Here is a 51,979-nt window from a genome sequence, read left to right on the forward strand (position 1 = left end):
GGTTTGGAAGCCTACACCATACCTGTACTCAGGTTGGTGTAGGAGATGTCACCCAAACCATCCGTTACATCCGTTACCCATCCGTTGCCATACCGTTGCCATATACTACCACCGCGATCGCATTCACCCTATCATCAAAGTAGTGTTCGCTCCTCACCACCTCTACCTTTGGTTATCGGGAAATGCCATCCATCCTTCCTTCAAAGCCCAACCGACAAAACAAATGTCCAGATTGCTTATCCATGGAGTTGTCAGGAATTCCTGTGCAGCCGAAAACCAACTATTGGGATTGGTTACCTGCTACAGAAACGTCACAAATCGATCTATATTTAACTATTCACTTTAACGAGCAATGGGAACCCCTCAAAGAAGGGCGGATTAAATTTGGTCTTAGAGGTGGAGAATTAAGATTAAGGCTAGTGGGTGCGGAAATTCCCATTGAGTCGCGTCATCTAGGTGGTTCCGTGGAACTCCTCCTCCCCAGAAACGAGGAACCCCAGACAGAAGAATTTTCCCAAACTACTAATTATACATCAAAGAGCGCGTTAACCAGAGGAAGGATTGGCGAAGCCTTATCCCTTGGAGAAGGAGTAAGGATACCTTCCCTTCCCACCAATAAAATTTCCGAGGAAGAGCCTGACAAAAACCATCCATTTCAGGGTAATATCTGTCACATCACTAAAAAAGTTTCCGAAGCAAATCCGACTTGGATTTTTGAAGAGGAAAAAGGCGAGCCAGTATTAAAGGGATTTCTGCACAAGGTAAAGTTAGCCACTTTGAATGTGACTGCTTTTCCCTGTCGTATCCAAGCCACGTTTGAGGTGTCTGGGCGAGATATTTGTCTCACCGATGCTGAAGGATTGTGGCACTCAGATATTAGTCGCAATAAGAGAGCGGTTTTAGAGCAATTGACGATTCGGCGGGTACTACAACCAAAATTTAAGCAATATCTCAGCAGAGTACTGTTATTGTATGAGTGATTCAACATCTCTCGAAGAACTCTATATCCTGTTTCAGCGCGTTTTAGTCGCAGAAACTGATAACCTCCCTCAGTTAGCAGCAATCGCAAATCTTAATCTAGGGGCAGATTTCGCGGAAGCTAACTTGAGCAATACTAACCTGATTCAAGCTAATTTAATTGAAGCGGATCTTAGAGGCATCAATTTACGAGGTGCTAACCTTGAGGGTGCTAATTTGCGCGGTGCAGATTTGCGCGGTGCTGACTTAATCGGTGCTAATCTCAATGGTACGGATCTCAGAAATGCTAACCTGCGAGGGGCTGAAGTTAGGATTGCCCTTCTGCAAAATAGCCGATTGGAATGCGCTAACCTTTGTGATGCTAACCTGAGTGGTGCCGATTTAGATAGTGCTAACCTTAGTAATGCGGATCTCAGGGGGGTGAATTTATCTCTGGCTAACCTCTGTTGTGCCAACTTGAGTAATACCAAACTGAGAGGGGCAAATTTAGGTAATGCGGATCTTAGGGAAGCCAATCTTGTGGGAGCATCTATTGTACGTGCTTACTTGGGAGGTGCTGATTTGCAAGGCGCTGATATGAGTAAGGCAAATTTGAGCGAAGCTGATTTAAGCGAAACTAAACTTAGTTATGCCAAACTGACTGGGAGTAATTTGTGGAGTGCTGATTTAAGCTTGAGCGATCTGAGCCGTGCGACAATTGTTCGAGCTAACTTGAGTCATACTTGCTTAATTCGTGCCAATCTCCAAAGAGCTGACTTGATCCGGACTAATCTTCAGGGTTCCGATCTCAGAGGTGCCGATCTGAGCTTCGCTGATTTAAGTCTGGCTAATTTATATCGCGCTAATTTGAGTAGTGCGAATTTGAGTCGTGCTAATCTGAGCATTGCTGAATTAAGCCGTGCCAATCTTCGGGGGGCAAAACTGAGTCATGCTGATTTGAGGGGGGCGACTGTGGAAAATACTAAGTTTGCTAGCAATCAAGGAATTTCTAAAGAAATCAAACTGGTATTAATCAGACATGGGGCAAGTTTTGAAGAGGCAAATTGCGAACGCAATAAAGTGAGTACTCCTGTGAAGGAGGTTAAGAAAATCAAGGCGGAAAGGATGCAAATTTATTCTTGAATTGTATGGGGTTAGGGAAGGAAGTTTATGTCTTTCGTAAATCGCAAATCAGAAAAAAGAATTTGGATAAATTGGACATTATTTGTATTATTAATAGTGACTAATTCCTTGACAATTACGGCTTGTGTAAAGATACATGAAAAGGATAAATCAGATAAAGAGAGTGTAAAAGATAAGTCAGATAAAGGAGACAAAAACCATGAGGGAAATAAATCTAAACAAAAGGCGAAACCTCAGCCTAGTAGCGCTGATGACAAGTATAAAGCAGACGGTGAGGATAAAATAGATGATGACGATCCGGAATAATTTGGGGAGTTTTGAGTTTTGAGTTTTACCAGAAAACCGATAACACCTAATCTGATCATGGAAATTGATTCCAATCGCACCACCCTTGCAAAAACCCTACAGAATCGACGGCAACGCCTCGCCGGGCTTATTGATTTTCCTGTTATGCTATGGTCAGGATGTAGGATGGGGCGGAATTTCCCAGCAAATCGGTTTCCGTTTCGGGCTAGCAGTCACTTCCTTTACTTTGGGGGTTTGCCTCTGGAGAGGGCGGTAATTTATCTCAATTTTGGTAAACTAGAATTATTTATAGACGATAGTCCACCAGAAACTACCCTTTGGCATGGAGAAATGCCGAAACGGGAGGAAATTGCCGAAAAAATTGGCGCAGATGCTGCTTTTCCTTTGTCTGAATTGTCATCCCGTGGTGAGGGTGTAGCGACTATTGCTGTTCAGGATATCATGACTCGCCACCAGCAAGCTGAAATTTTGCAGCGCCCTTTGGGATTAGGGAATAATTTGAGTGGGAGGGATCGAGATTTAGCAATTGCGATCGCATCTTTACGAATGTACCACGATCCAGATGCTTTAGCTGAATTACGCCAAGCGGCTGCGGTAACAGTGGAAGCCCATAAAGCTGGAATGAGAGCAACTAATATTACTAATTTTAATATCCACTCCCCACTCCAAAAAACCCAAACAGAAGCTACCATCCGGGGGGCAATGGAGGGAGTTATTATTGCCCATAATATGACTTGTGCCTATAATTCTATTGTCACAGTTCATGGTGAAGTGTTACACAACGAACAGTATCACCACTCTTTACAACCAGGAGATTTATTACTTGCTGATGTTGGGGCGGAAACGGAGATGGGATGGGCGGCTGATGTAACTCGTACTTGGCCTATTATAGGTAAATTTTCTCCTACTCAGCGAGACATTTACAATATTGTATTAGCCGCCCATGATTCCTGTATCGCCAAAATCCGCCCTGATGTGGAATATCTCGATATTCATTTGCTAGCAGCATCTGTAATTTGCCAAGGATTGGTAGATTTAGGGATTTTCCGAGGAGAGGTATCGGATTTAGTGGAAATGGATGCCCATGCTTTATTCTTTCCTCATGGAGTTGGGCATTTGTTGGGGTTAGATGTCCATGATATGGAAGATTTAGGAGATTTGGCGGGTTACGAGGAGGGAAGAGTCAGAAGCAATCGCTTTGGTTTGTGCTTCCTGCGACTGAATCGTCCTTTGAAATCGGGGATGCTTGTTACCATAGAACCGGGATTTTATCAAGTACCAGCAATTTTGAACGATCCGGAACAGCGAGTAAAATATCGGGATATTGTAAATTGGGAGCGTCTGGCGCAGTTTGGGGATGTGCGGGGGATTCGGATTGAGGATGATGTTTTGGTGACGGAGGATGGATGTGAGGTTTTAACAGGAGGATTACCAACAGAGGCGGAGGCGATCGAAGAATTGGTTAATTAGGTAGGTGTATATATATTGTTAATATTTAACCTTTGAACCGCTACAGGCGAGATGGTTTGTCAGAAAGTAGCTAAAATTGATTTTTGTCAAGGATAACACTTCCTGTCATTTAGGTGTTGAGGGGTGTGGGGGGTATCTACTTATATTAGAGTTGATGTCACAATCAATTCTTGTCGGACTTAATCGGCTAGTTTACATATAGTGGTAGGGAGCAGTTAGCCTAGGATAACGCACCCTACAGATAGAGGTTTTGCTTAAGTCCGATCTTGGTTATATACCTTAATGGGGAAATCTGCAACCGATAGTAATAGTTATGAAGAACAAAATACAATATAAATTAGGTAAAATATTAGTTATAATCGCATTAGCCCTGTCCACTATTTTGCTAATTATAAGTTCTGCTACAGAAGAAATTCTGCCTAGTTTTCCCTTAGCCCAAGGTAGTTACTGGGTTTATCAGGGGACAACAAAATGGACTACAGAGCAATCGGTTAACGAAGAAAATGTTACCTGGAAAATGGAGGTTGTTGAAGCAATTAAGCGCGGATCTGTTACAGGATTTGTTTTGAAAGGTAGTCCCTATGACTTAGCATGGTATAACCAGGGTAAGAAACCAGGTGATTATCTGATGATTCACGTTTATCCTGACCAATTTTATTTAGTCAATAGTAACGAAAAAGTAGCGAATCTGGTTAAGCGACTAAAAGATAAAGACGATCCCCTGGTGGGATTAGTTGAAGAGCGTGAATTATTCCTAGATTTTCCCCTAATTCGCGGTAAGGTATTTGGGGAGGCTAAACAGATAACTCGACAAGATAAATGGTATTGTTGGCTAGTCGAAAGCGAGAAATCGACAAATATACAAAATATTAAAGGAGTTAAGAAGATCCAAGGTGTGACAGAATATGAACTGGCATATAGAACTAGCCCAGAACACACGATTATAGATATTGTTCCTGGCGTGGGTATTACAAGATTTGTTTACGTTCATCATGGTTCAGTCGCCGAAACTGATGTAAAATTAATTGAATACTTTCCTGGTAAGGAAATTGGTTGATGTAATAATAAGTATTTTATGTAGGGTGGGCAGCCCCCACTATAAATAGAAAAGATGACGATCATCTTGCTACAGACTGCCCACCCTACTGCTATCGATCGTGGTATTATTAGTTGAAGTAATAATAAATAATTTGGAGTTAAGAAGAAAATTTGAGTCAGTCACTTTTTGCCGAATTTCAACCAATAGCCGCGATCGCAACTACTCCTGCCGCAGCCCAAACACTACAATCTATCTGCCAAGCGACGGGGGCGATACTTTGGGTGCCAGAGTCTCTCAACTATTTGGAAAATGTCCAATTTTATCGGGGTTCTCTTAAAAGTCATATTGCAGCAATTTGGGAAGATTGTCGCGCTTTTATTTTTGGTTTGGCAACTGGTGCAGTGGTTCGTTTAATTGCTCCTCTATTAGGAGATAAATATCAAGATCCAGCGGTTATTGTTATTGATGAAACGGGTAATTTTGTTATTAGTTTATGTAGCGGGCATCAAGGTAAAGCCGATGAATTGACACGGGCACTGGCAATTTATCTGGGAGGAACACCTATTTTAACAGGTGCTTCTGCTGGCTTGGGTTTAGCAGGTGTTGATATGTTGGGCGTGCCCTTTGGTTGGGTAAGGGGAAATGGGGATTGGAAGGGTGTTAGTGCTGCGGTGGCAAGAGGTGAAGCTGTTGAGGTAATTCAGGAAGTTGGTTCTATTTTATGGCAAAATCATTTACCTAAACAACATTCATTTCAGCTCTCCCCATTCCCGACTCCCCACTCCCCATTAGCTGCTAGGATTTTGATTAGTGCCAGAGTTGGGCATTTTTTGCCAGAATCTGACTTGCCAACGGTTCAGTGGTATCCTAGAGTATTGTGGGTGGGAATTGGGTGCGAACGTGGGACATCTAGAGAGTTAATTGAAAGGGCAATTAGAGAAACTTGTCGGGATTATCATTTATCAGAATTTGCGATCGCAGGAATTGCTACTATTGATCTGAAAGCTGATGAAATAGGTATTATTGAACTATGTGGCAATGGCAATTTGCCTTTACGAACATTTTCAAGAGAGATTCTCCGTTCAATTAAAGTTCCCACTCCCTCAGAAATTGTTGCCGCAGAAGTCGGTACTCCCAGTGTCGCTGAAGCAGCGGCTATTTGTGCTAGTCTAACCCCTCTAATCTCCCATTCCCAATCTAGCACTAAAACCGATATCCCATCCGCTACAAACTTCCCTACCACATCCACTAAAACCGATAACCCATCCGCTACCAACTTCCCTCCTAAATCTAGTACTAAAACCGATAACCCATCCGCTGCAATCCTTGTTCCCAAACAAATTTTTAAATCAGAAAATGAACCTGGTGCAGTAACAATAGCGATCGCCCAATCTGAAATAGAATATACTGGACGTACAGGTAAATTATTTTTAGTTGGTATTGGTCCGGGACAATTAGAACAAATGACTCAATCTGCTAAAATGGCTATATCTCGTGCAGATGCGGTTATCGGTTATTCTCTATATATAGATCTAATTGCTGCTATTTTTCGTCCCGGACAAATTATTGAAAGTCTACCGATTACTCAGGAGCGTCAACGGGCTATCAGAGCGATTGAATTAGCAGAGTGGGGGTTAAGTGTCGCCGTTGTTTCTTCTGGCGACTGCGGTATTTATGGGATGGCGGGATTAGTATTAGAGGAACTAAAATTAAGACAATGGGATGGTAAAATACCTGAAGTAGAGGTATTCCCTGGTATCACGGCTTTACAATCGGCTGCTTCTCGTGTTGGTGCGCCCTTAATGCACGATTTCTGTGCGATTAGTTTGAGTGACTTATTGACTCCTTGGGAAGTAATTGAAAAACGAGTAGAAGCTGCTGCTCAAGCGGATTTTGTCACCGCTTTTTACAATCCGCGATCGCGTAATCGTACCAAACAAATTGCGATCGCGCAACAAATATTCCTCAAATATCGCTATCCCAATACTCCTGTTGCGATTATCCGCTCGGCATATAGAGAGGATGAAGAAATTACCCTGACGACTCTTGACAAATTACTCGAAATACCCATTGATATGCTAACTACTGTCCTAATTGGCAATCAAAGTACTACCCTCTATGAGGATTGGATGATTACACCACGGGGATATTTAGGGTTTGGGGAGTAGGGAGTGGGCAGGGGGGCAGGGGAGAAACTATTTTTTAGCCTTCATCCTTCATCCTTCAGGGAATAGCCATTAGCAATTAGCCTATCAATTGCTTGACAAATTACTTCTCGTTGTTGAGCATCATATTGCCAGCGCTCCAAAAAAGTTTTGTAGTCACCTTCTCCAGTTATGGCACTTTCTCGCAAAGCTAAAGCTAATTCCCGTACTTGAGGTAGTTCAACTTGCTCGATAATAGTGGTAGTGCGGGATCGCACTTTGTCAGACTCCCTCGCCATCTCTTCATCGCTATTGCGACGATGGGTAATTGCCATCGCGCTTGACATTGCTAAGTTTTTTACCAAAAATTCCGCTACAGTATCGGGGGAAGAGTGTAATCCTTCTATAATTTCTGGTGAGGGATAATCGGCTAACGTACCTGATGAGGTGAGATAGGTGACAAAAAACCCTCTAGCACCGTTTTCTGTTTTAACTAAGGCGGCGATTGCTTCTGCTATTTCTGTTTGAGATAGAGTACCCTCTATTATTTGAGCCATGATTAACTCGGTGAGGGCGATCGCGTCTTCAAAGGTTACTGATTCTGGAATAATCACGGGAGTTAAGTGATTCTGATGGTGCTATCTCTTACTATAGAGTTTTAAGGTTATAGAGTAAAGAAGGATGAAGGCTGAAGGTTGAAAAATTGTACCACTAGATCAGACTATAGGATTTATGCGATTACTACGTCAAATTTTATCTTTACCAAATTGGGTGCAACGGCTGCGCCAGAAGATGAAAGCGGTGCGGGCTTGGCAAGCAAATAGAGAAACTCACTCTTCACTACTCGAAAGAGCAATCGCAGCTAGTAGTAATGGCATGATTGTTACCGATGCCACATTACCAGATTATCCGATTATTTGGGTGAATGCTGGGTTTGAGCGGATGACGGGTTACTCTGCTGCGGAAGTCATCGGTAAAAATTCTCGATTCTTAACAGGAGCGGATACGAATCAACCTGCTCTTGATGAATTGCGGCAGACGCTTGCGGAAGGAAGATCCTGCTGTGTTGTGCTACGAAACTATCGTAAAGATGGTACACTTTTCTGGAATGAACTGTCGATCTCTCCAGTACAAGATACTACCGGAAAATTAACCCACTACATCGGAATTCAAAAGGATATCACGGATCGCAAAAAAGCAGAAGAAGAGCGCGATCGCTTTTTTGCTCTATCGATTGATATGCTTTGTATTGCTGGCTTTGATGGGTATTTCAAACGCCTGAATCCAGCTTGGGAAACAATATTAGGCTTTACCACAGAAGAATTATTAGCTAAACCCTACCTAGATTTGATTCATCCTGACGATATAGAATCTACGATTGCCGAAGCTCAGAAACTGACAACGGGTGTAGAAACCATCTGTTTTGAAAATCGTTATCGCTGTAAAGATGGCTCTTACAGATGGATTTTGTGGAATGCTACTCCATGGATAGAGCAAGGGTTAATTTATTGTGTGGCTCATGATATCACCAAGAGGAAAGAGACAGAAGCCACTCTAAAATATTCCCAATCCCTACTTGCTGGAGTATTAAATAGTTCCCTGGATGGAGTGATGGCTTTTGAGTCAGTTAGGGATAGTCAAGACAATATTATTGATTTTAAATGGATCTTAGTCAATCCAGCGGCAGAAAAAGTACTCAAGCGCACCGAAGTAGATCTAATTGGCAAGTGTTTGATGGAAGAAATGCCAGGAAATATTGGGGAAGAGTTGTTCGGTTTGTTCATTGGTGTTGTGAAAACAGGTGAACCTTTAGACGGTGAATTTTATTATGCTAATGATTGCTTAAAAGGTTGGTTTCAACTGGCTGTTGCTAAATTGAGTGATGGCTTTGCTATGATCTTCCGCGATATTACTGAGCGCAAGCGTGTTGAAGAAGAGTTACATCGGCAAAGTTCAGAATTGCAAGCTATTTTTAATGCCTTCCCCGATCTGTATTTTAGGATGAATAGTGATGGCATAATTCTGGACTATAAAGCAGCAAATACTTCCGATCTATACGTGCCCCCAAACCTATTTATTGGCAAATCAGTTATAAATATTTTGCCTCCTGATGTAGGCAAGAAAATTTGTCACTCAATCAGAGAAGTAATCCAGAATAAATCTATCGTCAGTATTGAGTATTCCCTGATTATAGATGAAGTAAAACAAAGCTATGAAGCCAGACTATTGCCATTAATTTTAACAACAAAGAACCAACAACAAACAACCAATAACCAACAACAAGATCAAATAATTGCAATTGTACGGAATATTAGCGATCGCAAACAGGCAGAAAAAGAACAGCGAGAAGCCGAAGCCGCAATTCGATCCTTATATAGAGTAGCTTCAGCACCGAAACTTACTTCTGAGAAGCGATTGCAAGGATTATTAGCAATGGGGCGACGGTATTTTAATCTTGATATAGGGATTGTATCGCGTATTCAAGAAGAGTCTTATCAGGTAATTGCCGCTCAAGTACCACCTCGGCTTTCCCTTGAGATTCGTAATGGAGATTTGTTCAATTTGGGGGAAACTATCTCTCGTGAAACTATTCAAGCAAAAGAGCCAATTTGTTTCGAGTCAGCCAGAGATTCCCAATGGAGAAATCATCCTGCTTATTCAGCATTCCCCCTCGAATCCTACATCGGTACCAGAATTATGGTAGGTAGAATTCCTTACGGTACTCTCAACTTTTCCAGTTTACACCCACGGAATTTACCATTTAAAAATAGCGATCGCCAACTCTTAAAACTCATGGCTCAATGGGTGGGAAATGAGATTGAGCGTAACTCAGCTAAAAAAGAATTAGAGAGGCAATTACAAAGAGCATTACTACTAGAACAAATTACTCAAGAAATTCGTCAAAGTCTTGACGCTCAACAAATTTTCCAGACAGCAGCTACCCAAATTGGTAGGGCTTTCGGTGTAAATCGCTGCCTAATTCACAGCTATATTACTCAACCTTACCCTCACATTCCTTTAGTGGGAGAGTATCTAGAATTGGGCTACAATTCCCTCAAAGATATAGATATTCCATTAGTTGGTAATCTCCACGCCCAAAAAGTACTTTCTCAGGATTGGGTAGTTGCTTCCTCAGATGTATATAGAGATCCCCTCCTCAAAGATGCAACTTTAGTTTGTCACCAGATTGGTTTGAAGTCAATGCTGTCAGTACGCACATCCTATCAAGGAGAGACAAATGGGGTGATTGGTTTGCATCAGTGCGATCGTTTTCGGGAGTGGATAGAAGATGAAATTGAACTTTTGGCAGCAGTAGCAGCTCAAGTTGGTATTGCTCTTGCTCAAGCTCAATTACTAACACAGGAAAAACAGCGGCGGGAAGAGCTTACTAAAAATAACATCGATTTATATAGGGCTAAACGGGAAGCTGAAGTTGCAAATCGAGCGAAAAGTGAGTTTCTAGCAATGATGAGTCACGAAATCCGCACCCCTATGAATGCTGTAATTGGGATGACGGGATTACTGTTGGATACTAGTCTTACACCCCAACAAGAAGACTTCGTAGAAACTATTAGTAGCAGTGGTGAATCTCTTCTCACTATTATTAACGATATTCTCGATTTCTCTAAGATTGAATCAGGCAGACTCGACTTAGAAGAGCAACCATTCGATCTGCGAATTTGTGTAGAGGAAGCCTTAGATCTCGTAGCATCTCAAGCTAGTGCCAAAAATTTAGAACTAGCGTACCTGGTTCACCCTCAAACCCCTGTTACCCTTGTTGGTGATATTACCAGAGTGCGACAAATTCTGGTGAATCTCCTCAGTAATGCTGTTAAATTCACACAAAAAGGCGAAGTAGTAGTTTCAATTTCCTCAGTTGTTATTAGTCAATTATCATTAGCAAGTAAATCATCCCAAACCAAAGAACAAATAACCAATAACCAACAACCAATAACCAATAACCAACAACCAACAACCAACAACCAACAAACTTACGAAATTCAATTTGCAGTCCGCGATACTGGTATTGGTATTCCCGCAGATAGAATGGATCGTCTCTTTAAACCTTTCAGCCAAGTTGATGCTTCAATGACTCGTACTTATGGTGGTACAGGATTAGGATTAGTCATTAGCAAACGCTTAAGTGAAATGATGGGTGGACGAATGTGGGTGGAGAGTGAAGTTGGCAAAGGATCTATATTTTATTTTACTGTTCTCGCTCAAGCGGCTAGTAACGCCGTCACCGCCAATGGTGCTACTGTTAATTTGCATATATCCCAACCAGAATTAACTGGAAAACGTCTCCTTGTTGTGGATGATAATGCTACTAATCGCCAAATTTTAACCTTGCAAGCTTTATCTTGGGGAATGGAAATTAAAGCAGCAGAGTCTGGATTACAAGCTTTAAATTGGCTTGTTGATAATCAGCATTTTGATATTGCGGTTTTGGATATGCAAATGCCAGAAATGGATGGTTTGACTTTGGCTGGCAACATCAAACTATTACCAATTTCTCAAGCAATGCCTCTAGTAATGCTAAGTTCAGTTGGTCATCAATCCCTCTCAAAAGCAGAAGAATTAAAGTACTTTGCGGCTGTATTAATGAAGCCAATCAAACAAACTCAACTCTACGAAATATTTATTAATATTTTAGGTAGACAGCGGTTTTCAGTTCGCCATATAAATACACCAGCAGAGCAATTCAATCCTCTTTTAGCTCAAGAGCTACCGTTACGGATTCTTTTAGTAGAAGATGTAGCGGTTAATCAAAAAGTTGCTCGGCAAATGTTGCATCGATTGGGATATCGTGCTGATGTGGCTAATAATGGAAAAGAGGCATTGGAATCTTTGCACCGTCAATCTTACAATGTGGTATTTATGGATGTTCAGATGCCAGAAATGGACGGATTGGAGGCGACTACTCGCATTCGTCAGGAATGGTTATCACCATCCGATCCTTGGATTATTGCCATGACAGCTCATGCCATGCAAGGGGATCGGGAAGAGTGTCTGAGAGTGGGAATGAATGATTATATTAGTAAACCTGTTCGGCCGGAGTCAATTGTTCAATCTTTAAAGAAATATTCTCAATTTAATAATGAAATTCCCTATTGTGCAGTTGAAATGAACGATCAACCATCGGCAACTGAACCAGATTTAGATCTAAGTGAAAAACCTGCTATTGATATTCGGGTACTGGAAGGGTTTAAAGAAATAGCAGGTGATGATTTTGATGAGTTGTTAGTTGAGCTGATTGATAGCTACTTGGAAGATGCTCCGCCAAGAATGGAGGATATTACTAATGCAATCGCAGAGAAAAACGCGAAAGTATTACAACATTCTGCTCATGCGCTCAAATCATGTAGTCTTACCGTTGGTGCAAACTTACTTGCTCAAATCTGTGGCGAGTTAGAAACAATTGCTCGTCAGGGTACAACTGCTGGCACATCAACAATTCTTTTACAACTTAATGCCGAGTATGAGCGGGTTGAAGCTGCTTTGCAAGCACAATATCCTCAGCTTTAAGAGTTATTTATCAACTAAAAATTAAGCTATTGTAGGTTGGGTAGAGCCGAGCGAAACCCAACATTTATCTAATTTACACCGGGTTTAAAGTGAGTGAGGTATAGAGAAACCGGGTTTCTTGAAGGAGGTACAGAGAAACCCGGTTTCTGGGATATACTTCATATCTGCTCTATCTAGCAGAAGTTGGGTTACCCTGCGGGAAGCAAGCTACGTTACCTCAACCCAACCTACAATAAATTTTTTCCCTCTATCAACTGATTATATTTTTCTCTTCCCTCATGATAATCTTTACTTTCATATCCCATCAGATGACGAACAATCCACTTTTGCGACTTGCCATCTTCTAAAAGAAGAGCGATCGCTCTTCGCAAAACTTCATCTCCATCCACAAACTGCTCCACAAACCAATTCTCTGTTTTCTTAAACCCTCCTTTATCGCCCGAAGCATTATATTGTAAATACATTGCCGCGACTAATGCCTTAAAAGACTTGACTAAAGCTTTCTCATCCCCCAATTTTAGCGCCGTTAAATCTACTTTCTTGAAATACTCGCTCTGGCGTTCTTTTCCAGTCAATTCTCGGGATAATTCCCCTAACCTGCCAGCCCTCACATTGGGTAGATGGCGATATAAGTACTCCAAAACTACTGCTTTCAGTAGACTATCACCTAAAAACTGTAATTGTTTATTGGGATTAGAGCGTTCCGTTATCGGTTTTAAATAACGCTCCAAAACTGGCGCAATCAATTTTTTATTCAACCAATTACGCGACTGAGAAAATCCTCGATCTAAATGAATTGCTCCTACTAATGCCTTAAAACCCCGATCGAAGGGGTTGGGAAACTTTTGCCGGAGAATGAATCTGTCTGATGTAATTCCCAGAAACGGATAAGCTTCACCCAATCCCAATTGATACCAAAGTTTTGTCAGCCTTTCCCCCTCCATCAGCTTCTCTCGCAAAGCTGAAAAATTAGCAACTTCTAGATACGGAGTGTGAGAATATAGGTAATCTGCGATCGCAAAATTCATCGCTGCATCACCCAGAAATTCCAACCTTTCATTATTAGGTGTCCCTTCCCCAAGCTCTTCGGAATATGAGGGGTGGATTAAAGCGAGACGAAGAATATCTCTATTTTTGAACTGAATACCAATTTTCGCTTCAACTAGTGCAGGATTCCATTCCATCGGTTTTCACAGATTCATGACTTTTTACTACTTTAGACTGTACTGTGAGAACTGAGCAGGAAGCGTGGTGTAAAACATAATTGCTGACACTACCCAGGATAAACTCACTCAAACCAGACAACCCCCGATGTCCGATTACAATCAAATCCGCGCCCCAATTCTTGGCAAATTCACAGATAGTTTCCCCCGCACTACCGGGAATCTGAATAAATTCTGCCTTCACCCCCTCCGCCACTGCCAACATTGTCCGCGATCGCAACAATTCTAAACATTCACTTTCAAATTCATCCCACTGTTTACGATAACTGATATTGACATCATCCAAACGCCATGGATAATAATCCATACCAATAAATCCAGGAACCCCTGGACTATTCTCTTCCTCTGGCGCTAAGACATGTAATAGCATTAAATGAGCATTAACTCCTTTAGCCAAGGAAACGGCACTATCGACAACACGGCTGCCAATGCCAGAGCTATCCATAGCAACAAGAATCTTTTCAAACATAGAAACCTCCACTTAAACAGTCTTAATGGCTGGATTGCCGCTTTCAATCGCAGTGGTATAATTAACAGGAAATATGTATTTAGCCCTTAGATACCCACCTTTTGATGATTGATTGACGGTAAGTGATACAGTAACAATACGATCTTAACCTATAATTACCGAATCAAACCAGACAAACAGCAATCCGAGGAGATAGACTATTAGTGGGAACTACTACATCGCTAGCGGAAATATCCGTTATAGGACTTAGGCAGCCACACTATTAATAATGTAGGAGGTGCGTTAGCAAAGCCTAACACACCCTACAGATAGATGCTTTGCGTAAGTCCTGCGTTAGGAAAATAATCGATAAAAAACTCAACAATACGAAACAATATATGAACCTCAATTTTCGTTTCGCGGTTATCAGCGATTTGCACATCGCCCTCCCCCAAAGCATTTGGGATCATCCCAGCCGATTTCATTTGGTTGAAATCAGTATACCAGCACTGGAACTTGCATTAGATCGTTTAGAACAGCTCGATTTAGACTTTCTCCTCCTCCCTGGCGACTTAACTCAGCACGGGGAACCCGCTAATCATACCTGGTTAGCAAATCGTTTAGCTAAACTACCATTTCCAGCTTACGCGATCCCAGGAAATCATGATTTCCCAACCCTACTCCCCGATGAAAAATCAATTGAATTTAAAGACTTTCCTCACTACTACCGTCAATTTGGCTATACCAATCCTGACCAACTTTACTACACCTGTGAATTACTTCCAGGAGTACAACTAATTGGACTAAATTCCAACCAATTTGACGAATCTGGCCAACAAATAGGGCGTTTAGACGAACCACAATTAGCATGGCTGGAACAGATACTAACTGAAACTAAAAATAAGTTAGTCATGGTAATGATCCATCATAATGTTATCGAACATTTGCCCGGTCAATCTAACCATCCCTTGGGACAGAGATATATGCTAGAAAATGCACCAGCACTACTCAAACTTCTCAAAGCTGCTGGCGTTAATCTCATTTTTACTGGACACCTTCACGTCCAAGATATCGCTTGTCAGGATGGAATTTATGATATCACTACTGGATCTTTAGTCAGCTATCCTCACCCCTATCGCATCTTAAACCTACAAACCGATGAGGAGGGAAACAGATCCTTACAGATAGAATCTCATCGGATTGAATCATTACCAGATTGGGAAAAATTACCCCAAATATCACGTAAATGGATGGGCGATAGATCCCATCCATTTATGATCAAACTCCTGACTTCCCCACCATTAAATTTACCGATGGAAGAGGCAAACAAATTCGCGCCAAGCTTACGGGATTTCTGGGCAGATATTGCTGGGGGTGATGCCCAGTTCGACTTCCCAGATTTCCCGCCGAAAGTCCGCCGCTATTTCCAAAGTTTTAGCGCTACTAATAGTGAGGGTAAACTTGTTTTTATCGATAATCATACTACATTAGTAATTTAGATAAATCAGAATTTACGCAGCTACATTTCATCTAGTGGGAATGGTGCGTTAGCAAAGGATAACGCACCCTACAGCAAGTCATCTGAATGACACTAATTACTTTCTCCATCCCATAACTAAACCCAATATCCCTGTAAAATTGAAAGGTTGTCAACCGTCGGTGAATTTTACCGTCTGGTGAGTATGGGATTTAAGGGAGAAAATATGTCCTGGATGGAGTTAAGCATTGATGCAACACATGAGGCGGTTGATTGGGTGAGTACCCTGCTAGCTGCAATTCACTATACAGGTGATATGCGGATTACGAACTATATTGAACCAGAATTAAATCAGTTAGATAATTGCGATATTCTACAATCCCAATGGGCTTTCACGATCTACTTATATTTACCCTATAATACCAATGTACGGAGACGTGTGGAAGAAATTGTTGATCGGCTTTCTCCCTTGCATCGTACAGGATTAATTGCTGTGATTCAGACTGCTATTGTTGAAGATAAACCAGAGGAAACCGCAAATAGTATACCCCCTATTCATCGAATCGGGAAACGATTTGTCGTACTAACTCCCGATAATTCCTATCAATCTGAAGATCTAGATGAAATAACATTAAAAATAAATACAACCCTCGCCTTTGGTAGTGGTTTACATCCAGCTACTATTCTCAGCCTGCTACTACTTGAACGCTACATTATTCCTCCCATGAATGTTCTCGATCTCGGCTGTGGCTCAGGGATTCTCAGTGTAGCAATGGCGAAACTTGGGGCAAGTGTCTTAGCACTAGATAATGATAATATTGCCGTCGATTCAACCCAAGATGCTATTCGTATTAATGGGGTAGAAAAGCAGGTTACAGTCAAGAAAGGAAGTCTAGGTAGTGGTAGCGACTTAGGGCATTGGCTGGGAGGAAATACCATAAATAATGTCCAAAGAATTAATGCCAGCGCTACCTTTGATCTGATCGTAGCTAATATCTTCGCACGAATTCATATCGCTCTTGCGGATGACTTTTGCCGTGCGATCCGTCGCACCCGTGAAGGTACAGGAATTTTGATTACAGCAGGTTTTACTACTGATTATGAGGATGAAGTGAGCGGAGCTTTAGTAGAAGCAGGATTTGAAGCTATTGATTGCGAAAGATTGAATGAGTGGGTTGCACTTGCCTATCGATTGAAAGGATAGGTAAGCATTCAGCAATCAGGGAATGCCATGTTGAAGAAGCCAATTCAACACCAGTCAAACCAAATATAGTACAATAGTATTAACTTAATCCACTCACAATCAACGTTAGTTAGTTTGAAGGATGTTGTTTTAGGAAAATCTTTGAAAAGACTGATCGAAAATTTATGAGGAAACAAGCACTACTTTGAGAAGATGAGTAAAGGTACCATGGGCTATCACTGGCTCTAGCTTAACTCGTCTTACAAAGGAAACGCTTAATGGAATGGCCAGATCACTTTCCCAGTGGTTGCCCACCTCAAAATGCCAATAATGCTTCTGGCGAGGTATATCGCCTGATCAAGCATGATTCTCCCACTCCCAAGGACTTTAAGTCATGGCGTGAGGAGAATAAAGAGAAGGACTGTCCTAATGGTGTGACAGAATGTCAGGCATGTGGTCTCTCTGTTTATACGGAAAAAGCTGACGCTTGCCGTGTAATCAGAACAATTCCTCGGTTTAAAAAGGCAATAAAATACTCAGGTGGAATTCTTGATCAAGCAATTCCAGATGTAGCAATAGCCACTTTAGGACAAATATACGTTGCCATAATTCGAGAGTTTGTTGAGATATTGCCCATTACAGGAAAGGAAAAGGTGAAACACGAACTTGTATCACTAAATCTTCTTGAGTTTGAACGGTCACAGCCTTAATAGTTATAATGAGATTGATTCTGGCTGGAAATAAATAATAATATTTAGAGTTTAAGATAAGCTCACATCTACTACGAAGCATATCCTCGTAACTACTTGTTGTCATACATCGTTCCCTGAACTCATTGAAGCCATTGAAATACTATTCTAAAAACCCCAACGCCTTCGATATCGCATACCTCCATAACCTACGAGGTGCAATTCTAGCTTCTCCTTATCTTACTATCAACAACCTCAACCGTGACTTTATCGGAACCAAAGGTTTTTCTATCGTGTTTCAACGTTCAAAAATCGACAAAGTAGAAGAGGATTTTCCTTTTTTCAAACCCTATCTAGATCTAGCATTGCAATCTAACTGCAATGCCTTCTATCTCAACCCCCTCCTACTTCAGTCAGGCTCCCGTGTAGATCCACATATCGATCGATCTCTGCGATCTTATTGTAAAACTGTTGATCCTCCTGCGGTTGTTAGTGTTCTTTACATCCAATTACCACCTAACCTAGAAGGTGGAGAATTAGTGCTGCGCCGCAACAAACAGCAAGTAGGACAAATTAAGCCAGAAGTTAATACACTTCTGTATTTTCAAGGAGATCTCACCCATTCTGTTAATATGGTTAAAAGTACTGGCACTCGTCTTAGTTTAGTTTGCGAACAATATAACCTCAGTGAATCTGAACTAGAAGATATTCCAGCGTTTACAATAGAATCTAGGGCAGTGAAGGCAAAACGTAAATGAGAGGTTAGCGCTTAGAGGGGATATTGTAGCATCTTGCTAATGACTAATTGCTAATAAGTTTCCCAAATACCTTATGGTGATACACACACTATTAACAAAACAATATGCTTACCCAAATACGCCGTCTTTTAAGTCAATTTTTTAGTAAGTCAAGAACAATCAATAACGAACCTATCAACAAAGTGAGTTTGATTGTCATTATTTTGATTGATATTTTTATCTTAGTCAATGTTTTTACTGGACTGAATGATATTAGCCGATGGCATATCGATCCTTCCCAAGCTTACCCCTGTTATTCTGAGTGGGAAAATTACCAGAAGGAAACCAGTAAAGATAAAGACTATGAAATATTAAGGCTGTCATTACCATCGAATACAGTTAATCCAATCAAGTTTCGCCAAACCTATCAACAAGCAGAAATCGGACATCTAGGTAAAGTTTCTCAAACTTGCTTAACTTATGCTGACTACAAAGATAAGATTAAGAATGCAGAAAATCAAAACACTATAAAAACTATTGACCAGAAAAATGCAGAAATCAGCAAGCTTGCTCAAAGAAATCAAACTATTAAAGCTCAATATGACTCAACGTTATTAGAGAAAATAGCAGGTCAGCCTCGGGATCGATCGATTAATGAAGTAGGTGCAGAAAAAGCCAAACAGGAGTCAGATCAAAATAGCAGCAAGATTGTCACACTTAAGCAGGATATTTCTACTCTTAAAACTGAACTAATTGCTAAACAAGAAAGCATTAATTTAATCGCTTTCCTGAAGAATAACGATAAATTTAGTGACGTTGAAAAAGGCTATCAGGAGGCATCATTTTGGTATCCAAGTATCCAACTAGCTTTTCAATGCCTATTTCTATTACCACTAATTCTCATCTCCCTATCACTTCACAACTTTGCTCAAAGAAAAGGATATGGACTTATCTCGCTGATGAGTTGGCATTTGCTGGTAATATTTTTTATCCCACTAATTCTGAAAACCTTTGAATTTTTACAAGTTGGGGCGATATTTCAATTTGTCTTTGATATCATCAGCGTCGTTTTTGGTGGGTTACTTTTCCTCATCAGTTATGCCTATATCTTACTGATTCCTCTCGTTGGTTTTGGCATTATCCAGTTTTTTCAAAAGGTTGTCTTTAATAGTAAGATTCAGGCAGCTAGCCGAGTGCAAAAATCGCGCTGTATCAATTGTGCCAAAAAAATTAGACACCACGATAGCTACTGTCCTCACTGCGGTTATTATCAATATCTGGAATGTTCAAACTGTCACAGTCTTACTTACAAACATTTGCCATATTGTAAAGAGTGTGGACAGGATCAAGAGGTGAGTAATTTGTAGTTTACTTTTGAATTAATTATAATAGGACAAACTTAAGTTACATTTCGTTCATCAATCATTTCAAATCAAAGTGAGAGTAACTTGTCAAGTTGTCATAAAATAGACTAGCCTAGATATTAATTTTCCACCATTAACTATGAGCTACTTCCGTCCCGCTATCGATGCCATGACTGGTTACATTCCTGGAGAACAACCCAAACCAGGTACAAAAATTATCAAACTCAACACTAATGAGAATCCCTATCCACCTTCTCCAAAAGCAATGAAGGTGCTGCAAAATTTAGATAGTGAGTGGCTGCGACGCTATCCAGATCCCTTTGCTAGGGAATTTTGTCGCGCAATCAGCGATGCCCTAGGAGTCCCTACTGATTGGATAATTGTCGGTAATGGTAGCGATGATTTACTCAATATATTAGTCCGTTGTTGTGCAGAAGGAAATGAACGGAAAGTCGTCTATCCCATGCCAACTTACGTGTTATATCGAACTTTATCAGCTATCCAGCCTGCACAAGTAGTTGAAGTTCCTTATTATGCTGATTTTCAGTTACCAATTGAGGAACTTGTAGCAGCAAATGGGGCAATTACTTTTATTGCTTCTCCTAATAGTCCATCTGGTCATTTAGTACCTTTAGACGATCTCAGAAAATTGGCACAGGGAGTGTCAGGAATTGTGGTAATTGATGAGGCTTACGTTGATTTTGCTGACTATACTGCCTTGCCGTTAGTAGAAGAATTTGATAACGTAATTGTATTGCGTACCTTATCCAAAGGATATTCCTTAGCAGGCTTGCGGATGGGATTTGGGATAGCAAATCCGAAACTACTATCGGGATTATTTAAGGTAAAAGACAGTTACAATATTGACGCGATCGCAATTGCAGTCGGTACGGCGGCAATGGAGGATCAAGCCTACAAAAATGCTTGTGCTGAAAAGGTGAAATTATCGCGGAGTAAATTAGTAGTAGAGTTAAAGAATCTGGGATTTACAGTCCTTGATTCTCAAGGTAACTTTGTTTTAGCAACTCCTCCAGCAGGGAATGCCGAATCTATTTATTTGGCGTTGAAAGAATTAGGCATTTTGGTGCGCTATTTTAAGCAAGCTGGGTTAGAAGATAAGTTGCGGATTACAGTTGGCACGGAGGAGCAAAATCAAGCTTTAATCGAAGCATTAGTTAGTTTGATTTAGCAATTATCGATCGTTGGTAATATTTTCTGTAGAGACGTTGCACCTGCTAGTCTCTACATCTCATCGATCGGCTATAATTGCTATATAATTAATGGTATTATAACGGGAAAGCAACTAGGTTAGGTACAGGCTTGGTCAGGGATATCTTAACTGCATTGGCGACTGCTATATATGATGTTTTTTAATTAAATAAAAAGGTTTTAACATTTTTATGGAAACACCACCAACCAAACAAATAGCGGAAATAAATAGCCAAAGTCTTTATGATGCTGACTTTTACGCCTGGATACAGGAACAAGCAAAACTGCTCAAAGATCGGGAATGGAGCCAAGTAGATTTGCCTAATTTAATTGAGGAAATTGAGTCATTGGGGAAACAACAACGCGCCGAATTAAGAAACCGATTAAAGGTTTTAATTGGACATCTGCTGAAATGGGAATATCAAGCAGGAAGACGGAGCCGTAGCTGGTTAATGACAATTCGCATACAGCGTCGCGATACTCAAGAATTTCTGGCAGAAAATCCCAGTCTTAAGCCTTATCTTCAGGAAGCACTACAAAAGATATATGAGAGTGGGAGAGATTTAGCTGCGGGAGAAACAAACCTAGCGCTAAAAATATTCCCGAAAAATTGTCCTTATACCTTAGCAGAAATTTTTAGGGATGGCTTTTATCCCGGTGAAGCTGCAACCGATGATTTGATGGAATAATCTCGATGTGGGTTGAGATCCCCGACTTCTCTGATAAGTCGGGGATTTGTCGCGGTGATTCAATTCACGTATTATCAATTATTAATTCATAATTATGATAATTAACGAGCTTCACCAAAGATTCCGCTAGTCATAGCGGCTACACTTTCCGAAGTCCGGCTGCGCAGACTAACGCCAAATCAACAGCATTGAAACCCGCGAAGGCGGGTTTTGTCTGTGTAGCTGCGGTTTTAACCGCCAGTTGATAATGGTACTGTTGTTCATGGAGTCCACCTCAAAAAACATCGATTACCATTCTTCTCTGTTATTTCTGCACCCAGCCGCTGATAAAAACTCAATCCACGACTATTCCGTGCATCAGCATTCCAGGCAAGATGAGTACAGTCATTTTCCTTGGCAATTTGAGCCAGATGAACCATCAAAGCGACTCCTACTCCCTGACTTCTCATCTCCTCATCCACATATAAATCATCCAGCCAAATACTCGGTTGACCTGCAAATGATGAATATCTGAATCCATACAAAGCAAATCCCACCTCATGGCCGGAAATCTCAGCAAACAAAACATAAGAAAAAGGAATTGTACCAAACAATGTTTTGCGTACTTTCTCTGCCGATACTCGCAATATACCTGAAAAAGCACCAATATTTCGGTCGAATTCTGCCTTCTTCTCAATAAATGATAAGATCCGGGATACATCATTGGCGGTGGCACTTCTGATTATCATAGATAAATTCTCTGGGTGATAACTATAGGATTTTTTGTTTTAGTGTAGTAGATTCTATCGTCTATTGCTTATTGATCCGAATCAAGTCTGTCAAAATACTATACCCTACTAATTGTTAAGTTATGTTTAAAAACAAGCAAGCCGTTTTAATGCTAATTCCCGTTGATCCACGCGATCGATTGATCGAGCAGCTTGTCTTGCTTTCTCAATTTCACCAAGTTTCAGATAGGCGTTTGGCAGACTATTCCACCAGGTAGGAAAGAGATTAGCATCTGTCTTAATTTGGGGGGCAATCTCCAAAGCGAGATCGAAAAATATCTTGGCTTTAGCTGAGTTGCGCTGGCTCAAATATATGTCACCCAGGCGTATGAGTGGATCGAATTTAGCCAGTGGGGAATCCAGAAAACTCAGAAATTTTTCAGCGACATCGGGACGATTTTGTGCGATACTTTGATTAATAATCATCTGTGCGATCGCTGGTGAAATAGGTACTCCTAGACGTTTAATTATTTCAATATTTGTGTCTAAATTTCCCCAGCCCCCCTCCTGATAAATCTTTTCCAATCTCTCTACACGCTGCTTGGGATTGGAAATCCCTTGTAATTGAGTTTGCAAAATTTGTATAAATCTTTCGGCTGCTTGAGATTCTCCCTTTTCTTCAAGTAACTGCGCTGCCCCTATCAGAGTAGATAATGAGCCAGATTGAACATCTAACTTGGCTGCTTTTTGCAAGGCAATTTCTAACAGTTGCTGTGCTTCTTTACTATTACCGCCATCCTCTATTGCCTGAGATAATCGCACTAGCAACAATATATTCTCAGGTTGTGCCTGACTAAGGGCGACGGCTTGGCTAAATTGTCCGGCACGGGCGGCTTGAGTGGCAACTTTTTCTAACCAAACATCCTGGACTTCAAATACTCCCGCATCAATCGATCTCGACATCGGAATTGGAATCAATTTCTTAGCTTTATCGAACTCTTTTCTCTTGAGTGCTTGCTCAATTAAAAACTCTGCCCCCTCCGCTTGTAAATTCATTCGCTCAATAAACTGCACCATTTCCGATTCATAGCCATTTTGACGACTGAGGGGATACAATTCCTGACTCCATTCGTAGTCACGCTGATCGCCAAAACCCATGCCAAAGTTATACTTTTTACCTAAGTTACCTGCGGCAATCATCTGATTCATGGCTTGGGTTGCTAGTTGAGACTGATTGCGTTTACGGGCTTCTCCGGCGATAGTTAACCACGCCTGTGCCCGCCAATGGGGATTTTCTGCTAAAATTTTCTGGGCAGCAGAGGCAGCCGTAGTTAGTTCCCCTAATTGAGCAAATTTAATCGTATTTTTGGCAATTAAAATATCTGTGGGATTCTCTGGTTTTCGTGCCGAAACCAATTTTTGCACGCTTCGCTCAAAGATTTGTCTTGCTATTTGGGGTTCCTGATTTTTGTGATATGCTACTGCCACCCGAATCAGTTGGTTGCTGCTATCCCATGCGCTAGGAATTTGTTGGGCAAATTGTTGGGCTTTATTGATTTGTTTGTTTTGAATGTAATAGCCAATTAGGGTTTCCGCCAGGAAGGGATTGTTGTTTTGTCCCTGACTGTAGAGGGAGATAATCTGCGATTTTGCTCGCTCCAAAACCGTCACGCCTTTGGCAGTTTGGGCGACAGCAAACCAACCTTCTGCTAATCGCAATTCGCCTTCAGATAGAAGTTGTGCCCCACGAATTCCTGGTAAGATTTGCTCGGCTTGTGCGAGGAGTGAAATTGCTAGATCCCGCTTGCCCAGCCGTTGATAGGCTTGTGCTGCGGTAATTAGCGATCGCGTTTGTGTCTGATTGTATCCTTTGCCCAGGGACTGTGACAGGCTTACCATCCGCTCTAATATTGGTAAAATGCGATCGCGTTGACTGGTCGGGGTGCGCTCGATTAAATTTAATAATGGTTGGGCTTTCAGTTCATCGAAACCGACTCCAGTAACACTTAAACGATCGATAGCTAATTGAATTAATTGTCGTTCTTTTCCGGCGGCATCTAGTTCTTGTAGCAGTTCAGTTAATATGAAGGTGGGTACTTCTGTTTTAGTTTCTGAAACTGGACGAAACCATTCTCCAAATTCATTCCACCGGGTAAAGGCTTGTTGCTGTTGTGCCTCCCGACAAAAGGACGATCTTTCAATAGCGATAGGATTTGCTAAGACTGATAAATTAATAGATTGACTCAGGATTAAACTCAACAGAATTGTATTTTTGGCAAAATTACTTAACATTTTTATCTATTTTATAACTTACGAAAACCCTCTATCTGTAGGGTGCGTTAGCTACCCTTCGGGAAGGCTGCGCCAACGCGTAACGCACCATTACCACTATCTTTTCCTCACTGAAGAGCAGAAAGAATGATATATCTTGACTCGCCATACTCCCTATTTTTTTCCATCTCATAGCATTTCTTTCTGTCTGTGGCTGAATGGACGTTTTCCTCATCGGAATCATCCGGTTGTGATTGATTTATCACCGACAACTATTAGTGAAGCTTAACCACGCGGTGGTGGTGCAGATGGCACAGGAAACCATTGCCCAGCGCGGACAAATTTTGCCTGATTGCCCCACAAATCTACGTTATAAAACCAGGCAGAAGACATAGATTGTCCCCCAACAGCCATCACTAACCAGCCCGCTTGTATCTCCTGACGACAACCCAATCCTTGGTTATTAACACTAAGACATCGATCAAAAAATTGGGGCGTTACCTGCTGAATCCTGATATTTGCCGCCGCAGTCTTTGCCCGTCGCGCCGCCTCCCGTTTTACCAAATCGATCGCACTTTGGGGAATACTTTGGCTGCCATCCGGTGCTACTCTGTTAGGATCGGTTCCTTCTTGCAGGTAATAAACATAGCGAATTGGTCCAGATTTCACCACCATTTGCCAGCCAGACTGTTCAATATTTGGGCAAATGCCCATTTCCGGCGGTGTGGGTTTATCTCCTCCACCTTGACACCAATTCCAGGTAATCGCTTTAATCTCCACCTGAAAGTTAGCCGTCAATCCATATCTATCTGCCACATCTCGTAGCACAGCATTGTGCAAAGTTAAGGGTAATCCCGCTTCACTTTTCTGTGCCTGTAACCCTCGCTGCCAGTCATTCCCTCTCATATCGACATGAAACATTTGTCCATTTTCAACTAACACTCGCCAGCTAAATTGAGGTCCAAACGGGGCTGGACAAAATGTATTTTGCGTGCAGGGGGGAAGGATGTTGAAGAGTTGGGCGGCAGTAATTTTGATATCTTTAACTGGAATAGCTAGGCGTTTTGCGATCGCGGCTTTAATATTATTGTTAATACTGCCAGGACCGTCGAGGATAACGGAACCATTTCGATCGGCGTAATACATCCAAGTTTGATTGTCATATTCCATCGTCACCTGCCAACCGGATTTCCTTACAGGTTGGCAGTTTGCCGATATTCCTGATACCTCTGAAGTTGGCAGACATTCTTGCCAAGTTGCAGGCTGGGATTTGGTAATATTTGAGCTAGATATACGAAGCGGCAACCCGACACGACTGTTCAAATCTGATACAACTGCTGTTTCTAGTAATTTTGGCAGTTTTTGAGTAGCTTTAGATAAGACAGTTTTCGATATCTCAGATTGGGCAACTGTCGCGCTAGGGCGTGTTTGCCAAATCGAAAATTTGGTGTAGGGGCGAAGCATTTGGGGAGCATCCCGATTTGAAAGAAATGCAGGTTGTATTCTTGCTCCCCCCTTTGACAAGGGGGGCTGGGGGGGTAAAAACTTTGTCAAAAAACGAGTATCTTTGCCAAAGTGGGATGCTCCCAGCATTTGGGGGATAGCCTCTGATTCCAACCCAAATCTTTGTATCCAAATGCTTCGCCCTTCCTGGGTTTGAGAATACTCCCCAGGATGGAGTAACTCTTGACTCGTGCCAGAGGCAGGAATAGCCAGGAGTAAGCCGCTAAGACTTCCGACAATTAATTTAGCGATCGTCATAGAGTAAATAGCATTAAACTTGGAGGAGAATGAAACCACACTACCAACTGACGCTACAGGGATGGAATAGTTTCTGGAGACTTGATAAATAGGTGCTATTTATGACATGCTGGGTGAAGTAAAAGCAGATAAATATAGCAACCGCCACAGCGGTTAGGACATTCTAAGCTTAAATTTTAACAAGGGGCTGAGAGCCAATTGTCCTAACCGACGAAAGCGACTGCTATATGTGGGTTAATTAACTAAGATATAGGAGATCTTGTTTCACCCAGACATAATTTTTTGCTATGTGCGATCGCACTTTGTCCGATTTTCCATTTATTATTTATTATTTACTTGCTTGACGTACCATGTCAGAGATTATCCTGATGCTGTATTTTTGAGAATCTGCCCCAGTCATAATCAGCCCTTGACTATTATCGCGGCAGGGAGGAGCCAGACTGGATTGAAGTTTTGCTCGTAACGGCTACAGTATGATAAACTGCTATTAGCAGGGGGATCTCTTCAGAGTCAACAGCCCCGTACCCATTCTGGATATCGATTTCACCGTTGTGCAAACTCGCCTGCCCTACAGGAGTGCTACCAAGGTTGAGTTTCCGTTCGACTTTAAACCTTTATTTTCTGTCACCAGAGTATAGATTTATCCCCAAATGAACTGTTTGGTAAAATCCTTCGAGCCGATTTTAATCCCACCCCCCTCCACTAACCTGACTCCCGTGGCAAGCAATAGCGGTTAACATCGTTACTAACGCTAGGAATAGTGGTACAATTCTCCGAAAAACCGATCCTATCGAAAACTCCTTGACTAAATAAATTGCAACTAGACCTATTTTTGGCATAGAATATTGACATAACCTACTTTGCACCATGACTTGCCCCATGTCTATCGTTCATAGGCAAGATCTTGAATAAACCCTAAGATTTATGAAGCAATTATTAAGGGGTATCAGTTCGCGGATTTTTTTGGGAACTCTATGTTTAACCTTTCTGTTAAACATGGACAGCGCTTCTTGGCAAGCTCTCGCGCAAACCCAGACAGTTCAGAGACAGAAAATATCCCATAAACAGTTTCAAGAAAATTCTATTATAAAATGTGGCTATAGGAAAAAACAGTTAACCCTCAAACCTCCAGACTATACCGTAGTCGAAGCAGCTAGTATAACGCCAGGAAATCGGGTTGAAGGCTCAATGCGTTGTGGAGAATACAATCCTCCTTTACCTTTAATTGCCTTGATTCCTCAATCAACTATGGGCTTAACTCTATCTGAATATCCTACCCTGTTATTTTATATTCCCGATGCTAATTTAGATGGTGTAAAGTTAGAATTTGCTATTTACGATCGCGAATCAAAAAATCCTATCTACCAACAGAAAATATCACTTAAATCTGGTGATGCTATTGTAGCTATAGATCTATCAAAATCTCCATCTTTACCTCCCTTAGCAGTAGGAAAAGTTTACTCCTGGAATTTCAGCCTTATATTCGATCCTGAAGATATGAGTAATAGCACATTTGTGGCTGGTTGGATACAACGAGTTGCACCTAAATCAGAGCTTCAGCATCAACTCAATACTGTCTTACCACAGCAGCAGCCAGCGATATATGCAGCCAATGGGATTTGGTACGAGGCGCTAGCTAGTTTGGCGAAGTTACGCTGTTCCCATCCAAATGATGTAACCTTTACTTCCAATTGGGAATCACTATTGGAGCAAGTTGGACTATCAGAAATTGCCAAAAAGCCTTTAGCCCAATGTATGGCAAGTGGGGAGTAGTTATTCGTTATTTGTTATTTGTTATTTGTTATTTGAAAAACGAGAGACAACTGACAACAGATAAGCAACAAAAGCTTCATTGCCCATTACCTATCCTTAAATCCGCTGTTCCATTACCCATTCCCCCTTAAATCCGGATGTCGGTTCTTACTACTTGTAAAGCTATGTGTCTAAGCTATGCTGGAATCGCTATGGTAAGGGGAGGAAATATTAGCCAGATGCAATGGGTAATTTCACAACCATTAAGTATTGAAAAAATAAAAATAGCGATCGCAGATTTACCGCCATCATTACGAGGAACTACAATAGTACAGCTTACAGATTTTCATTACGATGGTTTGCGGCTTTCGGAAAAAATACTGGCTGACGCAATTGAAGCGAGCAATGAGGCTCAACCGGATTTAGTTGTTTTAACTGGCGATTATATTACCGATGAACCAGAACCCATTCACCAGCTAGTCCAACGATTAAAATACTTGGAAAGCCGTAGTGGAACATTTGCCGTGCTAGGAAACCACGATCTCTATCATTATCATTCAAAAACATTAGTTACTGATGCACTGACTAGTATTGGAGTACAAGTCTTGTGGAATGAAATCGCTTATCCCCTTGGAGAGGAATTACCCTTAGTCGGATTAGCCGATTTTTGGTCCAGCGAGTTTAATCCCGCACCCGTCATGAGCCAACTCGATCCAAAAATACCCCGTATCGTTTTATCTCACAACCCTGATAGTGCTGAATCTTTGCAAAAATGGCGGGTAGATTTGCAACTATCAGGTCATACTCATGGGGGTCAAATGGTGATTCCAGGATTTGGTCCAGTACCAAAATTATTCAAAATAATACAGAAAAATTTTCCCAGATTTCTTTGGAGTAGGATACCCTTCATCAACACCTGTAGCCGTGTCGTAAATCATTGGGAATGGGGAATGGGAATGTATCAGATAGGTAGAAATCAACTTTATGTCAATCGCGGTTTAGGCACTTATCCGCCAGGACGACTATTTTGTCCGCCAGAAGTTACTATAATTACTCTGGTTTAGAGAAAGTATCTTGTTATTAGTTATTAGTTATTAGTTATTGCTCATTCTTTACAAACAACAAACAACAAAAAACAAACAACCAATAACAAAAAACAAACAACAAACAACCAATAATCAAAAAGTAAATACAATCTGCTCTGATTCTTTTTCCAGAATAGCGACTAAATTGCCATCGCCTTTCTCTTTAGCAATCTTAAGTCGATGTTCTAGCGCTCTCTGAATATTTCTCAGGTGATTGTTCGTTATTTGATTCACCTCTTGATGTTGCTGATTATGGGTGAACCATAGCTTAGTTGCTCCATTAGCAACCGCTTCCTCGACGGGGACAGAATCGGCAACTTTCAGTTTACCCATAAGATATGAGATGCCCCGATATTGCTTACGATCTACGGTTAGAGGTTCCCGAATGTGCCTAGGATAGTGAAACTGCCAAGGTTGACCCCGATAGATACCGCCAAGTTCGCCTTCAGCGATCTCCAGAGATGGTGTGGTTTCGTAGTTACCGCCTTGATAAGAAAGATTCATTTCAATTTATTAAAAATATTCTGTATCTAATCTTACATTTTAGGCAGTAAACCATCAATTGTCAAGGAACGGCTATAAATGGCTCTTCCTGTCTGAGTATGTTGATTTGCAGCAAAATACTGTAATCGATCTGGGTGTTAAAATGGTAAGCTAAAAGGTTTAGGATACCACTAACAGGTCTTGGGCAAAAACTTACTAAAGACTAGTTTGCTCCTCCTTTTCTTTGGGGGGGCAATTGCGCTGTTTCTTGTCAGAGGCGAGAAGAAAGAGACAAAAGTTAACAAGACTTCTTTTCCTCCTCCAACCTCTCAGCTCTCACCTCTCACCTCTTCTAGTGAGAAGGAAAAACGCTCGCCAAAGAAATTATCCGCAGATTGGCTAGTTAGTTTCGACTCCCCATTTCCATTAGCTGGCTTGCTAATTCAAAATTCCTCTCCATTCCATCCCAAAACTATTCAACAGGTATCGCCAATTACGCCAATTCTGAATTTAGCGATCGCAAGTATCAGTTCTCAATTAATTGTAGATTTGAGTGATGCCAAAGTATACAGTTACTGGGGGAATAAAAGAATCAGCAGTTACCCAGTTGCGATTGGCCAAAAAGGTTGGGAGACACCCACGGGCACTTTCAAAGTATTGAAAAAAATCAGGAACCCAGTTTGGGTGCAACCCATTACAGAGAAACATATTCCCGTCGGAATAGATAATCCATTAGGAGACAGATGGATTGGTTTTTGGGCAGATGAAAGACATCAGATAGGGTTTCACGGTACTAATGATGAGAAACTAGTAGGTCAAGCAATTTCTCACGGTTGTTTGCGGATGCGAAATCAGGATATTCGCGCATTATACAATCAGGTAACGCTAGGAACACCAGTTATTGTTAGGAAATAGGGATTTAGTTATTAGTTATTGGTTATTAGCTATTAGTTAAAGGGATTGACCGATTGTTGTCGCCCCGTCAGACCTTATTATCAACAAGGTCGTACAACCGAAAAGTTTATCCTGTCTACTTTTGAGCTATAGTTGTCTCCCCCCCCCCAGAGCGCATCGCTGTGGTTATTGCTGTAATATTAGTTTTATGTGTAACAATCCAAATGTAATTGATGACTCAAACCGTTCCTTCCACTACCCAGGAAAATCTTAATTTAGGCTTTTTAGCTAGAGAAGCAGGAGTAGCTTTAATCATAAAATTTGGGGGTATTCTTCTCACCTACCTGGTGCAAGTTTTCCTAGCACGATGGATGGGGACAACCGAGTATGGCATTTATGAATATGTCATCGCTTGGTCTGTCTTGTTAGCCATTCCCGCAGGATTGGGTTTACCCCATACAGTTTTGCGCTTTATCTCGGAGTACCGGATGAAAGAAGAATGGGGACTGTTGCAGGGGATAGTGCGTAGTAGCTGGTTAATCACTGTTATAGCGAGTTTCTTAGTTAGCTGGTTGGCTGCAGGTGTCATTTTACTCCTGAATTATTACCACCCATTTGCTTATGCTACTCCTTTATTAATAGGGATTGGTCTCATACCCCTACAATCCCTGGTAAATTTACAATTGGAAACAGCCAGAGCTGCCAAGGATGTTACTTTAGCCTACGCGCCATCACAAATAATTTGGCCGGTGTTGCTAATGTGTGGTGCATTTCTGATCTTAGAGACAAGTCAGAACCTTACGGGAAACTCGGCAATTGCCATCTCCCAAATAGCCTTACTAGTAGTTGTTTTATTCCAGTTGGGATTATTATTACTGAAATTCAATCAAGAATTTCCAGCCAGCAAACCCGTCTATAAAATGCGAGAGTGGTTGGCTGTCGCTTTTGTTGTGTTATTACAGTATGGTTGTTTCATTATTCTCAGTCAAAGCGACACGATTATGGTCGGTTCAATCTTGGGGCCAGAGGAAGCCGGGATCTACGGTGCGGCAGTGAAAACGGCGGAATGGGTCAGTTTTGTCCTGGGAATTATCAATATAGTAGCGGCTCCCAGTTTCGCAGCCCTGTACGCTCAAGGCAATATCAAGGGTTTGCAAAAGTTAGTTTCCACAGTTGCCCTGTGGATTTTCTGGCCTTCTTTGGCTATTTCCTTATTTCTCATCCTCTTCAGTCAACCGATTTTAGGAATATTTGGCTCGGAGTTTGTCGCTGCTAGTTGGCAGTTAAAGATTTTAGTGTTAGGACAAGCGATAGGCGCTTGGTGCGGTTCAGTCGGCTATTTAATGGTGATGACGGGTCATCAAAATAAATCTTTACCAGTTTTTATTTATGCGACTGTTATTAATATCGTATTAAATGCGATCGCCATTCCTCTGATCGGTGCTGTAGGGGCAGCTATAGCCACAGCTTTCTGTTCTGCCCTGTGGAATATTTGGCTGAGTTTTTTAGTAGTGAAATATGTAGGAGTAAGTCCCCTAGTTTTCAGGGGACTTTTTCAATGGGGTTCAAAATCAGAGATAGGAACTTAAGGTTTTGGCTAAGGTTGTACGGAAAACCAAGGTTACTCAACGCGATCGAACATCGCGAACAGATCGGTAAGGGGTTTTTGGCTATCGGTGACGACAGTTTCCAGAAGCAGGTGGAATTTTCTGGCGATACCAGCAATTGTTTGGCGGTCAAAGATCTCGCTCATGTACCTAAAGTTAGCGAAATAATCTCCGTCTATTGCCAAGATTTGCAAATACAGCTTAATAGGTATAACTGGCTTTTCCATTTGTATCAATGAGATTTTCATGCCGGGGAGATCTAGATCTTCGGAGCTTATTACATTGATCATATTTAACATGACAGGGATAGGCAATGGAAATTCTTTTCCTCGATCCTGCCAAATCTCCAAGAGTTGAGGTAAAGGCAAACTATTGTGAGCATAACCATTAATAAAAGTCTGTTGCATGCGATCAAGTAATTCAGTAAAAGTCGGCTCTCCTTTTAAATTAAAACGCATGGGCAGGACGTTCACAAAACAACCGATTAAGGATTGAGCTTCTAGCCTCGGGCGACTGGTCAAGGTCGTATGAATGACAAATTCTTCTTGATGAGCGAGACTTGCCAGAACTACGCTATATGCTGATAATAAAGTCGTAAAAAGAGTGACTCCGGCATCGTTGCTGATATTTTGTAGGCTAGTCTTCAAGTCCGAACTAATCTTTAAAGATTCGACTCCTAGGCGAAATGTAGGGTTTGCTGGCAGGGGGCGATTGCAGGGTAACTCTAAGATTTGCGCTCCGGCAAGGTTTTCTCGCCAGTAGTTGAGGCATTTGTCCAACACTCCGCCCTCTAGCCACTGCCGATACCATCGGGCGAAGTCTGTAAATGTCATGGGTAATGGTTGTAAAGGCGAGGGCTGCCCGGAAGCAAAGGCGGAGTAGAGAGCATTTAATTCATGGATGAATATACCCCAAGACCAAGCATCCGTAGTCATGTGGTTGGCGCAGGGCATGACAATATGGGAAGTCTTGCTAAAACGCAGAACATTGATCTTGACTATCGGACCGTTAACTAAGTCAAATCGATGAAGGGCAAATTTTTCGAGATAGTTCCAGAGTGCTGGAGAATCCTCGGATATCTCTGGGATGTCTATAACTTCAAAAGCGGGTTTTATTTCTGGACGCATCACCTGCACCACAGAACCCCCGATTTCTTTAAACGTCGTATGTAAAGAAGCGTGACGGTGGCAAATTTCTGCGATCGCCTCCTGTAAGACTTTGAGGTTTAATTCTCCTTCTATCCGCCAAATCTGCCAAGCGTTGTCATACTCCCTCATCGACTCCGGACGCAACCACATATATTCTTGCCCAATGGTCAGGGGCAAATAATTGCCAACTGCATCATTGAAGGGACGGTCGTAACCCAAAGACTCTGCTATTTTCCAAGTTTCTCCGCTCAAAAAGTCCGTGTTATATTCTTCCTTCCAGCGATCGGCAACTTTGGCATTAATCCCTTTGTAGGTGTGGAATTTAGTATCCCCCATCATCCTAGAAACGGCGTGAACCCCATCAGTCATGCGCTTCCTTTTTTCCTGATAAGGTTCCAGCATATCCCGATGGAATTCAATGCCGATAAATTTACATAATTGCTCCACCGTGGTTTGGGGTTGTTGCACCAAGTCCTCATACTTAAGTTGATGCTGGCGACTACTCGGTACATTTTTCAAGAACTCTAGGATATTTTGGTGAGCGATCGCCCACATCAATTCTCCTTTTTGCTCCACCGAAAACTCCTCTTCTTCCATTGCCAGCAACAAATCTAACCTCGCCTCTTTCATCGAACGAATGGTTGCCATAGGATGACGCAAGAGGTGAATATAAAGTGGATTTTCAAACTCTTCTTCCGCACGTTGGAGAACTTGCGGGTTAAAGGCATAAGGTGGAGTCTTGTCCGCGATTATTTTACCCGGCAGCCACGACTGCATCAAAGAGAAAAATTCCTTGGTACTCAAGTTCTGCGCCTCTAACTCCTCCATAATCTCCTGCGCTCTTTCCCCATCGCAGTTTTTGATTTCCATGATGGCGCGAATCACCCCTTCTGCCAAGAAATTATTGCGACCGGAAAACGCGGCTTTACGCTCGGCTAGGGTGTTAAAAGAAAGCAGATACAGCTCTGGCGGTGCGAACAGTTGCGGGTTTCCCGCCATAATCACCCTTAATAAGGTAGAACCAGAGCGTCCGGTACAAAGGATGAAAATAGCTTGTTTATTTTTCTGACCTGACTTATCTACTTGGACGGATTCCCCGCAAAGGTTATGCCGCAAGTATTCTCGCATCCGATCGGTTTGGGAAGATGTCCGTTTCTCCACAGTAGGAGTCCCTACCATTTTACCATTGGTTTCCCCAGCAAGCTTCCCATAATTGGCTCGCAGATAATCCGCCAAGAGAGCGATAGTGGGGGCATCAAACAGGGCAACGGGGTGTAAAATGTGGCTCAATTCTTCTTGCAGCCTGTTAACCAGCATCATCGCTTTAATGGAATCCCCCCCCAGTTCAAAAAAGTTATCTTCAATGCCCACTTCTGGAACTTTCAGCACCTCCTGCCAATTAGAAGCCAGTTGTTGTTCTAATTCATTGCGGGGGGCAATCTTTTCGCGCCCTTGGAGAGTATTGGCATCTCCCACCAGCATCGCCAACCGTTCCAGAATGAGGTTAAATTCTCCTGTTTCAAAACGCTGACTCAGTTGTAAGCGTTGGATTTTCCCAATCGCGGTTTTCGGAATAGCCTCGCGAGCTACTGGAATCAAGTAATCTGGATTTACCCCGATTTTCCTGACCACCTCCTGCCGGATATTCTGCAACAGGAGCGGTAATTCCTCATCTTTTTGAGTAATTGCATGGAAGAAAATCGCCAGTTTTTCCGTTGCCTCATCTCGTTGGCGAATCGCACAAGCTGCCGTATAGGAAACTTCTACCCCTTCAATTTCTTCCACCACAGGTTCTATTTCGTGGCTGTAGTAGTTGGCTCCATTGATGATAATTGTCTCTTTTGCCCGACCTGTCAAAACCAATTGCCCGTTGCTAATGAAGCCTAAATCTCCAGTCTCAAACCAGCCATCTTCTAGAAAGGATTCTTTATTTGCTTCCGGGTTGTTGTAGTAACCCGGAGAAACTGCATCTCCCGATACTTGCAAGCGACCTATGGTATCTTCGGGCAAAACTGAGTTCTCTTCATCTACAATCCGAATAGTTACTCCCGGAATAACTGGTCCCAAATCCGCAAAGACATCACTGTTGGTATGTTCTGCCTCAACCCGTTTAATGGTTCCTGTTAAAGAGGATTTTTCTACCCTGTGGAAAGTTAAAGGAGCTTCTGCCGTGGGCTGATAATAGGTTATCCCCGAACCCAACTCTGCCATCCCAAAAGCAGGGCGAATGGCAGTTTTCCTCAAACCATATCCTGCCATCTTCTCCAGAAATTCCTCCACTGCCTGGGCAGAAACTGCTTCTCCTGCTGTAAGTAAGAATTCCACAGATGACAAATCCCAATCTTGATTTGGTTCTCTATCCAGGAAGTCATTAATTAGAGCATAAGCAAAATTGGGACTCCAGCTATGGGTTATTCGATATTTATCGATTAAATCCAACCAGTTGAGAGCGCGACCTAAAATATATTCCTTGGGCGCGTAAATTTGTTGGCAGCCTAATTCTACGCAACGGATGTGCCAGTCGCTGATGCTGCCGATGTGGTCAAAAGGCAGCCAATTCAGAATTATCTCTTCTGGTTGGTGGTGATTGAGAATATTTGCTCCTCTAGCACGAGCAATAATATTGCGGTGAGTCAGTTGAACGCATTTAGGGAGTCCCGTGCTGCCCGAGGTAAGATTAAAAAAGGCTAGATCGTCTGGCTGACTGGGGTAATAATTTTTATCTGGGGCGTTCTGCCTTAAAGTTTCAATAGAGCTTACTTTTTTCTCTGACTCTGGCAAGAAAGATTGGATTTGTTCTTGCAACAATTTGTTAGTAATAATGAAAGGGCTGTCAAAGAATTGCCCAATTTGACGCAGCTTATGAGCTACTGGATTATATTCTGCGTAGGTAGGAGGGACTTCCATAATTGTCGGGACAAAGCCACCGAGAATAGATCCCCAGAAAGCTGGAATTATGTCCCAATTGTTTTCTAATTGTAAAATTACTTTGTCTTGAGGGTTTAGTCCTTCCTTTCTTAAACCCGCTAGAATTTTCTGGGCTTCTTCTAATAATTCTGTATACGATCGCACTATTTCCTTTCCATCTCGCTGGATATAAATAATCCTTTCTCCGACTACTTGCCCTGCTGCTGTTTGTAAAACTTGGGGTAGGGTAGTAGGAGCATCTGGGTCAGATGCTAATAGTTCCCCATCTGCTATAGCTAGGGGGATGTCTTCTTTCAGTTGACTCATATTCACCTCTGGTAAAATTACATCTTACCAGAGGTGAACGCCAAAATAGAAATATTTTGGAGAGGTCTATTCGTTATCCTCAAAATTATTAGCGTAATCTTGCAGTAAATTACTCACCTGTTGGAATACATCTTTGTCAGGGCGAAGGGCACGACGATCCAGGCCAAAGTTCGGTCGATCCATATTGTGATCGATCGCGTCACTCACTTGTTTAGCAATCAAGTCTTGGAATTCCTCCTTAGCTCGTTCGCGCTGATATTTTGCCCCTTCTTCAGTCGTCGCATAAAGCGGTGGGAGTCGGTTTAGAGCAAATGCAGCAATATCACCGACATCAAGAACCCGATCTTTTTTCGCTTCGATATCGGCAATTTGGGATATCACTTCAGTGAGAACCAACTCCTCCATAACATTGATGAACTGCTTGCGAGGAACCGCCACTACCTCACCCGTCAAGAGTGCCCCCATCAAGCGATCTAATGCCATATACTCTTCAACAGAAAGCTCAGAGGCGGTATCGCAAATGCGTCCTACCTCCGCTTCCATAACTGGGGTTAAGTAGCGATCTTGTAGAGCTTGTTCTACGATTTTTTCAATACTCATGGTGTTGAATTTTTCTTCCCAGTACGCGATCGTGGGGCAATCTGGCACAATTTCTTGTTTTAGAGACAACAAAATCTGGTAAAACTCCCATAACTTTAGCAAAATTAAAAGATTGTTTCACTCAAATCCTTGAAATCTCCACGGCACCGGATCTACAGAAATGCCATTAACATAAAGTCCCCAGTGTAAGTGAGGACCAGTGGAAGCGCCTGTAGAACCTACTGTACCAATTCTCTGACCAGCTTGGACAAGATCTCCTTCCTTAACATCAATCCGGCTTAAATGAAGCATGATACTAAGGACACCTTGCCCGTGATCGATTCCTACGGTATTCCCGTGAACTCGGAATCCTTCGGCAACCCTGCCCACTAGTGAGACTCTTCCGGCTGCTGGCGCGACGACAGGGGAACCCGTGGCTCCAGCATAGTCAACACCCCGATGGTAGTAATCTTGGGCGAAGACACCGTTGTAGTAGCGGCGGATACCGTAAATAGTTGAGACTGAAGCATTGCTAGGTTTCAAAAACGCCCCATTCCAGAATTTTTGGGGCGTGACTAACTTTTTAAACTCGTCAACTCGACGAAGTTCGATTTCCGTTGCATCTTGTGAACCACTTCCAGAGAGGCGGATACGTTGAGTAGGAAAGGAACGATTTGCCAGAGGTACGCCCAGGGTTTTGCGTTCCCCATCGCCAGTTACCTGGATTTGCAATGTTCCTGGTTTATCTAAAGGAGTAGTGGGTATAAATGCTCGATAGCGATTGGTACTGAGGGGAAAGGTGGGATAAGTCTGCTTTCCCATTGAAACCGTTGGCTGTTGTTGGGTAGTATCAGTTTGAACTACTACCGATAGGGTTTCCCCTAACTGGGGATTTGCTGGGGTTACTTGTACCTGTAAGGCTTGTACTGGGTTGGGACTAATGATAATTCCCGCCACTACACTAATGAAAAGTGGGCGATAAACTGTAACGGGAAAACTGAACAAACCTACCCATTCCTTACTATTTGGGTAATTATTAGCCATATCCGTATCCATCCTTGATAAAGTCTTTAATGTCTTGAGAACCTTTCTGTTGATTGCACTGGTGGCAAGCTAAACTCAGATTAGATATTCGGTCAGAACCTCCTTATTGCTAAGTAATGTTTGCCGCGTCAATGCCGAGGAGTTAGGCAAGTAGTGTTAGGAAAAAGTGATTATTGAAAAATATTTACTGTCTGTGACTCAACTGATGCGACGGCACGATTACCCCCACCCCCACTCTCTGGCTTAATATAGGCAATGGCATGTCGCCAAATCACGATGGGATTGTCTGTATCATCAAGCAGACAAATACAATGTTGATCTTGCCAGCGAACCCTGCCTGTGAGCAACTCATTAGTCAGAAGTCTCATTTGGACAAGTGTTGCCTCTTTGATGAACCCTTGAATTTGACGAACGCTGGGTAGACCTGTCTGGAATTCAGTCATAATCAATTTTTACGGAGGAGATATATAAATGGAAATCGAATTTACAAAGTATCACGGTCTAGGGAATGACTTCATTCTGATTGATAATCGGACCGATCGCAAACCGATGGTTACGTCGGAACAAGCTATACAGCTATGTTCGCGCCATTTTGGTATCGGTGCTGATGGGGTTATCTTTGCCCTGCCGGGACAAGATGGTACTGATTATAGTATGCGAATTTTTAACTCGGATGGCTCGGAGCCGGAGATGTGCGGTAACGGGATTCGCTGTTTAGCTCAATTCCTATCCGATCTTGAGGGGGATAATGCCAAAACTCAATATCGCATTCATACTCTAGCAGGTGTCATTATCCCTAAACTTGAAGGAAACGGTAAGGTTAGGGTGGATATGGGAATTCCTCTGTTGATGGCTGCCCAAATTCCTACTACTTTGGCTGCGGCTGACGAAAAGGCAATTAATACTCCCTTAGAGGTGGCTCTTCAAGTCTGGCAGGTTACCTGTGTCAGTATGGGAAATCCTCATGCGATTACCTTTGTTGAGGATGTGGCGGCTATTCCTCTGGAAACTATTGGTCCTCTGTTCGAGCATCATCCTGTTTTTCCCCAACGCACAAATACGGAATTTATACAAGTAGTCCGTCGTGACTATCTCAAGATGCGTGTCTGGGAACGTGGTGCTGGGATTACTTTAGCCTGTGGTACGGGTGCTTGTGCGGCGGTGGTTGCTGGTGTCTTGACTGGAAATTGCGATCGCGCCTGTACTGTGGAGCTTCCTGGCGGCTGTCTGGAGATTGAATTTTCAGAGGTAGACCAACGGGTTTACATGACTGGACCTGCTGAACTAGTCTTTACTGGTAATATCTCTTTGATTTAAAAGGGGCTAGGGGCTTTCTTTTTGGGGAAGTAGGGATTAGGGGCTAGTAAATTCTTCTTCTCTAGTTCCCAATATCTAGTTCCTAGTGTCTGCTTATATCGATAGAATGGAGTACTTGCGGTTACTGATCCAAATGTTAATCACCAGATTTATGGAGTTTTTAACATTTGGTGAGTTCCGTCATTCAACATTATTAGGATTGCGATTAAGAGGATATAGGATGACCCAAGTAATTGTAGGTGAAAATGAAGGTATTGAGTCCGCACTACGCCGATTTAAGCGGCAAGTTTCTAAGGCGGAAATTTTTGCGGATATGAAGCGTCTCCGTAATTTTGAAACGCCCATTGAAAAGAAAAAGCGTAAAGCAATCGCCAGGAGACGTAAGCGGAAGTTTAACTAGAATTTCCCATCGGATCGTGTCCGGTTACATCGTTTATCTATGAATTAGTCTGCTAATCGCTACCTAACTACGATGATGTAACCGGATATGATCTGTTGCTGCCCATCTAAATTGGATATTGAAATTTTGGTTTGACTTTTACAATAATCCTACAAAATGAAGCGGCCCTTGACCGCTGATTAATTCAATCAGCAATGCGAGAAAGCCAATCATCGCCAATCTACCATTCCAAACTTCGGCTGCGGTTGTCATTCCCCATTCCCAACGTTCTTGAGGATACATCTTAACTGTCTTCTCTGGGTGCATCACCTCTGAAAGTTGGACGCTGGGGGATTTTAATGCGTCTTCTACTAAGGTGGCGAGGGAGTCGATAAAGACGGGATGGGTATTGAGTGCGGGGACGCGATAGAAATTTTCAATTCCGGATTCTTCGGCGATTTCCCGATACTCGATGTCTATTTCTTGCAGGGTTTCTATATGTTCTGACACAAAACTAATTGGTACAACTAGTAAGTCTTTCACCCCTTGAGCTGCAAGCTCCGGAATGGCTTCTTCGGTGTAGGGTTGCAGCCACTCTACTGGACCGACCCGACTTTGATAAGCTAAGGTGTGGGGGTTAGGACGGTTTAGCGTCTCCATAATTAGAGCTGTGCAATCTACGATTTCTTTCTGGTAGGGATCTCCCCCTTCTGTAACGTAGCTCAAGGGGACTCCGTGGGCGCTGAAGAAGATGTGAACTTTGTCAGGATTGGCAGATTTGTCCAGCTCTTCGGCAATCAGTTGAGCCATTGCTTGTAGATATTTCGGTTCTTTATACCATGAGGGAATAACCGTATGTTCGATCCGGTTGAGACTGGGGTCTTCTTGCCATATTTTCTCAAGAAGTCGGAAACTAGAACCGCTGGTACTAATGGAAAAGTGGGGATAGAGGGGTAGAATGACGAGGTGTTCGATTCCATCCCGTTTGATCCGATCGATGGCTTCTTCGGTAAAGGGATGCCAGTAACGCATTCCGATATAGATTTTTGCGTCTGTCCCCTTTTGCTGCAAGTGTGCTTGCAGCGCTTGAGCTTGGGTTTCTGTAATATACCTGAGTGGAGAGCCGCCGCCTATTTGTTTGTAGTTTTCTTGAGATTTTTTAGCCCGTGTGGTGGCGATGAACCAGGCTAGGGGGCTTTGCATCCACGAAAAGCGGAGGCGAATAATTTCGGGATCGGAAAAAAGGTTGTATAGAAAAGGGCGGACATCTTCCGGTTTTTCCGGTCCACCTAGATTAAGCAATAATACCCCAACTTTACCCATAGCGGTCTCAGCTTCCTATAACTTTCATATTTGTTACTGATTTTAACAATATATGCTAATGATCGCTGAAGGGATTGGCAAGAAACCCACAATTTGAGGAGATATCTGTGATGGCGACTGTGCTTAGGAATTGGAGTTATCAGTACCAATGGCTATATGACGGGATTTCTCAACTAGCTGCCCTGGCTGTAGGGGGGGAGCGGCGATTCCATTACCTTCCTTTACAAAACTTAACAATTTGTCATGAAACCAAGATATTAGATTTATGTTGTGGTAGCGGTCAGGCGACTCGGTTTCTGGTAGAGTATTCCCAGAATGTTACTGGTTTGGATGCCTCGCCCCTTTCTCTAGGAAGGGCAAAGAGAAATGTGCCGCAGGCTGGCTATGTAGAAGGGTTAGCGGAAGAGATGCCGTTGCCCGATGCTCAATTCGATATCGTTCATACAAGTGTAGCATTGCACGAGATGACACCTACAGTATTGCGACAAATTATCAAAGAGGTTCATCGGGTGCTGAAACCGGGGGGAATATTTACTCTGGTGGATTTTCATAAGCCGACTAATTTCTTATTTTGGCCTGGAGTTGCGATATTTTTGTGGTTATTTGAGACGGAAACTGCTTGGCAATTATTGGAGGAAGATTTGGTTGGGTTGTTGGAGGAGACAGGATTTAAAATTTGCGAACATCGTCTGTATGCGGGTGGTAGTTTGCAGGTGATACAGGTGAGGAAGGTTGAAGGATAAAGGTTGAAGGTTGAAGTCAAAAATCATATCAATTCCGGTTCAACTGAATAACTCTCAGCAGTTGCAACAACCGCCAGTGGTTAAAACCACTGTCTAATAGCTAAAGTCGGTTGAAACCGACTAAAAAGTTGATTTTTCAAGAATTTCAGTCCATTGAAATGGACTTACGCTGTTAGCCCGGAGTTTTAACTCTGGGCTGGTTTTGTCATTTACCGAGAAGGTTACAAAATATCAAGTTCAACAGTCAACATATTTTATTGTAAATCGCAATTACCTCGCCAACAACCAGAAGAAATATTCGCCCCACCGAATCGCTGTACCTGTGTAAATGTCATGAGGTAAACCCAAGCTAAACCTAGGGATTTACGATCTAAATCGTAGATTTCAATTTCCTGTCGGTAATATTCATTTTCCTCGGGTATCCGATTGGGGTTGTAGTCTTCCAACTCATCGAGAATAGTTAAAATAGTTGAGTCGGTGAAAGTTAGTAAAAAACCGCGAACAATACTTTCACCAGGAGTCATAGCAGGATAGCCTAGGGGTAAATTAAATAAATTACCGAATGCGATCGCAGATTTCTCTTCTATGACTTTTCTAGCACAGTAGCGTTGATAATTTACCTCCCCTGGTTTGAGAGTACCGTAAACAAAAATCCTGAGTTTATTTGACATTATAAGTGCGACTATCCCATAGTACTACGCGATCGCGTCCTTCGGATTTGGCTTGATAGAGTGCTTGCGCCGCCGAGGCTACGAGTGTTTTTGGTGAAGACTGCAAATTAGGAATCATGGTAGCCACACCAAAACTTAAGGTAAGATAACGATTGACAGGAGAACTAACATGGGCAATTTTGAGTCGTTTGATGCTGCTCCGTATCTTTTGGGCAATCCAAATGGCTGCCTCTCCGTTGGTATGAGGTAACATAACAATGAATTCTTCTCCACCGTAGCGAGCCACTAAATCAGTATTTCGTACAATAGATTGACTAATTTCACTGGCAACTTTTCGCAAACAATCATTTCCAGCTTCATTCCCGTAGGTACCGTTAAATGCCTTAAAACAATCAATATCGCACAAAATTATGGATAGAGGAATCTGCTGATGTGCTAATTGTTTCCATTCCCGTGCCAAAGATTGCTCAAAGTAGTGTTGATTCCTTAATTGAGTTAAGGTATCGATACCTATGATGTCTTGTAACTTATGATTAGTAAGTTTTAATTCCTCATAAATTTCTGCCTGTTGAATAGCAATACTAACGTAAGTTGCTAAGTTTTTGAGGATTTCAATCTGCCACTGTTGCCATTGCCAAGAAACGGCGCAATTGTAGCAAATTAGCAATCCCCACAATTTCTCTTTATTTAATAGAGGGATAACCACTTGGCTTCTAATATCGAAAAACTGTAAAAACTGAAGGTATTCTGGTTTTACTCCTCTTGTGTAGAGATCTTCTATTACTTGAATTTGCCCTAATTGATAGTGCTTAATTGTATTTGGATCGGCAATCCAAGGTTTGTACTCTTCCAATCCCAGCATCGGTTGACAATCATTTGCCAATGACTCTTCTACTACTGAACCACTTCCATCTGAGTTGAATTGATAAATAATGACGCGGTTGTTTTGAAATAGTTGGCGAATCTCTGTGACTGTGATATTTAAAATCTGATCGAGGCTCAAAGATTTTTGAATGCTCAGAGCAAGTGTCTCGACTAGATGTTGTGCTGCTAAATGTTGTCCTGTTTCTCTTGATTGGTGATCGGTGACTTTTTGGCATACCATCACGCTGCCAATAATTTTGCCCTCTTTATTTCGGATTGGGGTAGCGGTTAGATTAATCGAGATATCTTTGCCATTTTTGGCACGTAATAGGCAAAAATTATGGGCTGTTATTTTTGTAGCCTTTTGGATAGATTGTGCGAGTGGATTTTCGATTGCTCTGCCATTTTTAGCATCTCGCAGGGGTATGACTTGAGATGCTAATTTACCTAAAACCTCATGAGTTTGCCAGCCGATGAGAGACTCGGCGACAGGATTGAGAAATGTAATACACCCTTTTTCATCGGTGGCAATTGTGGCTTCTTTAATACTATTTATAGTGGTTAACAATAACTGTTTAGTTTGCTCTTGTCGCATCTCCAACTCATGTCGGCGCAGAGCAATTTCAATGGTGGTTTGTAATTCTCGCTCTTGAAAGGGTTTGATAATATAACCGTAGGGGTTTGTCTTTAAGGCTCGCTGCCATGTCTGTTCATCGGCATGGGCTGTTATATAGATGACAGGAATATCGAAGCGATCGCGGATTTGTTTCGCCGCAGCAATCCCATCAATATCGCCTTCTAATCTAATATCCATCAAGATCAAATTGGGTTTGATTGTTGTCGGGATTGAAATGGCTTCCGCCCCAGAAGTTACTGTGGCTAAAACTGTATATCCCAATCGGGCTAAACTTTCTTCTAAATCCCAAGCCACAACGCTCTCATCTTCTACGATTAATATTTTTGGCATAGTTTTCAAAGGGGTATTTTTCAAAATTGGATAAGTTATAGCAGATTGCTGGTTGATGAAGTACACCCCAGAAACCGGGTTTCTCTGTACCTCACATACCCGAAAATTGCTGTATGTTAAAAGGGGAAGCAATTTTACCTCAATCAAAAAAAAAGATTAAAATTAGGGCGAGAGTGTACAATCTGAATATAGGGGTTAGCTTTAGCTTATTGCTTCGCAGGATCAAGCTACATACTACGCAAAACCCAAGGGATTCCTAGGCAAAAGACTAAAAGACTTTAGCATTCGGTTGACTTTGCCTGCGGTTAGTCTTTCCCGTGGCACTCAGGTGCAACAAACTCGCACCCTGCAATTGGATCTTGAAAAATGCTGATGGAATTATCTGGATTATACTCGTCCAGCTCAGGAAATAGATCGAGGGTAGCTCCCCTCTCCCCATTTATCTATGATAAGCGATCAAATCAGTGTCGGCGAAACTTCAAGAAACCCGGTTTCTTTAAGAAACCGGGTTTCTCTGTACCTCACTCAGGGGAAATTGAATCTTAAATAATGTTATATCTCCCCTCTCTATCTCAATCATCCCTTTAAGCTGTTTGACTAAGGTGATTACCAATTTTAGTCCCATGGATTGAGTTTTTTGTAGGTCAAAGTCCACAGGTAGAGTATTCCCTTTATTCCCAACTGTCAGAATAGCATGACGATTTGAACTAGTTTCAAGAGTCAAGGATACTTCACCATCTGAACGATTAGGAAAACCATGCTTAAGTGCATTACTAATCAATTCGTTGATAATTAAGCCACAGGGGACAGCTTGAGCAAGGCTAATAAAAAGTCCATCTGCCACATGGAGCTTAAATGAATTTGATTCCAAGTGAACATTATAAGTGCGAAACAAGTTCGCCGCCAAATTTTCCACGTATTGGGTAAAGTCAATTTGACTAAAGTTCTCTGAGCGATATAAACTCTCGTGAACTAGTGCCATAGATTCCACTCTACTTTGACTTTCCTGAAGAATAACTCGTACTCCCTCATCCTCAATTCGATTGGCTTGGAGGCGCAATAGACTAGAAATAATTTGGAGGTTATTTTTAACACGATGGTGGATTTCCTTCAGGAGAACTTCTTTTTCTCTTAAGGAGGCTTGGATTAGTTCATCTGCCTTTTTGCGATCGCTAATATCTCGCAATGTAACCACATAAACGTATTCTCCTTGCCATAATGTTTGTGCTGTTCTCATTTCCAGAATCACTAAGCCACGGGTAGGATGATTCACAGCTAACTCCGTCATTTCTCCCACAAGTGAAGGAATACCAAACTCACTATCCACCAATTTCTCAAGAGAAAGACCGAAAAGATTGAGGGATTCTGCGTTAACAAAACGGATGATTCCCTGATAATCTACTAACAAAACTCCATCAGAAATACTATTAACCAGGGTGTGCAATCGTGATTCACTTTCCCACAATGCCATTTCAATTAGTTTACCCTGAGTAATATCGCGAGCAGTACCAAGAATTTGCTTGGGTAAACCATCTGATGTTCTGGAAAATACTACATCTCGATTGCAAAGCCAGCGCCAAGTACCGTTGGCGTGTTTAATCCGATACTCTACTTCACGCACTTCACCATCTGCAACGTTGGTAAAGCCATTCATGTGTTCTAAGACTGTGGGAAGATCGTGAGGATGTAAGGTTGAGATAAAGAAGCGCCGCCCTTCTTGTTGGGGTTTCTCTGGTAGATAACCTAAGATCTCAAAAATTTGACGATTCACATATATATTACCCTGTGTAGTTAGGTCGTGAATGTATAAAATTTGTGGGGTTGTATCAGTAATCTGCTGGATCAAAAACTGACTTTGGTGCAAGGCTTCTTCAATTTGTTTGCGATTGCTAATATCACGAGCAATAGTGGAGAGATACTCAACTTCTCCACTTTCTGATTTGTGGGCAATAATCACCTGGGAGACTGGGAAAATCTCACCATTACATTTCCGCAAAGTGGTTTCTCCTGTCCAAACTCCATCTTTAATCGCTATTGGTATCCCTTGATTGACAATCTCATTATCTGTTTCTGGAGTATGGAATTCAGAGATCTCGTGTGTTGTGATATCTTCGTTGGGATCGATCCCTAATAGTTGGTATCCCGCACGATTGAGGTAGAGAATACGTCTCGTTACATCAGCGATGCTGACAAGATCTGATGTGGCTTCAACAATTGCGGTTAGTTTTGCTTGGAGTTGTTTCACCTCCTGGTGTTTGGCGATTTCTTCAGGAGTATTGGCATTGCTAAAGAGGGCGTTTATTTCTGTGAATGTTTGCGCGATTTGTTCTGATTGTTCGGGTGTTTGAGGTATTTTGCTAACTTGCTGATGTAGGTGGGTAATGCGATCTTTTAGGGATTCTATTATTTGAGTGAGTTGGTTAGACATGGGGTTTTGATGGCTCTGTTTATCATATTTGTTCTACTGTTATTCCCCTCTAAAATAACAATTAACCCATCACATCGACAACCTCAACTGAGATCCCGCCGCAGTTTTAACCACCTCAATTCGCGTCTGAAAAGCCTCCTTAAATTGAGGCATGTGGGTAACAGTAAGAATACAAGAAAAATCCGCTGAAATTGCATTAATTGCCGCAATCAATCGCTCGCAACCATCAGAATCCTGCGTCCCAAACCCTTCATCTACAATTAACATCTGCAAGGATGTCCCAGCTTGTTGTGCTAAGAGTCGCGCCAATGCTAAACGAATGGAAAAATTAATCCTAAATGCTTCCCCCCCCGAATAGGTTTCATAAGGTCTAGTTCCGTTAGCATCAGCGATTAAAATATCTAGGGTATCAATCATTTTAGTTGATTTTTTGGTCGCACGCTTCCCGGCTTTCTGGGTGACAAATTGGACATGAAACTGATTTCCTGTCAATCGGGCTAAAATTTGATTGGTTTCTGCTTCTAATTGAGGTAAAACATTCTCAATCATTAAGGTAGGAATACCATTTTTACCGAATGCGATTGCTAATTGATCGTGAATTTTATATTGCCTTTTAAGTACTTGAATTTGTGACTGTTGTTCTTGATATTGACTTTCGAGAGTTTCTAGTTGAGTCAATTGCTGTTGCAAGCGCCCAACTAAGGATAATTGTTCGTCTAGTTGTCGCCGTCGTGCTTGTATTCGCTCTTCTACAATCCGAATATCGTTGGTAGGATCTGGACATTGTTCTATTTGCTTGACAATTTGAGCAAGTTGTGAATTGCTTTCATCTCGGTCAGCCTTTCGCCCTGTTAGGGTTTGGGTGAGGGATGAGATGCGATCGCAAATTTGGGGATATTGTGTTTGTGCCCGTACTAATTCCTGATGGCGCAGTTGCCAAGATGTGGCTTGACGTAGAGATGAGCGGAGATTATTGTGTGTTTCTAAGTTATAGCCAATTTCGATAATTTCCCGCTCTAGTGCGTCTATTGTTTGCTTTAGTGGGGATGTAGTTTGTAGCTCATCTAGCGATTTTTGGAGGGCATCTAATTTAGTTTGGAGTTGTGGTTTTTGGGCATCAATTTTTCCCTGCCGTCGCTGTGCGTCTTCTAGTTTAGCACTTTTTATTTCTGCCCAACGCCAGCGATCTACTTCTGCCCTTGCTAAGGCGTGGGTTTGTTCGCTATAGTTTAATTCTTGCAGTTTTATCTCAATTTCTCGCAATTCTGACTGTAAGTCTACAGCATATAAACCTCGCTCGAGAGATCGCTCTAGTTGTTTCTTTTCTTCAGAAATATCATACAATCTGTCATATACTTCATCTGTTGCTTCTAGTCTAGCTTCTAATTGTCCCCTTTGTTGTAATAATACTTCATAAGGAGCTAATTCTTTTGATAGTTGGGTATATTCTTGTCGCAATATCTGAAGTTCTCTTTCACAGACGCTTAGTTGTTCCCTAATCATCCAAAATTGTTCTTGAACTTCTTGATATTCTGTATTAGTTTTTTGGATAACGTGTTGGCTGTGGGTTTCATCTAAAGGGCGATCGCAGAGGGGGCAAATTGCATCCTGTACTTTCAACATTTCGATTTTTTGGCTTATTTCTCCTATTTGTTTTTCATAGCGGCGCTGGTTTTCTTGGAGGCGTTCCTGAAAGTTGCGGCGCTCCAATCCTTTTTCTTGTACTCGCTGTTGGTAAACTTTCTTTTTCTCTAGTTGTTCAATTTCTTCTTCTACTTGCAATACTGTATTTCTTAATTGTGGTGTGGTGGCTATTTGGGTTGACAATTGGGTTTCAGAGGAGTATAATTCTTCGAGTCTAGCTGTTAGTTTTGTTTGGGCACGATCGAGTTGAGTTTGCAATCCAGTGCGGCGTTGCAGTAGGGGAGATGCTTCTAATTGGAGGTTATCTAGTTCTTTGAGGCGTTTCTTGGCACTTTTGAACTGGGCTAAGGCGGTGGCGACTTCCCCGCCACGAGAGAGGGTTTCTTGAATTTCTTGTTCTTGCGATCGCAATCCTTCTATTTGGGCTTGATTTTGTTGAATTTGCCGATTTAATTCGTTAATCTCTTTTGTTAATTTTTGTTGCAGCTCTTGTCGTTCTTGTTGAGATTCTTGGTAAGCTTGGAATTCGGCGGTGAGAATTTCGTCTTGCTTTTGCAGGTTGAGGTATTGGGTATATCCTGTGGAGATTTGTTCTGCTTGAGAAATTAACTGCCAAAGTTGTTGCTGTTGGGCTTCTGTGGTGGCGATATCTTGTTGGATGCGATCGCAATCTTGGCTCAAATTCTGATATTGTTGTCTGACAAAGGTTAGTTGTTGTTCCCAGGTATGGCGTTGTTGTTTCAACCCTTGCAGGTGTTGCAATTGTTTTTGGTCAGTTTCTTGGTTTTGTTCCAGTTGTGCTAAGGTAGTTTTGAGGACTTCTTGTTCGGCTGCGATGGTTTTGCCTGCTTCTAGCTGTTGTGCGATCGCAATTAAGTTTTGCTCTATTTGCTCTGCTTGGATTTTGAATTGCTTTGACAAATCCTTTGCCTGTTGAGCTAACTCTTCATACCGATCTAGCTTCAACAAGTCTACCAGAATTTGTTTCCGTTCCGCCGGCCGCCTAATCATAAATTCATCGGCTCTACCTTGGCGGAGGTAAGCCGAATTTATGAATGTATCGTAGTCGAGTTTTATATGGTGTAAAATTAACTGCTGTGTCGCCCTTACACCTTTTTCTGTTAAAGACAGAAAGTTTTCCCCACTCTCGATTTGAAATTCTAGGGCACTGCTTTGTCCCCGCCCTTTACTTCTAATAATACGATAAACTTCCTCATTATTTTGAAAGATAAAATCCACTCGCACATCTGAAGCACCCGCATGGATAGCCTCATCTTCTGATTCCGTGCGACTTTTTCCCCAAATCGCCCAGGTAATTGCTTCGAGGAGGGAAGATTTCCCCGCGCCGTTAGCACCACAGATACAGGCAGTATGTAACCCCCGAAAGTCAAGGGTTGCTTCGCGATAGCTGAGGAAGTTTTTTAGGGTGAGTTTGATGGGAATCATGCAGCCTAGAATTCTCTACCTTTTTTTTTACTTCTTTTTTACTATTATCAGTACATCTGCACTGTTTCATAGTTTAGCGACGGAATGGCAATGATTCCAGCCTTTATGCCTTTAAGTTTACAATTATTAATAATTTATTGGACAATTCGGGGAGATTCTCCTACTTGGCGCTCTTGGGAATCACTATTTAATCAACCACGAAGACACTAAGACACGAAAATTCTAAGATTAGTAACAGATTTAGTGGGGATCGCGATCGCGATCTGCTGGAAGTTATACAATAACCTTCATTAAGAGTAAACTCTCTAGGGATACGGCTAGTCTAGATGATGGAGCGGATGGGTGGCTACCGCCGAGCTAGCAGTAAATATACTTAGCATTGACTGTTTGGGAGCAATCCAGATGAAATTCAATATTAACCTAATCGGTAAGTCACTGGCTTCTCTCTGTCTTTTGGAAGGGCTAATCTGTTTTAAGCCAGTTTTGGCACAAGTAATTACTCCTGCTAATGATGGTACTGGAACTATTGTGACTCAAGATGGTAATCGCTTTGATATCACGGGGGGTACTCAAGCGGGTGCTAATCTATTTCAGAGTTTTGCACAGTTTGGTATTAGCCAAGATCAAATTGCTAATTTCCTTTCCCAACCCGGTATCGAAAATGTTCTCAGTCGGGTGGTTGGTGGAGAGGCTTCTATTATTAATGGTACGATTCAGCTAGGGGGTGCAAATTCTAATCTCTTCTTGATGAATCCCGCTGGAATTCTTTTTGGTGCTACTGCCCAAATTAATGTTCCTGCTGATTTCACTGCTACTACGGCTACAGGTATTGGGATTGGCGACAATTGGTTTAATGCCCAGGGAAATAATGATTATTCATCTTTAAGTGGTACTCCTAATACTTTTGCTTTTAATACTGAGCAACCTGGGGCGATTATTAATTTGGGAAATCTGACTCTCCAGGATGGAAGTTTGACTATGTTAGCGGGAACTATAGTCAGTAGTGGACAACTTTCTGGAGGGGGGAAGATTACAATCGCCGCTGTACCCGGTAAGAATTTGGTACGGATTAGTCAAGCGGGAATGCTCTTGAGTTTGGAGATTCAACCTTTAATTCCAGATAATAGTCGGCTAGGAAATTGGACTTTACCTATTCTTTCTTTACCAGCATTGCTCACAGGTGGTGGCAATACTAATAGCGCGACGGTTAATAGTGAGGGAAGGGTAGTTTTAACAAGTTTCGGTAAGGAGGTGCAAAATGGAGATGTTGCAGTAGTAAATAAGATAACAGCTCCGGCTGGTGTAACCATAAATGCTCCCATTGGTACTATCATTACGGACAATATTGATACTAGCTCTAATAATGGAGGTAATGGTGGTATCGTAAGTTTATTAGCTCAAGGCGATATTAAAAATGGCAATATCATAACTCAAGCTAGTGGCAAGGCTGGTGATGTATTTGTCTCTAATATCAATGGCAATATTGATATAAACAATATCTTTACTGAAAGTTTTGGATCGGGAAATACTGGTAATGTAACTTTGTCTGGCACTATTGGTAAAATTACTATTGGTGTAATTAGGATTAAAAATGAGGTGTCTGGTAATAATGGCATGACAAACTGGTTTATTAATTGGAATATTAATTCTCAGGCTATTAATAAGTCAGATCAGGTTTTGGTGCCAAATACTTTACTTGTTCCTGAAAATATTCCAATCGACAATAACGGTAGCTCAAACTCCAATAATAATATTGTTAATCTCGATAACAGCAGCACTACCCCTGGCAATATCATTAATTCCGATAACTCGAACAATACTTCAATTCGTGGTGGTAGCACTACCCCTAGCAATATCGTTAATTTCGATAACTCAAATAATACTACCAATACTGCCAATAGCAGTACTCTCACCAATAGCCCTAACTCCGATAACTCAAATAATACTGCCAATACTGGTAGTAGTAATACTAGTAGCAATATCGTTAATTTCGATAACTCAAATAATACTACCAATACTGCCAATAGC

At 41.9% G+C, this 51,979-nt stretch carries 39 protein-coding genes and 1 pseudogene; 23 read left to right on the forward strand and 17 right to left on the reverse strand.

Annotated features, from left to right (window positions below; translation table 11 throughout):
* Nucleotides 1-182: 182 nt before the first annotated feature.
* The 6 genes from NJ959_RS00005 to cobJ all read left to right on the forward strand — a co-directional run bounded on the left by NJ959_RS00005 (nt 183) and on the right by cobJ (nt 7,083).
* Nucleotides 183-980: a hypothetical protein gene (locus tag NJ959_RS00005; RefSeq protein WP_254009683.1), complete on the forward strand. Its 798-nt coding sequence runs from the start codon at nt 183-185 to the stop codon at nt 978-980.
* Nucleotides 973-2,100 carry a pentapeptide repeat-containing protein gene (locus NJ959_RS00010; protein ID WP_254009684.1) on the forward strand — a complete coding sequence of 376 codons (1,128 nt, stop codon included), beginning with the start codon at nt 973-975 and terminating at the stop codon, nt 2,098-2,100. Before NJ959_RS00005 ends, NJ959_RS00010 begins: the two co-directional genes overlap by 8 nt.
* A 27-nt stretch (nt 2,101-2,127) precedes the next feature.
* On the forward strand, nt 2,128-2,406 hold the full coding sequence (locus tag NJ959_RS00015; RefSeq protein ID WP_254009685.1) for a hypothetical protein: 279 nt from the start codon (nt 2,128-2,130) through the stop codon (nt 2,404-2,406).
* 57 nt (nt 2,407-2,463) lie between these two features.
* A complete protein-coding gene (locus tag NJ959_RS00020; protein ID WP_254009686.1) occupies nt 2,464-3,876 on the forward strand; it encodes an aminopeptidase P family protein in 1,413 nt (470 codons plus the stop codon).
* Nucleotides 3,877-4,189: 313 nt separating this feature from the next.
* Entirely contained in the window at nt 4,190-4,933 is a 744-nt protein-coding gene (locus NJ959_RS00025) for a hypothetical protein (protein ID WP_254009687.1), read from the forward strand.
* Nucleotides 4,934-5,085: 152 nt separating this feature from the next.
* A complete protein-coding gene (gene cobJ / locus NJ959_RS00030; RefSeq protein WP_254009688.1) occupies nt 5,086-7,083 on the forward strand; it encodes a precorrin-3B C(17)-methyltransferase in 1,998 nt (665 codons plus the stop codon).
* Nucleotides 7,084-7,124: 41 nt separating this feature from the next.
* Here cobJ and NJ959_RS00035 read toward each other — a convergent pair whose 3' ends face one another.
* Nucleotides 7,125-7,673: a sll1618 family protein gene (locus NJ959_RS00035; RefSeq protein WP_254009689.1), complete on the reverse strand. Its 549-nt coding sequence runs from the start codon at nt 7,671-7,673 to the stop codon at nt 7,125-7,127.
* A 118-nt stretch (nt 7,674-7,791) separates the two neighbouring features.
* Between NJ959_RS00035 and NJ959_RS00040 the strand changes: the two genes are divergently transcribed.
* Complete coding sequence (locus tag NJ959_RS00040) at nt 7,792-12,585, forward strand: PAS domain S-box protein (protein WP_254009690.1); 4,794 nt, start codon at nt 7,792-7,794, stop codon at nt 12,583-12,585.
* A 227-nt stretch (nt 12,586-12,812) separates the two neighbouring features.
* Here NJ959_RS00040 and NJ959_RS00045 read toward each other — a convergent pair whose 3' ends face one another.
* Complete coding sequence (locus tag NJ959_RS00045; protein ID WP_254009691.1) at nt 12,813-13,769, reverse strand: ribonuclease III domain-containing protein; 957 nt, start codon at nt 13,767-13,769, stop codon at nt 12,813-12,815.
* On the reverse strand, nt 13,744-14,277 hold the full coding sequence (locus NJ959_RS00050; protein WP_254009692.1) for a universal stress protein: 534 nt from the start codon (nt 14,275-14,277) through the stop codon (nt 13,744-13,746). The genes NJ959_RS00045 and NJ959_RS00050 overlap by 26 nt, the downstream gene beginning before the upstream one ends.
* A gap of 377 nt (nt 14,278-14,654) precedes the next feature.
* Here NJ959_RS00050 and NJ959_RS00055 point away from each other — a divergent pair, with 377 nt between their 5' ends.
* From NJ959_RS00055 to NJ959_RS00085, 7 genes are all read left to right on the forward strand, one after another.
* A complete protein-coding gene (locus NJ959_RS00055) occupies nt 14,655-15,755 on the forward strand; it encodes a metallophosphoesterase family protein (protein ID WP_254009693.1) in 1,101 nt (366 codons plus the stop codon).
* A gap of 204 nt (nt 15,756-15,959) precedes the next feature.
* Nucleotides 15,960-16,937 (forward strand): 50S ribosomal protein L11 methyltransferase, encoded by a 978-nt coding sequence (locus NJ959_RS00060; protein ID WP_373693570.1) that lies wholly within the window; start codon nt 15,960-15,962, stop codon nt 16,935-16,937.
* Between the two features lie 257 nt (nt 16,938-17,194).
* Nucleotides 17,195-17,626, forward strand: coding sequence for a hypothetical protein (locus tag NJ959_RS00065; RefSeq protein ID WP_254009695.1), 432 nt, complete (start codon nt 17,195-17,197; stop codon nt 17,624-17,626).
* Nucleotides 17,627-17,760: 134 nt separating this feature from the next.
* On the forward strand, nt 17,761-18,363 hold the full coding sequence (locus NJ959_RS00070) for a 2OG-Fe(II) oxygenase (protein ID WP_254009696.1): 603 nt from the start codon (nt 17,761-17,763) through the stop codon (nt 18,361-18,363).
* A 104-nt stretch (nt 18,364-18,467) separates the two neighbouring features.
* Nucleotides 18,468-19,709 carry a hypothetical protein gene (locus NJ959_RS00075; RefSeq protein WP_254009697.1) on the forward strand — a complete coding sequence of 414 codons (1,242 nt, stop codon included), beginning with the start codon at nt 18,468-18,470 and terminating at the stop codon, nt 19,707-19,709.
* A gap of 136 nt (nt 19,710-19,845) precedes the next feature.
* Nucleotides 19,846-20,895, forward strand: a complete 1,050-nt coding sequence (gene hisC, locus NJ959_RS00080) for a histidinol-phosphate transaminase (RefSeq protein ID WP_254009698.1) — start codon at nt 19,846-19,848, stop codon at nt 20,893-20,895.
* Nucleotides 20,896-21,106: 211 nt separating this feature from the next.
* Nucleotides 21,107-21,604, forward strand: coding sequence for a DUF29 domain-containing protein (locus NJ959_RS00085; protein WP_254009699.1), 498 nt, complete (start codon nt 21,107-21,109; stop codon nt 21,602-21,604).
* A 260-nt stretch (nt 21,605-21,864) separates the two neighbouring features.
* Here NJ959_RS00085 and NJ959_RS00090 read toward each other — a convergent pair whose 3' ends face one another.
* Together NJ959_RS00090 and NJ959_RS00095 are read right to left on the reverse strand one after the other, a co-directional pair.
* Nucleotides 21,865-22,332 (reverse strand): GNAT family N-acetyltransferase, encoded by a 468-nt coding sequence (locus tag NJ959_RS00090; RefSeq protein ID WP_254009700.1) that lies wholly within the window; start codon nt 22,330-22,332, stop codon nt 21,865-21,867.
* Nucleotides 22,333-22,458: 126 nt separating this feature from the next.
* Nucleotides 22,459-24,603 carry a UDP-N-acetylglucosamine--peptide N-acetylglucosaminyltransferase SPINDLY family protein gene (locus NJ959_RS00095; RefSeq protein WP_254009701.1) on the reverse strand — a complete coding sequence of 715 codons (2,145 nt, stop codon included), beginning with the start codon at nt 24,601-24,603 and terminating at the stop codon, nt 22,459-22,461.
* 136 nt (nt 24,604-24,739) lie between these two features.
* Between NJ959_RS00095 and NJ959_RS30020 the strand changes: the two genes are divergently transcribed.
* Nucleotides 24,740-24,871 (forward strand): hypothetical protein, encoded by a 132-nt coding sequence (locus tag NJ959_RS30020; protein ID WP_256528483.1) that lies wholly within the window; start codon nt 24,740-24,742, stop codon nt 24,869-24,871.
* On the opposite strand, the gene NJ959_RS00100 is transcribed toward NJ959_RS30020, so the two are convergent.
* Complete coding sequence (locus NJ959_RS00100; RefSeq protein ID WP_254009702.1) at nt 24,868-26,343, reverse strand: hypothetical protein; 1,476 nt, start codon at nt 26,341-26,343, stop codon at nt 24,868-24,870. The genes NJ959_RS30020 and NJ959_RS00100 overlap by 4 nt on opposite strands.
* Before the next feature lie 996 nt (nt 26,344-27,339).
* On the opposite strand from NJ959_RS00100, the gene NJ959_RS00105 reads away from it, so the two are divergent.
* Both NJ959_RS00105 and NJ959_RS00110 read left to right on the forward strand, forming a co-directional pair.
* Nucleotides 27,340-28,116 (forward strand): DUF928 domain-containing protein, encoded by a 777-nt coding sequence (locus NJ959_RS00105; protein ID WP_254009703.1) that lies wholly within the window; start codon nt 27,340-27,342, stop codon nt 28,114-28,116.
* A 218-nt stretch (nt 28,117-28,334) separates the two neighbouring features.
* Nucleotides 28,335-29,159, forward strand: a complete 825-nt coding sequence (locus tag NJ959_RS00110) for a metallophosphoesterase (RefSeq protein ID WP_254009704.1) — start codon at nt 28,335-28,337, stop codon at nt 29,157-29,159.
* A 114-nt stretch (nt 29,160-29,273) separates the two neighbouring features.
* Here the strand turns inward: NJ959_RS00110 and NJ959_RS00115 are convergent, their stop codons facing one another.
* Nucleotides 29,274-29,684, reverse strand: coding sequence for a DUF4278 domain-containing protein (locus tag NJ959_RS00115; RefSeq protein ID WP_254009705.1), 411 nt, complete (start codon nt 29,682-29,684; stop codon nt 29,274-29,276).
* 180 nt (nt 29,685-29,864) lie between these two features.
* Here NJ959_RS00115 and NJ959_RS00120 point away from each other — a divergent pair, with 180 nt between their 5' ends.
* Nucleotides 29,865-30,578: a L,D-transpeptidase gene (locus NJ959_RS00120; protein WP_254009706.1), complete on the forward strand. Its 714-nt coding sequence runs from the start codon at nt 29,865-29,867 to the stop codon at nt 30,576-30,578.
* Between the two features lie 212 nt (nt 30,579-30,790).
* Nucleotides 30,791-32,146 carry a flippase gene (locus NJ959_RS00125; RefSeq protein ID WP_254009707.1) on the forward strand — a complete coding sequence of 452 codons (1,356 nt, stop codon included), beginning with the start codon at nt 30,791-30,793 and terminating at the stop codon, nt 32,144-32,146.
* Nucleotides 32,147-32,178: 32 nt separating this feature from the next.
* On the opposite strand, the gene NJ959_RS00130 is transcribed toward NJ959_RS00125, so the two are convergent.
* The 5 genes and pseudogenes from NJ959_RS00130 to NJ959_RS00150 form a co-directional block, all read right to left on the reverse strand.
* Nucleotides 32,179-36,546 (reverse strand): condensation domain-containing protein, encoded by a 4,368-nt coding sequence (locus NJ959_RS00130; protein ID WP_254009708.1) that lies wholly within the window; start codon nt 36,544-36,546, stop codon nt 32,179-32,181.
* Between the two features lie 66 nt (nt 36,547-36,612).
* Entirely contained in the window at nt 36,613-37,146 is a 534-nt protein-coding gene (locus NJ959_RS00135; RefSeq protein ID WP_254009722.1) for a late competence development ComFB family protein, read from the reverse strand.
* A gap of 117 nt (nt 37,147-37,263) precedes the next feature.
* On the reverse strand, nt 37,264-38,169 hold the full coding sequence (locus tag NJ959_RS00140) for a M23 family metallopeptidase (protein ID WP_254009709.1): 906 nt from the start codon (nt 38,167-38,169) through the stop codon (nt 37,264-37,266).
* A gap of 16 nt (nt 38,170-38,185) precedes the next feature.
* Nucleotides 38,186-38,272, reverse strand: a pseudogene (locus NJ959_RS30515) (HNH endonuclease); the annotation flags it as partial.
* 67 nt (nt 38,273-38,339) lie between these two features.
* Nucleotides 38,340-38,612 carry an Hfq-related RNA-binding protein gene (locus NJ959_RS00150; RefSeq protein WP_254009710.1) on the reverse strand — a complete coding sequence of 91 codons (273 nt, stop codon included), beginning with the start codon at nt 38,610-38,612 and terminating at the stop codon, nt 38,340-38,342.
* Nucleotides 38,613-38,640: 28 nt separating this feature from the next.
* On the opposite strand from NJ959_RS00150, the gene dapF reads away from it, so the two are divergent.
* Together dapF and rpsU are read left to right on the forward strand one after the other, a co-directional pair.
* Entirely contained in the window at nt 38,641-39,486 is an 846-nt protein-coding gene (dapF, locus tag NJ959_RS00155) for a diaminopimelate epimerase (RefSeq protein WP_254009711.1), read from the forward strand.
* A gap of 220 nt (nt 39,487-39,706) precedes the next feature.
* Nucleotides 39,707-39,886 carry a 30S ribosomal protein S21 gene (gene rpsU, locus NJ959_RS00160; RefSeq protein WP_254009712.1) on the forward strand — a complete coding sequence of 60 codons (180 nt, stop codon included), beginning with the start codon at nt 39,707-39,709 and terminating at the stop codon, nt 39,884-39,886.
* Between the two features lie 138 nt (nt 39,887-40,024).
* On the opposite strand, the gene hemH is transcribed toward rpsU, so the two are convergent.
* Nucleotides 40,025-41,188 (reverse strand): ferrochelatase, encoded by a 1,164-nt coding sequence (gene hemH, locus NJ959_RS00165; RefSeq protein WP_254009713.1) that lies wholly within the window; start codon nt 41,186-41,188, stop codon nt 40,025-40,027.
* A gap of 110 nt (nt 41,189-41,298) precedes the next feature.
* On the opposite strand from hemH, the gene NJ959_RS00170 reads away from it, so the two are divergent.
* On the forward strand, nt 41,299-41,931 hold the full coding sequence (locus NJ959_RS00170) for a class I SAM-dependent methyltransferase (RefSeq protein WP_254009714.1): 633 nt from the start codon (nt 41,299-41,301) through the stop codon (nt 41,929-41,931).
* 254 nt (nt 41,932-42,185) lie between these two features.
* Here NJ959_RS00170 and NJ959_RS00175 read toward each other — a convergent pair whose 3' ends face one another.
* From NJ959_RS00175 to sbcC, 4 genes are all read right to left on the reverse strand, one after another.
* Nucleotides 42,186-42,602: a gamma-glutamylcyclotransferase family protein gene (locus NJ959_RS00175; RefSeq protein WP_254009715.1), complete on the reverse strand. Its 417-nt coding sequence runs from the start codon at nt 42,600-42,602 to the stop codon at nt 42,186-42,188.
* Entirely contained in the window at nt 42,592-44,433 is a 1,842-nt protein-coding gene (locus tag NJ959_RS00180; RefSeq protein ID WP_254009716.1) for a diguanylate cyclase domain-containing protein, read from the reverse strand. Before NJ959_RS00180 ends, NJ959_RS00175 begins: the two co-directional genes overlap by 11 nt.
* A gap of 496 nt (nt 44,434-44,929) precedes the next feature.
* Entirely contained in the window at nt 44,930-46,861 is a 1,932-nt protein-coding gene (locus NJ959_RS00185; protein ID WP_254009717.1) for a PAS domain-containing sensor histidine kinase, read from the reverse strand.
* Between the two features lie 69 nt (nt 46,862-46,930).
* Nucleotides 46,931-49,951, reverse strand: a complete 3,021-nt coding sequence (sbcC, locus tag NJ959_RS00190) for an exonuclease subunit SbcC (RefSeq protein ID WP_254009718.1) — start codon at nt 49,949-49,951, stop codon at nt 46,931-46,933.
* Nucleotides 49,952-50,353: 402 nt separating this feature from the next.
* Between sbcC and NJ959_RS00195 the strand changes: the two genes are divergently transcribed.
* Nucleotides 50,354-51,979: two-partner secretion domain-containing protein (locus NJ959_RS00195; RefSeq protein ID WP_254009719.1), on the forward strand; the 1,626-nt coding region annotated here is incomplete at its 3' end.

Origin of the sequence: Limnofasciculus baicalensis BBK-W-15, assembly GCF_024178385.1 — a bacterium.
Classification (GTDB): domain Bacteria; phylum Cyanobacteriota; class Cyanobacteriia; order Cyanobacteriales; family Coleofasciculaceae; genus Limnofasciculus; species Limnofasciculus baicalensis.

What these genes read in the sequence shown, in the direction of transcription:
- NJ959_RS00055 (WP_254009693.1), top strand. Translation starts at nt 14,655, where the DNA reads ATGAACCTCAATTTTCGTTTCGCGGTTATCAGCGATTTGCACATCGCC.
- sbcC (WP_254009718.1), bottom strand. Translation starts at nt 49,951, where the DNA reads ATGATTCCCATCAAACTCACCCTAAAAAACTTCCTCAGCTATCGCGAA.
- NJ959_RS00175 (WP_254009715.1), bottom strand. Translation starts at nt 42,602, where the DNA reads ATGTCAAATAAACTCAGGATTTTTGTTTACGGTACTCTCAAACCAGGG.
- NJ959_RS00025 (WP_254009687.1), top strand. Translation starts at nt 4,190, where the DNA reads ATGAAGAACAAAATACAATATAAATTAGGTAAAATATTAGTTATAATC.
- NJ959_RS00180 (WP_254009716.1), bottom strand. Translation starts at nt 44,433, where the DNA reads ATGCCAAAAATATTAATCGTAGAAGATGAGAGCGTTGTGGCTTGGGAT.
- NJ959_RS00085 (WP_254009699.1), top strand. Translation starts at nt 21,107, where the DNA reads ATGGAAACACCACCAACCAAACAAATAGCGGAAATAAATAGCCAAAGT.
- NJ959_RS00015 (WP_254009685.1), top strand. Translation starts at nt 2,128, where the DNA reads ATGTCTTTCGTAAATCGCAAATCAGAAAAAAGAATTTGGATAAATTGG.
- dapF (WP_254009711.1), top strand. Translation starts at nt 38,641, where the DNA reads ATGGAAATCGAATTTACAAAGTATCACGGTCTAGGGAATGACTTCATT.
- NJ959_RS00125 (WP_254009707.1), top strand. Translation starts at nt 30,791, where the DNA reads ATGACTCAAACCGTTCCTTCCACTACCCAGGAAAATCTTAATTTAGGC.
- NJ959_RS00065 (WP_254009695.1), top strand. Translation starts at nt 17,195, where the DNA reads ATGGAATGGCCAGATCACTTTCCCAGTGGTTGCCCACCTCAAAATGCC.
- NJ959_RS00185 (WP_254009717.1), bottom strand. Translation starts at nt 46,861, where the DNA reads ATGTCTAACCAACTCACTCAAATAATAGAATCCCTAAAAGATCGCATT.
- NJ959_RS00140 (WP_254009709.1), bottom strand. Translation starts at nt 38,169, where the DNA reads ATGGCTAATAATTACCCAAATAGTAAGGAATGGGTAGGTTTGTTCAGT.
- NJ959_RS00020 (WP_254009686.1), top strand. Translation starts at nt 2,464, where the DNA reads ATGGAAATTGATTCCAATCGCACCACCCTTGCAAAAACCCTACAGAAT.
- NJ959_RS00005 (WP_254009683.1), top strand. Translation starts at nt 183, where the DNA reads ATGCCATCCATCCTTCCTTCAAAGCCCAACCGACAAAACAAATGTCCA.
- NJ959_RS00100 (WP_254009702.1), bottom strand. Translation starts at nt 26,343, where the DNA reads ATGACGATCGCTAAATTAATTGTCGGAAGTCTTAGCGGCTTACTCCTG.
- NJ959_RS00105 (WP_254009703.1), top strand. Translation starts at nt 27,340, where the DNA reads ATGGACAGCGCTTCTTGGCAAGCTCTCGCGCAAACCCAGACAGTTCAG.
- NJ959_RS00040 (WP_254009690.1), top strand. Translation starts at nt 7,792, where the DNA reads ATGCGATTACTACGTCAAATTTTATCTTTACCAAATTGGGTGCAACGG.
- hemH (WP_254009713.1), bottom strand. Translation starts at nt 41,188, where the DNA reads ATGGGTAAAGTTGGGGTATTATTGCTTAATCTAGGTGGACCGGAAAAA.
- NJ959_RS00060 (WP_373693570.1), top strand. Translation starts at nt 15,960, where the DNA reads ATGTCCTGGATGGAGTTAAGCATTGATGCAACACATGAGGCGGTTGAT.
- NJ959_RS00075 (WP_254009697.1), top strand. Translation starts at nt 18,468, where the DNA reads ATGCTTACCCAAATACGCCGTCTTTTAAGTCAATTTTTTAGTAAGTCA.
- rpsU (WP_254009712.1), top strand. Translation starts at nt 39,707, where the DNA reads ATGACCCAAGTAATTGTAGGTGAAAATGAAGGTATTGAGTCCGCACTA.
- NJ959_RS00090 (WP_254009700.1), bottom strand. Translation starts at nt 22,332, where the DNA reads ATGATAATCAGAAGTGCCACCGCCAATGATGTATCCCGGATCTTATCA.
- NJ959_RS00150 (WP_254009710.1), bottom strand. Translation starts at nt 38,612, where the DNA reads ATGACTGAATTCCAGACAGGTCTACCCAGCGTTCGTCAAATTCAAGGG.
- NJ959_RS00095 (WP_254009701.1), bottom strand. Translation starts at nt 24,603, where the DNA reads ATGTTAAGTAATTTTGCCAAAAATACAATTCTGTTGAGTTTAATCCTG.
- NJ959_RS00110 (WP_254009704.1), top strand. Translation starts at nt 28,335, where the DNA reads ATGCAATGGGTAATTTCACAACCATTAAGTATTGAAAAAATAAAAATA.
- hisC (WP_254009698.1), top strand. Translation starts at nt 19,846, where the DNA reads ATGAGCTACTTCCGTCCCGCTATCGATGCCATGACTGGTTACATTCCT.
- NJ959_RS00010 (WP_254009684.1), top strand. Translation starts at nt 973, where the DNA reads ATGAGTGATTCAACATCTCTCGAAGAACTCTATATCCTGTTTCAGCGC.
- NJ959_RS00050 (WP_254009692.1), bottom strand. Translation starts at nt 14,277, where the DNA reads ATGTTTGAAAAGATTCTTGTTGCTATGGATAGCTCTGGCATTGGCAGC.
- NJ959_RS00135 (WP_254009722.1), bottom strand. Translation starts at nt 37,146, where the DNA reads ATGAGTATTGAAAAAATCGTAGAACAAGCTCTACAAGATCGCTACTTA.
- NJ959_RS00170 (WP_254009714.1), top strand. Translation starts at nt 41,299, where the DNA reads ATGGCGACTGTGCTTAGGAATTGGAGTTATCAGTACCAATGGCTATAT.
- NJ959_RS00115 (WP_254009705.1), bottom strand. Translation starts at nt 29,684, where the DNA reads ATGAATCTTTCTTATCAAGGCGGTAACTACGAAACCACACCATCTCTG.
- NJ959_RS00130 (WP_254009708.1), bottom strand. Translation starts at nt 36,546, where the DNA reads ATGAGTCAACTGAAAGAAGACATCCCCCTAGCTATAGCAGATGGGGAA.
- NJ959_RS00045 (WP_254009691.1), bottom strand. Translation starts at nt 13,769, where the DNA reads ATGGAATGGAATCCTGCACTAGTTGAAGCGAAAATTGGTATTCAGTTC.